Origin of the sequence: Clostridium pasteurianum BC1, assembly GCF_000389635.1 — a bacterium.
Lineage (GTDB): Bacteria > Bacillota > Clostridia > Clostridiales > Clostridiaceae > Clostridium_I > Clostridium_I pasteurianum_A.
Genome location: NC_021182.1, coordinates 3,862,294 through 3,919,964, shown reverse-complemented (window position 1 = coordinate 3,919,964; position 57,671 = coordinate 3,862,294). Strand labels below are relative to the sequence as shown.

Genomic DNA, 57,671 nt, shown 5'->3' with positions numbered 1-57,671 from the left:
TGGGATGACAGTAAAAATTCTGGATTTACTGAAGTAGAGCCTTGGCTTAAGGTTAATAATAATTATGAAGAAATAAATGTAAAAAATAATCTGGAATCTGAAGATTCAATTTTAAATTATTATAAGAATTTAATTGATTTACGTAGAAATAGTGATTACTCAGATGTAATTGTATATGGAAAATATATAGAATTCATGGAAGATGATAAAAATATTTTTGCCTATATAAGAGAATATGAAAATAAGAAACTTTTAGTATTAGCTAATTTCTATGGAGAAAATATTAAAGTTAAATTAAATTGCAATGTAGATAAAGTATTAATTTCAAATTATGATTTAACTAGTATATCAAATGATGAAGTATACTTGAGGCCTTATGAAGCTGTAGTCTTTGGTGTTTTATAAAACTTTAAAATAGTTGTATTAGAAATCAATAGTTGATTTTGGGTTGATTATAAAGAAGCTGTGTCACAATGCATAGATATGCATTGTGACACAGCTTCTTAGTCTATATTAAACATAATTATTAAAATCTGATTTTTAATAAACAAATGAGGTTATTTTCAAATTTGGTGCATATATTCCTCTTGGGATAGATTATTTTTACAAATAAATTTTTATTTGTAAATTTTAGTTTTTGTCTTTTAATTTAAAATATATAAAAATATTCTTTTTAATAATAACCTACAAATTATATTTTGTTTTTGATATCATATGTATCGTAGTATAATAAATAAGAAAATACTTTTTATATGGAAGGAATTGATAATGTGGCGAGTATAAGAGATGTGGCAAAAAAGGCAAAAGTAGCAGCTTGTACTGTGTCTAGAGTTTTGAATAATAGCGGATATGTAGCCCCAGAAACCAGAGAGAAAATTGAAAAGGTAATCAAAGAGTTAAATTATATACCTAATGAACTAGCCCGTGGCATGTTTCGTCAAAAAGCGGGAAGTATTGCTATGTTGATTCCAAATATTGTGCATCCTTTTTTTTCTACATTGGCTAGCTATATAGAGAAAGAGCTATATAATAGAGGATATAAACTTATGTTGTGCAGTACAGATGCTGATATTAATAAGGAAAGAGATTATATGGAAACATTGAAATCTAATATAGTAGATGGAGTAATATCTGGTGTCAGTAATCTTCAATTAAAGGAATATAAAAATTTTAATAAGCCTCTTGTTATGCTAGATTATGTTGTCAATTCAAAAATTCCAGTGGTTGCATCTAATCATAAATTAGGAGGTGAGTTAGCTGCAAAAAAGTTTATTGATAGTGGCTGCAAGAATGTAATTCATATATGTGACGATAAAACCACAAAGGTATTATCATATCAATGTCACATTGCATTAGAAAACATGTTAAAAGTTCATAATATAAAATCAAAGGCCATTGAAATAAAGTGGAACGACTTTGATTTTGAAGGCTATTTGAATCTGGCAAAAAAAGTATTAATAGAAAGACCAGACACAGATGGAATTTTTGCGGCAGATATGCCAGCGGCAGCATTTTTAAAAGCAGCTATAAAGCTTGGTAAACAAATTCCAAAGGATCTTTGTGTGGTAGCTTATGATGGCACATACACTACTAACAGCAATATTTTGAATATAACTACTGTAGTGCAGCAAGTACAATTAATAGCTAATAAGTCAGTAGAGAATATAATATCATTAATAGAAAAAGACAATATAATTGAACCTTACACTGAAATTGATGTGTATTTAAGGGAGGGAGAAACAAGTTTTTAATCTGTAAAAGTTATAGCGATAATTGGTATTATGGCATATGTTTTAAAATTTAGCTAATATTTTAATTTTTTATATTGACAATATGTATAAAATATATTAGTATAATCATATGAAACATGTTCCATAAATTTTGTTTTACTATGAAATGTAAACATATACAATAAAGCGTGTGTAGGTTAAAAATTACTTGTACCTAGATTTATTCAATAAATACAAATATAAATTATATTCTATAGGCAATGTGAATACACTATGTAAACCTATACATAAATTTAAATCCTTAAGTTAAATAAATCTAATTATGAAATCTTAAAAATTGCTATTTTTCTAAATAGCAAATATATTTTACTATATATGAAACATGTTTCATATAATATTTTTTAAGGGGATGTTTAAAATGTTAAAAAGGGTAAAGCTGGGAGTAATATTTATAATTGTATCAGTACTAATGGCGGGACTAGTAGGCTGTAGTAGTTCAACAAAATCATCAAATCATAGTTATGATATCTACATTTTTAATGGTAAAAGTGAAAATGCTGATGCATTTCAAAAGCTTGCTCAAGTATACGAAAAGGAAAAGGGTGTTAAGGTTAAAGTATTTTCCTTGGGGACAACAGAGGCAACAGACACTTTGAGATCTGCAATGAATTCAAGTGAAAAACCATCAATTTTTTCTGTAGGTGCAGGAAGCGTAGAGGAATGGAAAGATAGTGGATATGCCATGGATCTTAAGGATGCATCAACTCCAGAATTAAAGAAATTAGCTGATAGCATACCAGAATCTATGAGATTGCAGACTAAAGAGGGTGAAAACTATGGTATCCCCTATGATGTTGAGGGCTATGGATTAATTGTTAACAAAAAAATGATAACAGATTTGTTTGGATTAACCGATACAACACAATTTATTGCAGATTTTAAAACAGCTACTTATGAAGAATTTAAAAATATGGTCATTGCTGTAAACGGTTATATTAAAGAAAATAAAACAGGTTCTGTAGTACTAAGTGGACATACTTATCAATTGGCAAAAAATAAAACAGAACTTACTTCAAAATTAAACGGTGTATTTTCAGTAGCAGGAGCAGAAAAATGGACTTATGGAGATCACTTTGGTAATTATCCATTAAATACAGTATTCAATAGCTTATCCGCAGCACAAAATGCCACAGATAGCCAGGTTCAGCAATTAAAAATCCCATTAGAAAAATCTGTTCAGGCACTAGATTTTGAAACAAGTTATCTGGCAGGACCCAAAGGCGCATTAACAAGAGGTGCAGATTTCATTAATTCAACAACTACAGGATATGATCAGGCAGTACAGACTTTTGCTGATGGTAAGGCGTTATTTATTAAGCAAGGTAACTGGGTATATAACAACGTTAAAAAAGTAAATACAGATATTACATCTTCTTTAACTATGCTTCCAATGAAGCTTCCATTCACAGACGACGATATTAAAGTAAAAGGATTAACTGCTGAAAAATTTAATGAATCAATACCAGAATTTGTTCCAAATTACTATGTAATTAATAAAAAAGTAAGCAAGGATGAGCAGAAAAAGGCAGAGGATTTTTTAGTATGGCTTAATACTTCTGAAACGGGTAAGAAATTTATTACAGATGAATTTGCCTTTGTACCCTTTAATGCTACAAGTGATACTAAATTAGAAAATCCATTGAGTAACGATTTAATTACTTATAAACGAGCAGGAAATATATTGTCTAATCCATTTAATGGAGCACCAAATTCATGGGGGCAGGAGGCTTATGGGAAAATACTACAGGAACAATATTTCACAAAGCAAAACTGGACTGAAGCAGATTATGCAAAAGTAGCAGATTATTCTATACAGAAGTGGAAGGAATTAAAATCTAATTAAAATCTTATGACAATAGAACTTAAAAACAGAATAGGAATATTATATTTCTATTCTGTAATATTAAAATAAATTATTATTTTGAAAGGGGAATATAAATGGAACAATTATATAAGAAGTGGTTTAAAATATTTTCACTACCAGCTATTATATTATTTGCAATTGTTATTTTAATACCTTTTGTTATAGGCGTTATATATTCTTTTACCAGTTGGCGTGGAACATATTTTGTTGGTGGTGAACACTGGTGGCAGGCTTTAGTTGGAATTGATAATTATGTAAAAATATTTCAATTAGATAAATTTAGGTCAGCATTTTTATATACAATTAAATTTACTGTTATTGCAGTAATTGTTGTCAATGTAGTTTCACTACTTCTTTCTATGCTGCTAGTTAAAATAGAAAAAGGTGCAAGTATATTCAGAGCTATTTTTTATATGCCAAATTTGTTAGGCGGATTGGCATTAGGATTTATTTGGCAGTTTATATTTCAGATTGTTTACTCAAAGGTTTTCTTTGGTGGAAATAGTATTATCCATATACCATTTTTAACTAATATGACGCAAGATCCTACAAAGGCAATGTTTGCATTAGTAATAATGGTTACATGGCAAATGGCTGGATATATGATGATGATTTACGTAAATGGATTAAATAATATATCTAAAGATTTATATGAGGCTGCAAGTATTGATGGAGCAAGTCCATCTCAAAAGTTCAGAAATATTACAATACCAATGCTTATGCCTTCTTTCACAATTGTATTTTTTCTAACTCTCTCAAATTGCTTTAGACTATTGGATCAAAATTTAGCATTAACAAATGGCGACTTTGGTACAAGAATGTTGGCATTGCAGATTCTACAGACTACTAAGGATACTAATCCACCAAATTATGGTTTTGCTCAGGCACAGGCTGTTATATTTTTCATATTAATTGCAGTAGTTGCTTTAATACAAGTATCTGTAATGAAAAAGAAGGAGGTTGAAGCTTGATGAAATCTATAAAAACAATGGAAGGTAAAAGAAAAATTAAAAATTATATGATTTATATAGTTTTAATTTTAGGAGCTGCATACACACTTTTCCCATTGCTATTTTTACTTATTAATTCATTTAAAGGGCAGTCTCAAATTGTAAATTCACCTCTTTCATTACCTAAAAGCTGGGATTTAACTTATATGAAAAATGCATTTGAACAAATTCATTTGCTGCGTAGTTTGGGTTATACAATATTAATTACAGTATTATCAGTAGCTTTAATAGTAATTGTATCATCATTTACTGCTTGGATAATGGTTAGAAGTAAATCCAAATTAAGTAATATTTTATTTTTAATTTTTACAGCAGCAATGTTAATACCTTTTCAATCCTTGATGTATCCATTGATTAGTTTTATGGATGCCTTACATTTGAAAAATATAGGCGGCTTAATTATAATGTATGGTGGTTTTGGATTAAGTCTCTCTGTGTTTCTCTATCATGGCTTTTTAAAAAGTGTACCTGTATCTTTAGAGGAAGCGGCAATAATTGATGGAGCTAATATATTTCAGGTGTTTTTTAAAATTATATTCCCTTTGGTAAGGCCAACAACTATAACTGTAATCATATTAAATACCGTGTGGATATGGAATGATTACTTGCTACCATTTTTAGTACTTGGAAATTCAGAGGAAAAGACATTAACTTTATCATTATATTATGCTAAAAATCTTGCAGGACAATACGGCAATCCATGGGAATTGGTTTTCCCGTCAGTATTGATTGTTATTATACCAATAGTTATTCTGTTTTTGTTCTTACAAAAATATATTATGGCTGGGGCTACAAATGGGGCAGAAAAGGGTTAAAAAAATTAATAATTTTATCTGTGAATATTTAATACTTCGAAAAGTTAAAAGGGTATAAATGGGACAATTGTTCTATTTACGCCCTTTTATTATATGAAATAAATTCAATCTCATATATAAAATAAAAAATTAAAACAGCAATATTTGAGAATAAGTGAGCAATTCCTAGGTAGTAATTAAAATATTAATAGTATAAAATTATAAATATAAGTTTGATATAAATATAAACTATAACTAAGTAAAATTCATTGATTAATAGCATATATCTGCTAAATTGGGGTGAGAAAATGTTTGGTAAAATAATAGGATTTGAACAAGTAGACAATAAGATTCATATTGGGTTTGAAGAACAAAATGTTATTGTGGAGATAATTTCAGCTTCTATAATAAATTTCTTTTCTCCACTAAAGAGGGAACAGAGATTATCTAAAGCAGTAGAAGATCTAAAAGTTCAGAAATGCAGTTTCTCAGTAGATAGTAAAGAAGATAAAATAATTATTGCTACAGATAAGTTAAACGTAAACATATTTGATGATTTTAAGGTGGATATTTATGATGATAGCTGGAATATACTTTGTGAAGATTATAGAGGAGACAGAAAACCTTTTGTAAGAAGAGGTGTTGATGGCGGATGGGCTGTAGCAGCAGAAGAAGGCCATGAACTTAAAGATGGCGATAATAAATTAAGGGTACAAGTACTGAAAAAGATGGAAGAGGATATGTATTTTTATGGCTTTGGTGAAAAAACAGGACATTTAAATAAAAAGGGATATCATTATAAAATGTGGAATACAGATGATCCTAAACCACATGTGGAAAGCTTTGAAGCATTATATAAATCTATACCTTTCTTTATTGGGCTAAAAGAAAAACAGGCTTTCGGTATTTTTTTTGACAATACTTTTGAGTCACATTTTGATATTGGAAAAGAAAATAGCGATTATTACTATTTTGGAGCTGTAGATGGAAATTTAGATTATTATTTTATATATGGTCCGTCCATGAAAGAAGTAGTAAATAGATATACTGATTTGACGGGAAGAACACCACTGCCTCAGCTTTGGACACTTGGATATCAGCAGTGCAGATGGGCTTATGTACCGGAACAAAGGCTTATGGAAATTGCAAAGGAGTTTAGAAACAGAGATATTCCTTGTGATGCACTATATTTAGATATTGATTATATGGATGGATATAGAGTATTTACATGGGATAAGAACAAATTTCCAAATCCTAAGGAAATGTTATCTGAATTAAAGCAGAATGGATTTAAAGTTGTAACAATTATAGACCCTGGTGTTAAAAAAGATAAGGGCTATGAGATTTATGATAAAGGCATTAAAAATGGGTATTTTGCTGCAGATAAAGATAATATTCCCTATGTAAATAAAGTATGGCCAGGAGATGCTCTTTATCCTGATTTTCCAAATGAAAAAGTGAGAAATTGGTGGGCAGAAAATCAAAAGATCATGATGGATTATGGAGTTTCTGGTATATGGAATGATATGAATGAGCCTGCAAGCTTTAATGGACCCCTTCCTGATGATGTGGTGTTTAATAATGATGGAATTATTACAGACCATAGAGAAATGCACAATGTTTTCGGCCATTATATGTCAAAGGCAACCTATGAGGGAATTAAGAAATATACTAATAAAAGACCTTTTGTAATAACCAGGGCATGCTACGCAGGAACACAAAAATATTCTACAGTATGGACTGGAGATAATCAAAGTCTTTGGGAGCATTTGCGTATGTCTCTTCCAATGCTTATGAATCTGGGACTAAGTGGAATAACTTTTTGTGGTACGGATGTAGGTGGATTTGGCTTTGATTGTACTGCAGAGCTTCTATCAAGATGGGTACAGGTTGGATGCTTTACTCCATTATTTAGAAATCATTCCTCTATTATGACCAGAGATCAGGAACCTTGGGCTTTTGATAAGCAAACAGAAGATATTAATAGAAAATATATTAAACTTAGATATAAGTTGATTCCTTATCTTTATGATACTCTATGGAAGCAAAAAAGCAGCGGACTACCTCTAATTAGACCCTTAATGCTTCACTATCAAGAAGATGAAAATACTTATGAAATAAATGATGAATTCCTGTGTGGTGAAAATATTCTTGTAGCTCCAGTTATAGAGCAGGGAAAGACTGCCAGAATGGTATATTTACCAAAGGGAAGCAATTGGGTGGATTATTGGACAAAGGAAGTTTTTCAAGGTGGAAAATATATTGTTAAGGAAGCCCCTTTAGATTTATGTCCTGTATATATAAAGCAGGGAACAATTATACCCAATTATCCAGTACAGAATTATATAGGAGAAAAGAAAATAGAAGAACTTACTTTAGATATATATCCAGCAGCTGATGATACAGAAATTAAGTATGTACATTATCAGGACGATGGAGAAAGCTTTGAATATAGAAAGGGAGTTTACAATCTATATGAGTTTTTAATAAAAGGCAGTGATGATTTAAAAGGCATAGCAATTAGAATAAACAAGACTTATAGAGCCTATAGAGATAGCTATCATAGCTTTAAGTTTAAAATAAATAATATTAAGCCTGCAGAGATTTTGGCAGATGGGAAGGCAATTGAATTTAAAATAGTTGAAGGAGCCATAGAGTTTTTAGTGGAGAGTGAAACAGAAATTTATATTAAATAAGTATATATTTTTTTGAAATAGTATAAGCTAAATTTAATAGATAAATTATAGTTATACAAAATACTTCAAGGTTATAAATGGAATAATTATCCCATTTATAACCTTTTATTAATATAAAAACTATTATGTGTAATTAAATGACTGTCTAAATTATCGGTATTTTCGATACTTAGAACTCGTTATCCAGGGACGTAGTCACTCTTTACTCCCACTTGAAGAAAAGCAGAGAACAAAAATCTTCGATTTTCTGTGAATCGCTTTCACAGAGTGCGATGGGAGTATTAGAGTGGATAGTCATCGGATAAATTGTTAAGGTTATATTTTGTTTACAAATGTTACCTGAATTTAACTTAAGAAAATATTTGAATATAGTAAAATGGAAGCAAGATGACATATTGGTTAATTATAGTAAAATCTATTATTTTTTTAAGCTATAAAAAGCTAATATATTACTAAAGTATTAATAATAGTATACAAAGTAAGGGGGATAAATAAAAAATGAAAACAAAATTTTTTAAAAAACACTTAATGCTTACAATGGTATTAGCAATGATATTAAGTGTTTTGAGTATTCAATCTTATGCTTTAGCGGACGTAAGTCAAACTTCCACCCAAATAACAATATTTCATACTAATGATATGCATGGACATTTATTAGATGCTTTTAACACGGCAAAGCCACCAGTACTTACTCAAATAGGTTCAGATTATACTGCTGCAATAAAAAAGAGTGTACCTAATTCTCTTCTTATTGATGCAGGTGACGCAACACAGGGAGTACCTTTTGCAACAATAAGTAAAGGTGCTGATATAATTAAACTTATGAATGCAGCAGGCTATGATGGTATGGTTCTTGGAAACCATGAATTCGATTATGGTAAAGATCAAGCACTTGCTAATGCAAAACTTGCGTCTTTTCCTGTTGTTTCTGCAAATACTATGCAAAACGGACAACCTTTTCTTGCTGGAGTAAATGGTAATAACGGAGAAGATTTTATTAAAACTGTTAATGGTATAAAAGTAGGATTCTTTGGTATTACCACACAGGAAACTGAATATAAGACAAATCCATCTAATCTTTCTGGAATAACCTTTGAAGATCCAATAGCAACTTCAAAATCTGAAGTAAGTAAACTTAAATCAGAGGGTGTTAAAGTAATTGTAGGAATAATGCATATTGGTAATGATCCATCAAGTGATCCAACCAGTGAAGATATCGCTAAAGCTGTTGATGGCATAAATGTAATAATAGATGGTCACAGCCACACTATTGAAAACAAATTAGTAAACAATGCACTTATTGCACAAACTGGATGTTATAATGCAAACCTTGGAAGGCTTGACATCTCTGTTACAAATGATGGTAAGGTTTCAGCTACAGAAAGTTTAATATCTGCGGCTTCTGCCACAACTAATTATACTCCAGACAGCAGTGTAAAAGATTTGGCAACACAGATAAATGCTTCACAAGCACCAATATTCGCACAAATAGTTGGACGTACAAATACATCCTTTTGGGCTGGAACTGTTAATGGTCAGTCTGTTGCAAGACTTGGAGAGACAAATTTAGGGGATTTAGTAGCAGATGCTATGGCCGATGGTGCTAAATCACAAGTAAAAGGTACAGAATTTGCTTCACTGCCTATTGTTGCATTGGAAAATGGCGGTGGTGTACGTGATTCTATTCCGGTAGGTGATATAAATCAAGGGCAGATTACAACTGTACTTCCCTTTGGTAATATACTTTCCCTTAAAGAAGTAACCCCTTCTTTATTATATCAAACTCTTGAAAATGGTGTTTCTAAAGTATCAGTACCCGATACTTCAACGGGAATTGTAACTGGTGCTGATGGGAGATTCCCTCAAATTTCAGGAATGAGATTTGAATACAATCCTCAAAATGCGGCTTCAAACAGAATAAGTAAAATTGTTTTACTAAATGCAGATGGTTCTGATAGACAAGTGCTTGATAAGAATGATACTAATACTAAGATTGTTTTAGCTTCAAATGACTACGAAGTAGGTGGCGGTGATGGCTACACAATGCTTGGAGGACTTAAAAATATAGGTGAGGGAAATGCTCTGGATGTTATAACTTCACAATATATAACAAAGCTTACATTACAAAATGGTGGTACCTTTTCATATCCCGCATATCAAGGCAGAATAAAAATTTCTTCTAATTTCATTTACAAGCCATATACAGCAGCAATTACAGTGAAAAATGGAGCAGATTTACTTTCAAATACAGCAGTAACCTATGCTATGGACAATGGTAACCCTGTACATACTACTACTGACGCTAATGGAATACTAACAATAGCAAATGTGCCTTCTGGTCCACATAATGTAAGCATTTTGTATAATAATTTAGCAGTTGATTCTTATATAAATGATATTATAGGATCAAATACAGCTGAAAAGGTAATTGCCTCTCTAGTTACAATAGATCCTGCAATTCCAAAGGAAACAAGTGACATGATTGCTGCATTACCTTCCAATATAACTCTCTCAAATAAAGATGCTGTAGCCAGTGCAAGAGCATCATATGATAGGTTAACCTTAGCTCAGAAATCTTTAGTAACTAATTATAGTAAACTAACCAGCGCAGAAGCTACTATTGCAGATCTTACAGAAATTATGAAGGACAAAACAGCAGCAGATGTAGTAACTGCAAAAATTAATGCTATCCCTTTAACTGTAACGGCTTCAGATAAAGATGCAGTAGCAGCAGCAAGAACAGCTTATGACGCATTAACTCCGGCTCAGAAAGCTTTGGTTATTAATTATAATACTCTAACATCAGCAGAAAATACACTAGTAAAGCTTTCAACATCGGAAAATAATCAGGAAGTTTCAAAGGATGCAGCTGATACAGAGTCAGTTACTGCTAATAAAGCTTCCACAGCACCAAAGATAGCAGTACTTCCAAAGACTGGATCTCCACTAGATACAACAGGCCTTGTAGGCTTTGGTTCATTACTTATGTTATCAGGTCTTGGAGTATTAAGCTATAAGAGAAAAGCTGAAAATTAATAATGATAAGGGGAATTGCAAAAACTGCAATTCCCCTTATCAATGAATCTTACTCAGTGGGAGTTTGTATTCCCACTGAGTTTAGATGAATTATCCAGGGACGTGCCGATGTTATCTCCACCTTTGGAAAAGCAGACAAAACAAAATTTATTTTGTATTTGGTCGCTTTCGCTGTGTGCAAGCAGAGAACCAAAATCTTAGATTTTGTGTGAATCCCTTTCACAGAGTGCGGTGGAGTGTTACAGCGGCTAGTCATCGGATACATTGTTTTTCAGAGTATAACAATTAATATTAGAATCAAGTAAAAATAATATCAGGTTTAACAGCCCATGCAGTAAAAGGTTAAAATATTAGTGAAAAGTATTTTTAGATATCTAAAAACAGCAATATTTGAGAATAAGTGAGCAATACATGAGCAGTAATTAAAACAGTTCTGTTATAAAATCATATATGTAAACGTTAAGAATTAAACTTGAATTTTAAATCATAGTTTTTAAGCATAAGATTATAGAAAAAAGATTTTTATTCACAGAACTATATATTAATAAGAAAGGAAGTGAAAATACTGATTTTTAGTTGTAAACCCAGTGAAATTAAAAGTCAGGAGATGTTATGGAAAATATGTGTGAGAACAAAAAAATAAAAATTGGAATTATAGGTTGTGGAGGTATTGCAAATGGTAAGCACATGCCAAGTTTATCAAAGATATCACAGGTTGAAATGGCAGCATTTTGTGATATTAAAAAAGAAAAAGCGGAAAAAGCAGCAAAGGAGTTTGGTACAGAAGGTGCTAAAGTTTATGAAGATTATAAGGAATTGTTAAAGGATAAAAGTATCGATGTTATTCACGTATGCACACCTAACAGATCTCATAGTTTTATAACTGTAGATGCACTGAAAGCTGGAAAGCATGTAATGTGTGAGAAGCCAATGGCAAAAACTACAGAAGAAGCAAGAAAGATGCTTGAGGCTGCAAAACGTACAGGCAAGAAGCTTACTATAGGCTATCAAAATCGTTTTAGAGGAGATTCAAAATACCTTCATGGGGTTTGTGAAAATGGGGAATTAGGAGAAATATATTATGCAAAGGCACACGCCATAAGAAGAAGAGCAGTTCCAACCTGGGGAGTATTTCTCAATGAATTTGAGCAGGGTGGAGGTCCATTAATAGATATAGGAACTCATGCTCTTGATTTAACACTATGGATGATGGACAATTATAAGCCTAAATACGTAGTTGGCAATATATATCATAAGCTTGGAGGCAAAGAAAATGCGGCAAATGCATGGGGACCCTGGGATCCTGCTAAATTTACCGTAGAGGATTCAGCTTTCGGATTTATAACTATGGAAAATGGAGCAACTATAGTTCTAGAATCCAGTTGGGCAATAAATAGTCTAGATGTTGGAGAAGCTCAAACATCTCTTTGTGGAACAGAAGGCGGAGCAGATATGGCAGAGGGTCTTAGAATAAATGGAGAGAAGTTCAGTAGATTATATGAAACAAAGGTTGATCTAAATGCAGGTGGAGTTGCATTCTATGATGGAGATTCAGAAGATCCTGCGGAGCTGGAGGCAAGGCAGTGGGTTCAATGTATTTTAGAAAATAAAGAGCCTATAGTAAAACCGGAACAGGCATTGGTAGTTACCCAAATACTAGAGGCAATATATGAATCAGCTAAAAGGGGAGAACCAGTTTACCTGAATAATTAGAATATAGGGGAAGTGTGTTTTTATGTGCTTATCAATAGGTCTGCAATTATACAGTATCAAGGATAAAACAGCTGCGGATTTTAAGAGCGCACTAAGAAAAGTAGTGGAGACAGTTTATGAAAATTTAAAAAAATTAGAATGGGAAGTGTTTTAATATGTATATAGGTTTATTAACAGTAAGTCTTGGAAGTATACCACTTAAGGAGAAAGCAAAATGGGCAAGTGAACAGGGGTTTAAGTCACTTGAAATTGCCTGCTGGCCAGCATCCAATAATAGAGACTATTCAAGCTGCGACATAGACGTAGATAATTTTACTGAAAAGGAAGCTGAGGAAATCAAGGAATATTTTAGAGAATATGGATTGACAATTTCCTCATTAGCTTACTATGATAATAATTTAGACCATGACATAAATAAAAGAACTAAGATAAATAATCATTTCAAAAAATGTGTTGATGCTGCAGTGCAGCTTGGAGTTCCAGCAGTGGGAACTTTTATTGGAAGGAATATAGATAAGACTATAGAGGAGAACCTTGATGAGTTTCAGATAGTGTTTAGCGATTTAGTTAAGTACGCTGAGGATAGGGGAATAAAGGTAATAATTGAAAATTGTGCAATGCCTGGCTGGCAAATTAAAGGAATACCAGGAACCATATCTTATTCACCTGAACTTTGGAGAGAAATCTTCAAGAGAGTTCCGAATAAGAATTTTGGATTAAATTATGATCCGTCTCATCTACATTCAATGCTCATGGATTATATCAGTCCTATTAAAGAATTTAAGGATAGAATATTCCATACTCATGCAAAGGATGCTGAAGTGTTTGAAGACAGATTAAAATTATATGGGGTGTATAATAAGCAGCTGAATGTCAGTTTCGAAGATAGTGGATACTGGAGATATAGAATGCCTGGCCTTGGACAGATTGATTGGAAGATTTTTGTAAATGAATTAAGAAAAATAGGTTACGATGATGTTATAAGTATTGAACATGAAGATCCACTTTATGAAGGCAGTGAGGAAAAGGTAAAGGAAGGTTTATCTTTGGGAATAAATTATCTTAAGAAATTAGTGTAGCCTAATTGCAGATAACAATCCAGAAGAGGTCTTTGACTACGGAAATGGAGCAAAGGGATATTGGGGAACAAGTCATAAAAGGCAGATAAAAAATTACTATGATGCTATAAGTTCTGGAATACAGCCTGATATTACCGGGGAGGAAGCAATAAAAACTCAAAAAATGATATACAGCATCTATGAATCCGGTAAAAATAGGACTAAAATAGAATTATAGTAGTAATTAATCAATGAATCTTACTTGCTGGGAGTTTGCATTCCAGCCAAAGTTTAGATGAATTATCCAGGGGCGTGCCGCTGTTATCTCCACCTTTAGGAGGTGGAGTATTACAGCAACTAGTCATGGGATAAAGAATTTTTGGAGGGAAATATGCAGGGGAGCCTTGAAAAAACTGTATTAGAACCGGAATTTCCTTTTAGACTGTTTTTTAATGATGGATATATGAGTACTCCGCATCATTGGCATGAAGATATTGAAATTATATATATTGTAGAAGGCAGCATTAAAGTTGGGGTAGGCAGCCATATATATAAACTTGAAATTGGAGATATACTTATTATAGGTTCGGGAGAAGTACATTATTTCTTTAAACAGATGGAATTTAGCAAAAGAGCAGTTATACAATTTAGAATGTCCATATACGATAATTTTCTTTCTGGAACAAAGGATACAAGGGTTATAAAATTAATGTTTATTAAATCTCAGCGTTTTACAAAGCAAAGTGAAATTCATGCTCTAATGGAAAAACAAATAAGGGAACTTATTCATGAAAACAGTGAAGCTAAAGAAGGCTATAAGCTTATCTTAAAGGCACGCTTATATGATTTGGCAGGTATATTACTTAGATATATGCCAAAAATGGAGTATTCATTGGAAGAGGAAAGTAGACAAAGAGAGAAATTGCAAAAACTTGATAGGGTATTTCAATATGTAGAAAAAAATTATGAAAATCATATTGATTTGGATCACATTGCAAAAGTTGCAGGGTTTAGTAAATATTATTTCACAAGATTTTTTAAAGAAAATGCTGGTATGACTTTTTTAGATTATCTGAATAATTTTAGAATAACCAAGGCTGAATGGTATTTAATGGATAAAGAGGACTCTATTATTGAAGTGGCATATAAATCAGGTTTTAATAGCGTTAAAAGCTTTAATCGCGTATTTAAAGATTTAAAGGGCTGTGCACCTATGGAGTACAGAAAAGCTGTAAAATAGTATTATAAACAATAATGTTGAAAAATTTGCTAATGCATATACAAAATTTTAAGAGTTATTTATTTTATAATATTTTTTAGTATGGATAATTATAGACTTGTTAGATTAAATTTAATCTAACAAGTCTTTTTGGGCTAAGTTTTTACTAGTATTGAGCAAATTAATGGTATAATTTAGAGTATAGCCAGTAAATATTTAAAAAAGTATAATAAATATAATAGTTAAAAAATAGGAATAAGGCATATGAAAATAAATAGTAAGTCAAAGATGCTGACTAGTGATTTATTTGAATGTACCTGAAGTATCTAGTTATAAGTGAATGAAACAAATGTACTAATAATTCATAGTATATTTATTGATGAATCTTATTTAATAGGAGTTTCTATTCCTGCTAAGTTTAGATGAATTATCCAGGGACCTGTGGCGGTTACAGTATTACAGCCACTAGTCATGGAATAAAAGATTATTTAATAGTTTGTTGCAAAAATTAATATGGAGAAATTTCTAAAAAATATGTTTTAGGGGGTATACAGTAATGTATAGCAAGACCTTTGGTAATGTTTCTGTTAATGAAATGGTAAATTGCATAAAAGGTTTCATATTAAGCGACAAGAATTATAAATACAAAATCACCGTTGGAACAGATTCTCAGAATAGAAGTTTAACTAAAGTAGTTGTAGTTGTGGCAATTCATAGGATTGGTAGAGGTGGTATTTTCTTTTACGAAATAAGGTATGTTCCTAAAATAACTAATGTTAGACAAAAGATATATTATGAAACTGCGCTAAGCTTAGAGCTTGCTTCAAAACTTTCTAAAAGCTTTGAAAAAGCTAATATAAAGGAAGATATAGAAATTCATGTGGATATTGGAACTAATAAAAATGGTAAAACATTTGAATTGATTAGTGAGATTACTGGGTGGATTACAGGAACTGGATATAAATATCAGATTAAGCCCTACTCATATGCAGCCTCATGTATAGCTGATAGAATCAGCAAATAGGTTATCTTAAAATAAATAACAAGGCAAATATGGGGTAGATATTTTTAAGTATACAAGGAAAACTGAATTTATTTTGACAAAAGTAAAATTAAATGATAATTACTAAGGTGATACAATGGATAGAAATTTATTACTACAAATATTCAATGAACAGATTAGTGGAAAAAATCACTCTAAAGGACTAAGAATTATAGATAATGATTTAGTTTCTTCTATAAAGCTTGAAAGTGAAGGAGAACTTATTTACATAAAAGGGAATGTGATTTCAGAGAACCTTTTTAGTGAATATAAAACTCACATTGAGATGGATGCTGTAAATAAGAATATAGTTTCAACTTATTGCAGCTGTATGGATTATGAAAATAATGAACATAAGCAAAATTATTGCTGCAAGCACTTAGTAGCTACTTTTTATAAAGTAGTAGATGAACTGGCAAAGCATCCTCTTTTAAATGCACCAAAAGTTGAAAAATTATTGAAATCCAATAGCAGTGTGGATACTTTGGATATACTTTTAGGTAATGAGAAGGGCAAGAAAGAAATAAAAATAGAAGTTTATATTAATAGAGATCAATGGAGTCATAGTATTTCTGCAGAATTTAAAATAGGGCTTACTTATATGAATTCAAATAATCTCTATGTGTTAAAGGATATAAGTCAATTCTTATTAGCTATTTATAATAATATACCCATAAACTATGGGAAAAACTTTACTCTCAGTATGACAGAAAATAAATTCAGCACAAAGGATAAAGGATTGATTGACTTCATCCAGATGCTTGTAAGTATAAATGGAGCAATTGGACGTTCCAGTAAAATGAGAAAATCAAATATAGATGGTAAATACATACATATACCAGATTATTTAGTAAGAGAATTCTTTCAGGCAGTAAAAAAACATAGAGTATATCTAAATGAAGGCTTTCTGTATAGATGTGTTGAAACTGAAATATTAGAGAGTCCTCCGCCTATAGACTTTGATTTAAAGATGGTAAAGGAAGATTATGTACTTAAATTGCCAGGTGGTATGCCGGTTGTACTAGGAAGTAGAGATAATGTGTTCTTTTATGGAACATCTATATATCTGCCAAGCTTTGAATATTGCAGTAAAATAAGTCCTTATCTTACTGTATTTAATGAGGCTAAGGCAGTGAGATTATCTGGTTCAAAAGAAAATGCAATACTGAGAAATTTGATTCCAAATTTGAATTTTTTGTCAGAGGAGATTAGTTTATCTCAATCCATAAGAAATAAAATAATAAAGGAAAAATGTGAATCTAAATTTTATTTTGATAAAGATGGAAAGGATATTTCGCTTACTTTGAAAGTTAAATATGGGGCTTTTGAATTTAATATATTTGAGGATTGTACAGAAAAAGTCATATATAGAGATTCAAAAAAAGAAGCGGAAATTATGGGACTACTTAGAAGTATGGGCTTTGAGGAAGTAAATAATAAATTTTATCTTGTATGGGGAGAGGACTACATCTTTAAATTTTTCAAGAGTGAAGTAGAAAGGCTCCAGAAAATAGGAGAGGTATTCTATTCTGAAAATTTTAAAGGTATCAAATCTATTAATACTAAAAACATCAGTGGAGATATTAGAACTGGAAAATATAATTATTTTGAACTGGATTTCAAATTAGGTGATATACCAGCCTCAGAAACTGCTTCAATACTGAGAGCCTTTAGAGATAATCTTAAATATTACAAACTGAAAAGTGGGGAATACCTGGATTTAGAGGAATTAGAGCTTAGAAAATTTTTAAAGCTTTTAGATGTAGTTTCAAATAAAAATATAAAGGGAAATCATATTGAAATACCTAAAAATAAAAGTATTTATTTAGATAAATATATAGAGGAAAATAAAATTAGGTACATTAAGGGTAGGCCAGAAATTAAAAAGGTGAGAGATAAGCTAAAGAAAATTGAAAGCTTTGCTTTTAAAGAACCAAAGGATTTAATTGGAAGTTTAAGAGAATATCAGCGCGTAGGATATAATTGGCTTAAAACTTTAGATTATTTAGGCTTTGGAGGTATACTGGGAGATGAAATGGGACTTGGAAAAACCTTTCAGGCCATTGCTTTTTTGTTATCAAATAAAGGAAGTAAATCTTTAATCGTAGTACCTACTTCGCTGGTATACAACTGGACCAATGAATTTGAAAAATTTGCTCCAAATATGAAAGTAGCTGCAGTTAACGGTAATAAAAAGGATAGAGAGGAATTAATCGAAAATATAGATAAATATGATGCTGTTATAACTACATATAACATTTTAAAAAGGGATTTGGAAAATTATAAGAATGTAGAATTTCACTACTGCTTTTTGGATGAAGCTCAATATATAAAGAATCCTCATTCTCAAAATGCTTTAACTGTAAAAAAGATAAATGCAAAAACAAGGTTTGCCTTATCGGGAACACCTATAGAAAATTCTGTTATGGAATTATGGTCCATATTTGATTTTGTAATGCCTGGATATCTGTACGATGAAAAGAAATTTAGTGTAAGGTATTATAAAAAACTTAAGGAAGAACCAGAGGTTATTGAAGATCTTAACAGACTTATAAATCCCTTTATTCTAAGGAGAAAGAAAAAGGATGTTATAAAAGAATTACCAGATAAAATAGAAAAGACTATGATGGTTAATTTTGAGGATAAGCAGAAAAAGATTTATGGAACCTATGCAAAGCATGCAGTGGAACTCATTAAAAAGAAGGTAGAGGAAGATGAATTCAAAAATAGTAAAATAGAGATTCTTGCATATATTACAAAACTGAGACAATTATGTCTTGATCCTTCTATAATAATGGAAAACTATAGGGGAAGTAGTGCTAAAATAGAAGCATTGGCAGAGCTTTTAACTCAAAGCGTAGGAGAAGGTCATAGAATACTTGTGTTTTCTCAGTTTACTTCCGTACTTAAGAATATAGGTAAAAGAATAACTGCAGAGGGTATAGATTATAGTTATCTGGATGGCTCCATATCCTCACAAAACAGAATGAAGATTGTAGAGGAATTTAATAAAGGTAAAAATTCTGTTTTCCTTATAAGTTTAAAAGCAGGAGGAACAGGACTAAATCTTACTTCAGCAGATGTGGTAATTCATTTTGATCCCTGGTGGAATCCAGCAGTAGAAGAACAGGCTACAGATAGAGCACATAGAATAGGGCAGAAAAATGCAGTGGAAGTAATAAAGCTTGTGGCCAAAGGAACCATAGAAGAAAAAATTATAACACTGCAGGAGGAGAAAAAGAAACTTATAGACAGCTTACTTGGAGATGAACTTTCCAGTAGTGATGGAATTGCAGCTTTATCTGAAGAAGAATTGGTAAATTTATTTATGTAAATAAATTTACATTTTTACTTGACATATAAAATATATGATGTTATAATGAAGTAAAGCTTAAATGAATCGTAATTAATGTAACACAAATAGTTTCAATTAGTATTATAGAATTATAGTATGTTGATATCGAAATTTTGTTGGTGTATTATTACAAAGAGTTTAAGAAAATAAAATTTCGGAGGTACACATCGAATGAATGGTACAGTAAAATGGTTTAATGCTCAAAAAGGTTTTGGTTTTATTACAGGAGAAGATGGAAAAGATGTTTTTGCACACTTTTCACAAATAAAAGCAGAAGGTTATAAATCACTTGAAGAAGGTCAAAAAGTTGTTTATGATGTAGTTGAAGGACCAAAAGGCCCTCAAGCTGAAAATATCACTATTGCTTAATTAGTAGATATTTAGCCCCTTAAAGATTAATTAATCTTTAAGGGGTTTTTTAGTGTCCAAAATTTTGCTGCATTACTTTTGAATTGAAGCTATAATTTAAGTACTTAGTCCGTAGTTCTCACATAAAATATAAATATATAAAGTAATATTTTTCAAGATGCCTAGGTTATAGTGAGAATTAGGACGGTGAAAAAGATGAAAATTGGAATTGTTGGCGGAATTGGACCGGAATCTACAGTGGATTATTATAAGAGTTTAATATATAAATATAAAAAACTGAAAACAGATGGAAGTTATCCTAAAATAATCATAGATAGCATAGATATGCAGGAAGTTTTGAATTTTATATCTACAAAGCAATGGTATAAACTTGTAGATATATTAGTAGAGTCCCTCAATAATTTGTATATAGCAGGGGCTAGTATAGGAGTGATATCTTCAAATACACCACATATAGTTTTTCATAAAGTAAAGAAATTAGCACCGATGCCTGTACTAAGTATTGTGGAGGAAACTCGTGAAAGAGCTAAAGAATTAAAACTTAAGAGATTAGGGCTTTTAGGAACAATTACTACCATGGAAGAACCTTTTTACAAGGATAGCTTTTTGAAAAGTGCAATAGATATTATAGTGCCAAGAAAGGCCGAACGGGAATATATTCAGCAAAGAATATTCACTGAGCTGGAAAATGGAATTATTAATAAAAGAACCAGGGAGGGATTTCTTAATATAATCACCAGAATGATAAAAGAGGAATTCATTGATGGAGTGATTTTAGGCTGTACCGAGATACCAATAATATTAAAAGATGGAGATTTAAATATTCCATTTTTAAATACAGTAGATATACATGTAGATGGAATTATAGAGGAAATGAAGAATAATGGTGAATTTTAAGTAAGAAAATATATGAGTTATTATGAATTTAAATTTCTTAGTGACATAAGAGAAACAGCTAAATATCTACAGAAAAATTTATAAATCTATATATAATTTCTTTCCTTTAGATTATAATTTTATATAATAAAGTAATTAATATATGTTTCTATTAGGGGTTATATGGGAGGTGTGAGGATATGGAATTAAATGCACAGGAACAATATAGAGATGCAGTGAAGAGAGGCAAAAAAGAATTACAAAGTCCAATGCTGTGCCTTGATGAAATATTAAAAGGTGAAGAAATCGTTGCTAATGTGAATTTAGGTATTCTTGAAATCCCTTTAAAAAAAATAGTTGGAACCTATTCCCGTTCTAGAAGTACTGCTTTCTCAAAAGGCTTCATGCCAATAATTGATAATGAATCAGAATTTAGAAATAAATGGATAGCTTTATATGAAAGTCATCTGGAGGAAGGTATAAATCAGCCAATAAAGGTATACGAATATCTTAATTATTTCTATGCAATTGAGGGAAATAAAAGGGTAAGTGTACTAAAATTTTTAAAGGCATTTTCTATCAGGGGAGAGGTAATAAGACTTGTACCAAAGAAAAGGAAAGAAGATTTAACCAATACTATATATTATGAATTCCTGGATTTCTATAATAAAACAAAGCTCAATTCCATATGGTTTACAAAAAAACATAGTTTTAATAAGCTTTCGCATATGCTTGATGCATATAATCCAAAGCTTTACTTGGAAGAGGATAAGTATGAACATTTTAAAAAATTCAAATATGATACCTTTAGAGATATATATCTGAAGATGGGTGGGGGTAAGCTTCCTGTAACCACAGGAGATGCTTTCCTGGAATATATTTCTTTATATGGTATAAATGATTCCTTAAATGAGGGGAAAGTTTCTAATAGGTTAAAGCAGCTTATGAAGGAATTGACTCATTTTAAAGATAAGAGTATAGAAATTCAGACAAATTCTCAAAAAGATTCAACTAAAAGGCTATCAGGCATATCTAATTTTATAACTTTACCTAAAAAATTAAAGGTGGCTTTTGTCTATGCCAGAAGCATTAAAACCTCAGGCTGGACCTATGGTCATGAGCTTGGCAGGAAATATGTAGAGAATAGACTTTCTGATCAGATTACCACAAAGTATATTCAAGAAGTACCTGAGAATGCCTTTGATTATGAATATATAAAATCCCTTGCAGAAGAGGGGAATAATGTTATTTTTACTACTAGTCCTATATTCAGGAATGCTACCTTGAAATGCGCTATGGAATATCCGGAGATTAAATTTTTTAATTGTTCAGATGATACACCTTATAAGCATATGAGTTGCTATTTTGGGAGAGTCTATGAAGCCAGATTTTTAGCCGGCATGATAGCAGGGGCTGTGACAAAAACAAATATAATAGGATATTCTGCAACAAGTCCTTCTTCAGAGGTGATTTCTGCAATTAATTCCTTTGCACTAGGAGCTAAGCTTGTGAACCCCTATGCTGAGGTAAAGGTTGCATGGACTAGAGAATGGAATAGTCACGATAAGTTTACCGATGTTGAAGCAACACTTCTCAATAAGAACTGCGATGTTATTTCTAATAGAAATCTTAAGGTAGCAAGAGCTGAAACTGAAAAATTTGGGGTATACTCCATGCTCTGTAGTTTTGACAAAGGAAGCAAAGAACCAGATAAATATCTTGCGGCTCCCATCTGGAATTGGGGAGTATATTATGAAAAAATTTTAAATAATATATTGAATGACAGCTTTAAGACCATTGTGGATATGTTTAATTCTAATTCTAAACTAATTAACTTTTGGTATGGTATGTCAGAAGGTGTTGTGGATATATATTATTCCAAGAAATATGTTCCAATATCAGTGCAAAAGCTTATTGAAGCTATGAAGAAAATGATTATATCAAATGAATTCAATCCATTTACAGGACCAATTTGTGATAATGGGGGAAAACTGAGAATTGATGAAGACCAGCAGGCTACTCCCTATGAAATTCTCAATATGAATTGGTTTGTGGATAATGTTGAAGTAGAGGAATATGTGGATAAATAAATTGTGTTAATGTTGATAATAATGAATGATTATCATAGTTTACAAAGTGTTGGTAGTTAACGTTATCAATATTCTAAAATGTAATAATCATAGGCATTAATAATTGTAGTATTATTGTAGACAGTTGTTCTAGGTTTTTTACCATAATTCATATGCACATGGCCATGGAAGAAGTATTTTGGAGAATACTTGTCTAAAAGATTATTAAAACTAACATAGCCTTCATGACATAAATCGTTATCATCGTTAATGCTACTTGCAGCAGCATGGGATACAAGGATATCAAAGCCTTTTTTTAGGAAGAGTTTAAGCTTAAGCTTTTGTATCCGTTTACTCATTTGGCTTTCTGTATATAAAAAAGGACCATTCTTATACTTCATGCTGCCACCCAGGCCTAAAATTCTTATACCTTTATATACAATAAGCTTGTCATCTATACAGGTGCAGCCTTCCGGTGGATTTTCAATATAATAGTGGTCATGATTACCGTGAACATAAAACACTGGTACATGAATCATAGTAGCTAAATAGCTTAGATAATCTGCCTTTAAATCACCACAGGATATAATAAGGTCTATATCTTTAAAGGTATCTTTGCAGAAAAAATCCCAAATATATTTAGACTCTGTATCTGAAACCAAAAGTATTTTCATAAAAAAACCTACTTTCCAGCAATTGATATGAACTAAAAAAGGACACAGTATATGTACTTAATTATATCATAGTTTTAGTATTTAAAAAGATAGAAAGAGTATAAAATTTGGTAAATGCATTACACAATAGTTAGTGTTGGGTAAAGTAAAATGGGAAAATTAAAAATAATATTTAGTTTTAGTATGTGATTGATGGACATTGTAAATATTGCAAGGAGCCATCAGATAACCCTATATTTTGAAAAATATATAGATTGTAATGAAGTTTTTTTCTGTGATAAAATAAAAATATTATAAAGAAAGCTGAGGTGAAAAATCCTGATTTTTAGAAAGAAAAAGATTATTAGTACTAGGTAATCCTATCTTATTTTAGAAATTGGGGAATTAATGAGTAAAATAGATGATAAAAATGAAGATACAATTTATAATTTCGATAAAAATGAAATGATATTGAGGGTTTCTTAGCCGCCGACAGGACAGCATTAGCAAATGAAAGAACTTTACTTTCATACATAAGAACAGGAATCAGTTTAATAATTATAGCTATTTCACTAATAAAGTTATTTGATGACATCTTTACTTATGTCCTGGGAATAATTTGTATTTTTTTAGGTATCGTACCCATAGTTTTAGGAATATACAGGTATAAAAAAATGAATAAAAAGTTGAATAATGTATTGTATAAATAAACTTATTCAACCTCGGAAATTTAAGATGAATTGATGATGAAAAATGAGAGTAGATTCACTGGTAGGTGAATCTACTCTCATTTTTTAGTTTTTTGAAATGAAAAAAATATTTAAAAATATTTTTCTAAATCTTCTATTTTAGACATATCAAATATATCTGTAGCGATAATTTCAAGGGTATCATCTGAAAGATTTTTTATATTTTCAATGTAGTTATCCGGTACTTTTTTGAATTTTTTTATCAATAGTTTTACAACTAATTCTGATTTCCCTCTGACCATACCTTCTTTAAGGCCTTCATTTCTGCCTTCTTCTCTACCTTCATCTCTAATCATTCGTCCTATTTCAGTCATTGTTATCCTCTGCTACTCAAAATATGGTCAAAAGTATCCATATTGAGATTATTACTGTTTCAACGTACTCTGCTTTGCCTAAGCTACTACAGTTTGTATAGCACTCCACAGTCGTTAATTCCCGAAATAGCCTTCGGTACATACATAAGTGCTTGGTTGATTAAGCTGTCTTATATTCTTTAGCATTAGCTAAATTTATTGAGGCATTTAAATCCCTGTCTAGCTCAGTCTTGCAATTATCACATTTGTAAACTCTATCAGATATTTTTAAATCTTTCTTATATGCTCCACAGCAGCTGCAAGTTTTACTACTTGGATAAAATCTATTAACTATTCTTATTTCAATGTTATTCTGATTTGCTTTTGAAATAAGTTTAGTTCTGAACTCATAGAATTTTTGCCCAGCAACTGCCTTAGCTAAATGCCTATTCTTCATCATATTTGAAACTGCTAAATCTTCAATTGTTATAAAGCTTGGTTTTTGCTTTATTAACTCTCTTACTGTTTTATTGATATAGTCAGTTCTTATATTTGCAAGTCTTTGATGAAGTTTTTGTACCTTAACTACTTGTTTTTGAATATTTTGACGAGCAGCTTTTCCTTTCATTTTTTTATCTCTCAATTTTAAACTTTCATATTTCCTTGAAAGCTTTCTTTGTTCACGTTTTAATTTTTTTTCTAACTTCTTAACTACTGTTGTTTTATTAATATTCTTTTTAGTTAAGCCATTACTGCAAATGGCAAAATTTTCAAGTCCCAAGTCAATCCCTATTCCTTTTGAACAAGGTCCTTCATTTATTTTAATATCTTCCTCAACTAAAATTGAAATATAGTATCTATCAGCTTTTTGATTTACTGTACCACTTTTAACTATTGAGTCAACCGGAACATATCCAAACTCTTTTAGTCTAATCCATCCTAATGTGGGCACTTTAACTCTATGTCTTTCTAAAGTCCAATCAGTTTTATTGTTTTTAGGAAAATAAGCTTTAATATCTTGATTCTTTTTCTTTTTAAATTTAGGAAAACCACTTTCACCTTTAAAAAACTTCTTAAATGCTTTTTCACCATTCATAATGGCTTGTTTAGTAGCTTTAGAAGATACTTCTTTTATCCAAGCTTTATCTTGATTATTAGGAATATACTCATTGTTAAGCCACTTTGAGAAATCCATACCACTAAAGAACTTCTTATCTATTTCATAAGTTTCTTTATTGTTAGCAATATAAAAGTTATAAATAAATCTACTTACCCCAATGGTTTGGTGAATTTTAATTTTTTGTTCTTTAGTAGGTTTAATTTCAATCTTGTATGCTTTTTTCAACTTCTTCAACTTCCTTTATCTTTTTCTTATATTTTTTTAAACCATAAATTCTGCAACTAAAAAATTGAAGAAGTCAACTGCACTTTGCTGAAATATTCCCATAGCCTTTTTAAATACTGTATCCTCATATTTATTATAATCCATTTAGATTATTCCTTTCTAGAAAATTTTTATTTTTTACTGATGTTTTTAATATTTCCAGATAAGGAGGATTTTATACGAACATTTGTTCTGAAAATTATTTCAATACTAGACACATTATCCAACAAGATTTTTGATTATCTTATAAAGTGCCTATATTAAAAGTAATTTTAACAAGAAATGGCAAAAAGATTGTTAAAATAATGTGTAAATAACATTATAATAAGAATAAAGAGAAATAACGACTAATTATCGCAATGTTTATATGCATATTTGGAGGTATACTATGAGCTGCATATTTTGTGAATACCAAAAGAGAGAGTACATAGCAGAAAATGAATCGGCCTTTGCCATTTATGATAAATTCCCAGTGAATAAAGGTCATGTCTTAATAATTCCTAAAAGACATTTTGAAAGCTTCTTTGAAGCAACAGAGGAAGAAATTAAAGATATATATTCATTGATGCATAAGGTAAAGAAAAACATAGATAAGGAACTAAAGCCAGAGGGTTATAACGTTGGAGTAAATGTAGGATACTATGCAGGGCAGACTGTGATGCATTTACATGTACATTTAATTCCAAGGTATAAAGGAGATGTGGAAAATCCAAAGGGTGGAGTGAGGAACATTAAAGAGGCATTGGTTAGATATGATGGATAGATAGGTTGTTTTAATAAAATATCTCATGGGTTACAAGTAGATGCTGAGGTGTAAATGCAAATACTAAAAGAATTATTAAAATAATTTTCATTATAAGCTAGTTTTAGGCTATATCTTAATTTCATGTCAATACTTGTCCTTTTTATTAAAATACCTTAAAATAAAGAAAAGTAATATATGATTATGTAATGGGGGTTCAATATGCTAAGTGAACGAGATTATATGAGATCTGATTATAAACCTAAAAAGGTAAAGAAGAAAAAAGAGAAATATGGTATTAATGGAATTCTATTTAGGCTATATTTAATATTAAGATTTTTTCGTAAAAAGAAATAGTGATCTTCCTTTTGAGAGAATTATTTTATTTTTTGTATAAGTATAAAACTGTTAAAATATGGAGGCGTATTATCATAAAAAAATTTAAAATAATTTTGATTATAGGTATCATAGGAGCAGCATTACTAAGTACACATATTTCAAAGTCTTTCTCTAATTGGTACATAAGTGAAGGAGTAAAAAACAGTTCATTTATTACCCCAAAAATGCAATTTTCAATGTATGATAATGTAGTATTAAATGGAGCGTCTATAGGGGCTGCCGCAGGAGTTGTATATGCAAATAATATACCTATATTAGTTAAGACCTCAAAGTCAAATAATTTTACAGAATATACTAAAACTAATACATATAAAGTAACAGATAAAAACGATCCAAATTATATAGACAATAACGCAAAATTTAAATTTTCACTGGATAAAGATGAAAACGGTAATGTTAGAGGAATAAGAATTGAGCAGCAATGATTAAAGTCTTGGATGGATGTAAAAAGTATATAGGCTCTATTTATTTTAATCCAATTATTCCTCCACATTATATTAAAAGTTTTCATACAAAATGATAAAATCTAATATAGAGATACTAATCATTTTTTTTATTAATCATTTTCTTATAAGTATTAATTTTTTTATCTAAATGTATTATATTTTCTTCTATTTTTTTCTTCTCCATATTCAATCTATCCATTTGTTCTTCTAAAAGTTCCAGACGTTTTTCTACTGTGCTGTCTCCCTGATAGCGCAGCTTAGCATAATATTGGATCTGTTTAATGGGCATATTTGTTTCTTTTAAACGAATTATAAAATTTAGCCACGCTATATCCTTTTCACAATATATTCTTTTATTAATACTATCTCTTTTAGGATAGATCAAACCAATTTTTTCATAATATCGTAAGGTATCAATGCTCATACCAACTTTTTTAGAAAACTCTCCAATATAATAATTCAATATAAAATCACCTCGCTATTGACATGGAGTTAACTCCAGCATATATGATAATATTATCAGAAAAAAGGAGGTAATTCAATTATGGAAAATAGATATGAAAAAGGATTAAATAAGCTTAAAGAGGTTGATGGAAAAGGAGGGGCAGAGGTAATAGAGTTTCTTAAAGATATTGCTCCAGACCTTGGAAAATATATCATTGAATTTGCTTTTGGAGACATTTATACTAGACCAACCTTTGACTTAAAGCAAAGAGAAATTGTTACTTTATCTGCGCTCACAGCATTAGGTGGATGCGAAAAACAATTAAAGGTTCATATTAATGGAGCACTAAATGTAGGAATATCAGAGAAAGAAATTATAGAAGTCTTTTTACAGTGTATCCCTTATGTTGGTTTTCCAAGAGTGCTAAATGCTGTTTCAGTTGCAAAGGAGATTTTTTTGGATAATTAATAATCACCACTTAACAAATAAGAGCTTAAAATTCTTATAAATAAAGAATTTTAAGCTCTTATTTAGTATATATTTTATTTTCTTTTCTCCAAGCAAACGATAATTGGTAGGCATAATGATTTATACCGCGTAACGGTTTATATACAATGTCGTCCCATAAATTCTTTGCCGATTCGTGAATAAGTTCAATTCCCATTCCGCATCTGTATGGTTTTTATTTTCCTCTGAAGCTTCCTATGTAAACGGAGAGATACTGAATATTAATGGTGGATGGCCGTTTGGAAGATAATTAAATTTCCTTCAAACATAAGTAGGATTGCCAGATGGAGAAAGGTGACGAACACCTGGTCTTAGAAGGGGGGAGGTAGCAATGTTATGTGTTTAAATTAATTGGAAAAAGTTTTCCGTAAGGTGTTTTTAATTCAATTAGATCAATAAATTTTGTCAGTGCGCTTGTCTTTAGAGAATCTTTATGTCTTATAAAAAAAGTCTTTGTAGTGCTGTATTGGGAAGGTATTGTAAAATATTTAATGGAACCTTCTTCTATATATTTTTTAACAGCAGACTTAGGTACAAATGAAACTCCAAGACCTGCCAGTACACCTTCTATAATAGAGTGAAGATTGTTAAATTCCATAAATCGTATATTGGTAACACCATTTAATCTAAGCCAGTTTTCAAGTTGGGCTCTGGTAGAACATCCTGTTGGGTACATTAAAAAAGATTTTAAAAATAAATCTTCAATCTTATTACATTCAAGATTGGAAATAAGTACGAGATTTTCTTCAAATATAAGTTCCTTTACAATGCTGTCGTCTTTAATAGAAAATATGTTTACAAAGGCACAATCCAACTGAAAATGAAGAATTTTGTAAATAAGATCTTCTGAGTGACTTGTTGTCAGGGATAGATTAACCTGAGAATAAGATTTATGGTATTGCGATAGCAGACTTGGAATATTTAGAGAAGAAAGAGTATGATTAGCTCCAATTGACAAACTTCCCGAAGGAGCAGCAGAATCATTCAGTGACTTTTTTCCCTCATCAAGCAAATGTATTATTTTTTCTGCATAGACTGATAGTTTTACACCTGCAGGAGTTAGTATCATTCCATGTTGTCTGTAAAACAGCTGTGTTTTTAGTTCTGCCTCTAATTGCTGGATTCTTGCTGTCACATTTGATTGAACATAACCTAAAGTTTGTGCAGCCTTTGTAATACTTCCTTCCTCAGCAACAGCTTTAAAAATTCTTAATTCATTACTTTCCACTAATTTCACTCCTTATAAATATAAATCATTAAAAATGAACTATTATATCATTTATATTCATTTTACATGATATATATTATCTTGTAAAATGTAAATAGAAAACAGTAAGAAAGAGGAGGACTTATATGATAAATTCAAAATCACGCAAATGGAGTATTTTAATTGTTGTTACTTTAGTTGCATTTATTACAAATCTGGATTCCACCATTGTTGTAATAGGTCTGCCTAAAATAATGGAAGGTCTTAATATTACAGTTGTGGAAGGATTACTGGTTATTACAGGGTATATTATTTCCAATTCCGTATTTTTACTGCCAGCGGGAAAATTGGCGGATACACTGGGAACAAAACCTATTTTTATACTGGGACTCATTATATTTACTGTAAGTACAATTTTCTGCGGCATTGCAAATTCCGGAGTTACTTTAATTATTTTCAGATTAATTCAAGGAGCCGGTGCAGCACTGTCTGTTTCAACTGCAACTCCCACTATAGTCAAGAACTTCCCTGAGGAGCAGCTTGGATTTGCTTTAGGTATTAATGCTACCTCATGGGTCATTGGATCTGTAGCGGGGCCGGTAGTTGGAGGTGCTCTAATCAGCCGGTTTGGATGGCGTTCTATGTTTTTCATAACAGTACCATTTTTGATAATCTGTATAGCTGGAGCTTTTTTAGTTATGGAAAATACAGAGGTTCGTATTAAGGCAAAGATTGATTGGCTAGGAGTATTAACTTTTGGATTAGGATTAGTATCAGTAATGGCTGCACTTTCAATAGGTCAATCCTCAGGATGGCTGTCTGTGCCAACTATTGGACTATTTATAGCTGCTGTTTTACTATGGAGTGCCTTTGTTATTATTGAACTCCGTGTAGAAAATCCTCTGTTTGATTTTAATCTGCTATCATACAGAAATTATACAATAGGTTTAATAATTACTCTCAGCTATTGTATTGCCTATTTTTCACTGCCTCTGCTGTTAACTTTATATTTAGAAAGTGCATTGAAATTAAGCCCCATGAATGCAGGTATGCTAATTATTCCTCTATCAATACCACAGCTTATAATGGGGCCATTAGGTGGAAAATTTGCAGACCGGTTTGGGGCACTGAGGATGATTGTATCAGGAATTGCAGTCCTTGCTGTAATGTCATTTACACTTGGAAATCTTGGGCCTCAATTATCTGTTCCGGCTCTGGTTATACCACTGATAATAATGTCAATAGCTAACAGTATAGCATGGCCCTCAATGGCTAAAACCATACTTTCAGCTACTCCTAAAGATAGCGTCGGGTCAGCATCAGGCATGTATTATACAGTTTTAAATGTGGGAAGAGCGTTAAGTCAGACATTGGTAATATTGATAATTGAAGTTAGTATATCTCCCGCATTAGTTTCAAAAGTGATTGTGGGCATAGGAACTTTAAGCAACTCAAATGTTAAAGGGGATCTTATTTATTCAATAAATTTTAATTTGAGGGTTATCGGAATTTTATTTATAATATGTCTTATATTGGGTTTGTACCTTGCGATTTCAAAAGAAAAGAGTAATGCTATTAAAATTAAACGCGTCAGCTGATGATGAAAGGTACGCTAAAAGCTCATTTAAATAAATGATGAAGTTTCTATAAAATTTGGATATAATATAGGTAAGAAGATTTGATATTTAAGTGATTGGAGATGAAAATATGGAACCTATCAGAAATGTGTTTATCACACCAAAAGAGTTTGAAGAAATTCAAAGTAAATATGATGGTATATGTGAATATCTCAATGGAGAGATATTATTTAGTTCCAGAACATCTCAAAAGCATAATAGAATAGTAAGAAAGATATTATCAAAGTTAGACGCATATTTTGAAGGAAGCAGATGTGAACCTTTTTCAGAGCAGATAGAAGTTATATTCAAAAATGAAAATGAGCAATATAATTTCTTGCCTGATATTTTTGTTATGTGCGATGATGCTGAAACCTTAGGTGAAAATTTTATTTCAACACCAAAAATAATTTTCGAAGTAGTATCTGAAAAGTATTCTGATAATGATTATTTTATAAAGGCACGTATATATCAAAAATTTGGTGTACTGGAATATAACATAGTGGAACCAAATGGATCAATAACTCAATATACTTTAGTAAATGGGGCTTATGGAACTCCAAGAGTATTTTCTCATAAAGATATATATACAAGTACAGTTTACAAAGACTTAAAAATAGAACTTGAAAATATATTTAATAAAAAGTAAACATAGCAGAGCAGTTGAAGTTGCTCTGTTTTTGTTTGACAAAGGCAATGATTATTAGGGTATTTGTTCTCATTGCAGCAGCAGCCCTTCTGGCAATTATTGTTCTATATAATTTAGGAATATTATCTTTTACGAAGAAAAATAAGAAATACACTCTTCTAATTCATTAAGTGTTTAGAAGAGTGTATTCTTAGAACTCTAATATTGATTAGAAGATTACATAGTAAACTTTTTCTTGAATTTGAGTATTAAATCTGCAATAATTGTTCCAATTAATGATATTGCTGTGTAAATAAAACACCATATTAAGAAAGATGAATTAAATAAAACAAAGGTTGCAATTAAATATCCTATAAAAACAATGCTTAAAATGATTATCTTTTTTTTGATTAAAAGTTGTATTATTAAAGATATTATAAAAGTAAACAGTGGAAAGCCAATTAAAATCAGTCCAAATGGGTTATCATTAATACTAACAATTGACATATATGTTATCCTCTTTCAAAAAAACTCACCAATATAAATTAAAGCTATCATTATATGGAATAAAAGTAAAGATCAAAATAGTTAAAACTTCTCTTAGTTATTTATAAGGGTTATTTGGCCAATATAAGTCAATGATAAAACATAAAGTAAATGCTTGTCCTTTTTAGTATATTACCGTAAAATATAAGAAAGTAATATATATAATTATGTAATGGAGGTTCAACATGCTGAGTGAACGAGATTATATGAAATCTGATTATAAACCTAAAAAGGTAAAAAAGAAGAAAGAGAAATATGGCATTAATGGAATTCTATTTAGACTATATTTAATAATAAGATTTTTTCGTAAAAAGAAATAAATAATTTCTTTAAGGAGAGAATCATTTTATTTTTTGTACAACTGTAGAAACTATTAAAATATGGAGGCGTATTATTATAAAAAAGTTTAAAATAATTTTAATTATAGTTATTATAGGAGCAGCTTTAGTAAGTCCACATATTTTAAGACCTTTCTCTAATTGGTATATAAATGAAGGGGTAAAAAACAGTTCATTTATTCCTAAGAAAATGCAATTTTCAATGTATGATAATGTAGTACTAAATGGAGTTTCTATATGGGCTGCTGCAGGAGTTGCAAATGCAAATAGCATACCTATATTAGTTAAGACCTTAAAGTCAAATAATTTTATAGAATATACTAAAGGCAACGCATATAAGGTAACAGATAAAAACGATCCAAATTATATAGACAATAATGCAAAATTTAAATTCTCACTGGATAAGGATGAAAACGGTAATGTTAGAGGAATAAGAATTGAGCAGCAATGATTGAAGTTTTGATATGTTTCCTGATGACTATAGAATTATTAATATCTGTGATATGCTAATTGCAATTATGGATATGCATGCAAGTGTACTTGGAATAAACAGAAGAGATTTAGAACCTAAATATTTTGGATGGTTTACACATATTTATTTTTAATTATTACTGAAAATAATGGAACCATTGAAAATTTGGATTCTAAAATGATGGTAGAAGTGCCTTGCCGCGTAGGAATAAATGAGAATAGATTAACCTCTGGTAAATCTATTCTCATTTTTTAAGTTTTTATTATATACTTTACGTATAAAATTATTCTGAAACTCAATTTAAATAAAGGATGAAGTTTCTATATAATCTAGATATATACCTTAGTTAGCTGTATTTCCAGTTGATGTTCTAGCTGCTGAATTGGCATCTTTATTTTCAGATGATGCTCCAGTTGATGTATTTGCACCTTTATTTTCAGATGATGTTCCAGCTGCTGTATTTGTAACTGTATTTTCAGTTGACGATCTAGTTGCGGTATTTGCGTTTGTATTTCCAGATGATGTTTCAGTTGCGGTATTTGTGTCTTTATTTTCAGATGATGGTCTAGTTGATGCACTTGCAGCTGTATTTCCAGTTGTTCCTTTTATTGATGCATTTGCACCTGTATTTCTGGTTGGGCCTCCAGTTGTTGTATTTGTACCATTATATCCAGCTGATTCTGTTGTACTTTTATTTTGAGTTGTTCTTCCTGATGATCCTGCTGCATCAGTGGACTGGTTGGGAAGTACAGTGTTTACAGTGGAAGCTGGTGTATTACTAGTCAGTCCTTTAAAATAAGATATTCCAAAAAAACCAACCAGTACAACTAAAATAACTGGTAATATAACTATCATTGTCTTTTTGCTGTTACTAAGCTTATTATTTCTATAAAGTATTTCTTTATTTCCTCTATCTACTGATCTATCAGCATAAGATGATTTATCTATCACTGTTGTAAAGTCATCTTTTTTATTAGGAATTTTTTCTTCAGGGTTTTCAATTGTTTTTGAAATTCCCTGTTTTATACTTTTTGGTATATTGAATAATATTGCAAGGATTCCATTTTGTCCAGCTGAATCTATCCTTTTAAAATTTTCAGGTGATCTAATTGCAATAACGGGCTTATTATGCACTGCATATTGATTTTCTACATATACCGTAACCGAAAATTTATCATTCTTACTTAAAAAAGGTATATCCACATCTAAAATGTTATCCTTTATTGAAGAATCAAATTTTAAACCTTTTGTTATTTTGGCATCTGTAACCTTTAAATTACTTTGTGAGCTTTGTATATTTAGAGTTAACTCATGAATTGTTTTATTTGATACGTTGATAACATTAATAATGTATGCAAAAATTTTTTTACCATTCATTTCTAGAGGTATACCCTTTCCTACATTACACAGTATTCTAGGTGCTAGATTTTTATAATAATCTAACATTAACCCAGATATAAATGATATTACTATAGTTATAATTGCAGTTTTAATAATATTTATCATATTAAATTTCGCTTCCTTATCTTTTACTATTTTTCCCACTATGTAATTAAATTATAAAATACATAGATATGTGTGTCAAACTCAAAAATTAAAAATTAATAATTAATTATATTTTCTTAATAAAGAAGATGAGTTTAAAGACTTTTATAATAGAATTATAAAAGAGAACAATAGAAGACCTGCATTAAAGAATGAGATGAAGAAGAAAATAAAAGAGTGAATGCAATCCTTAAAAAAGAATTAAGTTTATATAGAATTTGGATATAATATAATCAATCGCAAAAATATTTTGATAATGATAAATGATAAAGAAAAATTCACAGGAGAAATTAGTTATGAAAAAATTTAACTTAAATGAACAAATGAATAATTTTCTAAGGGATTTTGATAAATTTACAGAGTATTTATCAGAAAGAGAAGTTACAATAGGTAAAAAAACGGGATTTATTTCACCTAAGTTTTTATTTGAGATGAATTCATTAATTAGTATAAAACAAGAGGGTATAACAACAAAAAGTGCAGAGTTATCCTATCCCCTTTTACATTTATTTTGTAATCTAGCTAAAAGCTCCAGATTATTTATAGAGGATGCAGGCAAAGCTGGAAAGATTATTTTAAAGCCCACAGAGCGTATAGATAACTTTAAGGATTTAAATATTACAGAAAAATATATTTCTATATTAGAGGTATTATGGATGGACTGTGATTTTGAAAAATTACAGTATCAAACTTATGATTATCTAGATGCGCATAGGGCTGCTGAAGTACTATCTGTGATTTCACAGCAAAAGCCCGATGAAATTTTTTATTTGGATAAATTTATGAGATATAACAGTTCTTCTATAATATTATATTTTTACTATTTTGGAATATTGGACTATAAAGAATATGAAAAAGCCGAATCAAAAGAAAAGGGAAGATTTTTTGAACCGGATGAGATAGTAATTAATCCATTGGGACTAAAGATAATAAAAATACTTAATAAAAAGAGAAATCTAGAGTTATGGAATATACCTTATAGAAGAGAATGTGGAGAATGGAAGTTTGATTTTGAAGAAGAGTTTAAATTACCTTTTGTAAATTTATTTGAAAAAGATATATTATCTAATACTTTGATTAGAAATCTAAATAAATTTACTGATGGAACATACACATTTAAAATTTCTTTAGATAGGAGTACATGGGCTAAAATAAAACTATCATCTCAGCACACTCTTGAGGATTTACATAATTCTATTCAAGAAGTCTTTGATTTTGATAATGATCATATGTATTCATTCTTTATGGACGGAAAGGCATGGTCAAATAATAAATTTACATGTCCCTATGAGGAGATGGGTCCTTACGTGGATGAGGTTAAAATTGGAGAATTAGATTTATACAAAAAACAGGATTTTTTATATCTCTTTGACTATGGGGATGAATGGAGATTTAATGTTAAGGTTTTTGATATTGATGAAGAGGATAAAATTACGCTGCTAAAACCACAAATTATTGAAAGTAAAGGAAAAGTAGAGCAGTATCCGGATTTTGATGATGAGTGGTAATAGGTATACTGAAAGGAATTTAAATAAATGTTATAATAAGTACTATAAAACTGGACTACGGAGAGAATCAAAACTATGGAAAGTGGTGAGGTATATGAAAAAAACTCCTATAGGTATAAGTGACTTTAGAGAAATTATTGAAAATAACTATTATTTTGTAGATAAGAGTTTATTGATTAAAGAAATTATAGAAGATGATTCCAAGGTTATATTAATACCAAGACCAAGGAGATTTGGTAAAACACTTAATATGACTATGCTTAAATATTTTTTTCAAATGCCAGAATTAGAAAATATCAGCTTATTTAAGGATTTAGAAATAAGTAAATATGAAAATATAACTAAGCTTCAGGGAAGTTATCCAGTTATTTATATTACCTTTAAAGATATGAAACATTCTAATTTTAACAATTGCATAGAAGCTATGAGCTTTTTAATGGCAGGTGTTTTTCAAGAGTTTAAGGATAATGTCTATTTTAAGTGTACCAGAGAAGAAAAAGAATACTTCACCAAAATACTAGCTAGAAAGTGTAGCTTAGTAGAAATAGAAATGTCCTTTAAAGTTTTAATAGAACTTATATATAAGTATATTGGGAAAAAGCCAATACTTCTAATAGATGAGTATGATGTGCCTATTCAACAAGCTCATTTAAAAGGTTATTATTCAGAATTCATAGGGTTTATGAGAAATTTTTTTAGTGGCGCACTAAAAGATAATACTAATATAGAAAAAGCAGTTATGACAGGGATTCTGAGAGTTGCAAAGGAAAGTATATTCTCAGGACTTAATAATATAAAGGTATATAGCTTAATAAATAGTAAATACAAAGAGTATTTTGGATTTACAGAAAATGAAGTTCAAAAGTTATTAGAATACTATAATATAAAAACAGAGCTGGAAAATATTAAGCTTTGGTATAATGGATATAATTTTGCAGGAGAAGTTATTTATAATCCATGGAGTATACTAAATTACATAAAAGATATTGATAGAGGGCTTATATGTCATTGGATAAATACTAGTTCTAATGATTTAATAAAAGATATTTTAGGGAAATCAGATAATAAAGTAAAAGTTGAGTTTGAATCCTTAATAGAAGGAAAAGCTTTAGAAAAAAGAATAAATGAAAATATAGTTATGGAAGAGGTTGATATAAACTCTGAAAATATATGGAGTTTTCTTCTATTTACTGGATACTTAAAAGTTAATGATATTAAAAATATAGATGGTGATATTTTTGGTATTCTTTCTATTCCCAATAAAGAGGTTAGTAGTTTATTTAAAAATATAATTTTAGAATGGTTCAATAAATCAGATATAAATGAAGATTTTAATGATATGTTAAAGGCTTTAATAAGCGGCGATATAGAAACCTTTGATATTATGTTTTCAAATACAATAGATCGAACATTAAGTTATTTCGATGTAGCCGGAGAGAGTGAAAGGTTTTATCATGCCTTTGTACTTGGTATGCTAGTGTCTTTAGAGAATACCCACTACATAAAATCAAACCGGGAAAGTGGATACGGACGATATGATGTTATGATTATACCTAAGGACAAAAAAGCTCTAGGTATAATTATAGAGTTTAAAAAGGTAAATAAAAGAAGAAAAGAGACCTTGAAAGATGCAGTAAATACAGCTTTAAAACAAATAGAAGAGAAAAAATATAATTTAGAAATGAGAGCATTAGGAGTAAATAATATTTTAGAAATAGGCATTGCTTTTGAAGGAAAAGAAGTTTTTATGAGGGAAAGGAAGCATTAGCAAGCAAAATTATAAAATAGTATTAATTAAGCAAAGAGGTATTTACTACAAAAGTAAGTACCTCTTTTATATTTAAATCATAAATCACAAAATATGAAGATTATTGTATAGCTATAGAAAATTTTAATCATAAATATTAAAAATATTGTTAAAATAATGTGAATTTTACATTATAATAGGAATAAAGAGAAATATGTGGTGAGGTGGGTTATACAGTTAAATATAGAACAAAAGAAGAAATATTATACAGGATGAGGAAGTGATACTATGGCAAAAGTTATTCCGGAAAGTATAAGTGACCTAGAAACTGCTACTGCAGGAGAAAAAAGATTGTTTAAGATATTGCAAGATAAATTACCATCAGATTATATTGTATGGTATAACATAAGAGTAAATGAAAGATACCCTGACTTTATAATTTTAGGTCCGGATTTAGGAATTGTTGTGCTGGAAGTAAAGGATTGGTCATTAAATTCCATTGAAAGTGCAAATTCCAATACATATACATTAAGCACATTAGGTAAAAAAGCAAATCCGTTAAGACAAGCAAGAGAATATATATTAAATATAGTAGATGAATTAAAAAAAGATAAATGTCTATTACAAACTGGAGCTTATAAAAATAATATATCCTTTACCTTTGGATATGGAGTAGTATTTACAAAGATAAGTAGAAAAAGCTTTTTATCCAGTCCCTTTATCAATACCATAGATGAGAAATCTGTAATATACTCAGAGGATTTAAAAGAATTTGAGGAAAACTTTGATGGGGAAAAATTCAAACAAAAACTTCAGGATATGATACCAGCTAAGTTTAATTTTAATAGAATACCTGAAGATATAATGGATAGAATAAGAGGAAATTTATTTAAGGAAGTAAAGCTGTCTACAGACAATGATGCTATTTTTAAAGTAATGAACCTGAATCAAGAAACCTATGCTAAAAGTTTAGGCTATGGTCATAGGGTTATTAGAGGAGTAGCAGGCAGTGGAAAAACAGTTATATTAATATGTAGGGCTAGGTACTTAGCAGATATTCATAAGGACTGGGATATAATGGTTCTTTGCTATAATAAAACTCTTGCAAGTTTTCTGAGAAATTCCATTATAGAAAATAACATAGAAAATATTGAGGTTAGCCATTTCCATGGATGGATAAATGAGGTGTTTAAATCTCTAGGATTAAAGAGTGGAGTATACAAGGATAAAGATATAGATGAAAATATAGCTAAAATATCAGAGGATATGCTATCAAATATAAAGAAATACGATGCAATTTTTATAGATGAGGGACAAGATCTAGAAAAAGAGTGGCTGGAGTTTATAGTAAAAACACTTAGAAATCCTGAACATAGTCACTTAATGCTTGCTTCAGATGGGGCACAGAATTTGTACAACAGAAAATATACTCTTAAATCTGTAGGTATAAAAGCAGCAGGAAGAACAACAATAATGCGTGAAAATTACAGAAACACAAAGCAGATATTAGATTTTGCTTATACTTTCTTAACTGATGGAACAGTTCAGGAAAAGGTTGATGAAGAAGATAACAACTTTACAATCAAGCCAGACACAAGTTTGAGGCAAGGAGATTATCCAGATCTTATTAAATGTGATGATTTTCAGGATGAAGCTAATAAAATAGTAGATGAAATTATAAACTTAAAACAATCTGGCATAGATTATGGCGATATTTGTATAGCCTATGTACATAAGAGCTATAAGAGTACAAAGTACATAGATATGTTAGAAAATACTTTTTCTAATAAAGGGATACCCTATTTTATTATGAGTAAGAGTGGAAATGCTAAATCAAAGTTTAGAATAGATATGGAAAAAGTAAATATTTCTACTATTCATAGCGTAAAGGGATTAGATTTTAAATATGTGTATATCTGCGGTATCAATAATAGATTATTAGATAGTATTAATGAATCCAAGAAACTTCTCTATGTGGGAATGACTAGAGCTAGGGATGTTCTTAAGGTTACCTATAGTGATAATAATATTGTGGTAGGTGATTTACTCAAAGCTAGAATGAAATTAAATAAAGATAATAAAAATGATTATAAGGTAGAAGATATGGTGGCTGCAACAAAAGAGGAGAGTGTAGAGGAGAAGAATCAGGGCGGATTTATGAATGCAATAAAGAGATTGTTTGGTATGTAGGTATCAATTAATGCATTAGTTCTTTTATTGATAAGCAGAGAAGATAAAAAATATTTAAATATTGATATCGGTAGAGAATATAAAAATGAATAATAATCTTTATAATATTAAAAGACTAGAATTGATATAAGGTATTAAATTTTCAGATGATGTTAGTAATCAAAAGGTGTTGGCAGGTGAGTATTGTAGATTGTCAAGTAAATTTGACCCCTTTTTACGTTTAATTTTGACCCCCTAGAGTCTAAATTATATTTAGGCCAAAACCATCATATTTTAATTTTTTAGTATTAATTATTAATTGCTTAGATTCATTATCGATGGTTACATATTTATTTAAAATTAATAATCTATCTTTAATAAGATCTTTAACAAGATCATCAAAACTCAAATTGAGATTTGGCCCCGGAAGGGGCTCAACTCCTTTAATTGTAGTTTTCTTATTCTCAAGTTCATCAATACTCATAAATTCAGCAGTATCCATGTTATTGTTAGCTCTATGCTTATACAATCTTAAAGACCTATCAAAACAATAATCAGTACTATTAAACATTCTTCTCTTAAGCTGTTGGAAACTAAGATTATATTTCTCTCTTGCGAGAATTATAGCTGTTTCTTTTCCTTTTTCATTAAATGTATTAACAAATTCACCAAAATCTATTGCTATACTATTTTTCAAAATTTATTCCTCCTGTAAATACCTATTTACTCTATGGCTATCGCCTGTTATACTTATGACGTGGGAATGGTGAAGAAGCCTATCTAGTACAGCAGTAGCCGCTAATTCACTAGTGAATATCTCGTCCCATCTTTCAAACGGTAAGTTTGTTGTTACTATTAGAGAGCTTTTTTCGTATCTTTGGCGGATTAACTGAAAAAATAAACTCTCTTTTTCTTTATCCATTTTTAAATAACCAATATCATCTATTATAAGTAAGTCTATTTTTGATAATTTCTTAAATTTTTGTTTTAGATTACCAGAATCTATTGCATTATATAATTCATCAACTAGTTCAATTGCATTGACAAAACGAACAGATTTACCTTTCTCACAGGCTTTAATACCTATTGCAATGGATAAATGACTTTTACCAAGGCCGGGAGGCCCAATAAAAACTACATTTTCTTTCTTTTCCATAAAACTTAAAGTAGCCAAATCAATAACTTTCGTTTGATTAATATGTTTGGGAAAGTTGAAATGAAAATCTTCGATTGTTTTATATGCATCAAAACAGGCATTTTTAATGTTCCTCATTTTTAGACGTTCCATTTTTCCTTGCTCTTCGAGCGCCAAAAGCTTGTACAAGAATTCTCTATAACCAATTTTATTTTCTATGGCATAATTAACTTCTTCGTCATATCTATCATATATATCGGGAAGCCTAAACTGTTTTAGCAAGCGCTTTATATTAGTGTTTATATTAGTTTCATCCTTCATTTTTAGCCCCTTTCCCATAGTAAGAAAGATGTCTTATTAAACCTTCTTCATTCATATTAGTATCCTTATTTTTATTAGGTTTAGTAAATATTAATTCTACTCTCTCATGCTCAATTATTAGTTCTAGATATTTTTCTTTAATTAAAGACTTTATTCCATCTATTTTTAATACGTTACTATCTATACAATGCTTAAGAATGATATCTAAATCAGCTATATCATATAGATCTTTCAGTTTTAAAAATTCTCTTGCATGAAAGTGAGGCTGCTTTGTAACCCGTGAAGCCAATTTGTAAAACTCATTACCATGTCTAAATGTTTTTTCAAATACCCTTCTAATTTCAGGAATAGAACTTGGTACTCTTACTGCAATATCCTTATAATCATCTTTATCTTGAATTTTTCTATTTTTACCCTGAAGTATATTCCATTTTTTAACGAGAACTAAATCAAGATCATATATTTCTAGAATATACCCATATACTATTCTTATTTTTACCTGTCTATCCACATATTTGACGGGAACACTATACTTATTAGTTCCAACCATAACATAAGAGTCCGTACTAACAATCCTTATTTCTAATTCTGTATCAATAACTATTTTCTTATAAAATCCTTTTAAGCTGCTCTTTTCTTCATTAAACATTTCATCAGGTATTCTTTTAGTAGTTCCATGAATCTTTTTATTCCATGACCTCATAAAATGCTTAATTTCTAAGTTAAGTTCATACACACTGTTAAAGCTGCTTCCTTTAATGAATTGATTTTCAATGTATTGAAATGGCTTTTCTATCTTACCTTTTGTCCTTGGTCTTAGAGGCCGGCAGGCATTCGGCTCTGTCCCAAGATATGTGAATAACTTTAAAGCACTGTGGTTAAACTCTACTTCTTCTCCTTTTTTATGACTTATTACTAATGCCTTTGGATTATCTATAAGAAGTTCCTTAGTTACACCTTCAAGTTCTATAAATAAGTCTTGTATGGCTTCATAAATGGCTACGCCATTAGCGGATAGCGAACATACTGCAGCTTTTTTTCTAGAATAAGATAATATCATGGTAAAACAGTATATTTTAACATTTTCACCAGCTATAACTGTTATGTATTCTCCCCAGTCAAATTGTGCTTGATCTCCTGGCGGAGTTTCAAATCTAACAGTAGCTCTTTGACTAATGCTACCTTTTTTTTCATTCAGAGTTTCAAGATACCTATATATTGGATTTATAGTTCCATCGTATCCTAATTTACACAATTCATTATAGATTCTTGTACCATTGAAATCATACTGCTTATCTAAAAACCATTCTCTAATAATATCTTTAAATTTATCAATTTTAGTTACTCTTGGTGATCTTGAATATTTTGGTTCTTCCTCCTTTTTGATTAAACTTTTAACAGTATTTTTTGACATATTAAGTTCTCTAGCTATTTGCTTTATTGGAACCCCTTTGTTATACATATTTTTCACTGTATGCCAATCTCTCAAGTCTTTCACCTACACTCTTATGCCTCCTTCATGAGTTTTTTACCTCTCATAAAGGATATTATTTTAAAGTGAAGGGGTCAATTTTCAGTGTAAAAAGGGGGTCAATTTATATTGTAAATCAACACGGCTGAAGAATTTAAAGTCTTTTGGCAATTTGTAATAAAAGAATACATATCATTTAGACTAATAGATTTTATAAATTCTAAATTTACATTGGCGAAGTTATTGTCAATTATATTAATGTTACGTGAGCTCATAATATAACTAAAGAACATGAGCAAATCTGTCCTGTATTCTAAAATTGTGTTTTCAGAACGATTTTTATTATAGAAAGATAACCTAAATATTGTTCTACTATCGGGCAAGTTTTGTTTGTTTGCATATTTAACACCTCTGTAAAATTGTTGACAAAATTACAAGGATACAAACAGGCGGAGAAATAAAAAGCATGTTTATTAGGCTAATAATCTATAGATAAATAGTAATTTAACAATTTTAAAAAATGCTTTGATTTCTATTTTAAATGGTAGTAATCTTGTAATGAACAAGTTATTTATTGCTTAAAGGAGGAAAATAAAGCAAATGGTGGATATTACAATTGAAAAGATTCCAACGCATAGGATTGCTTACATAAGGCAGATTGGTCCTTATGGAATTAACAATGTTCAAACAATGGAAAATATAAAAAAATGGGCAAAATCTAACGATTTATTTAATGACGAATCAATAATTTTTGGAATTGCTCAGGATAATCCTAAGACGACTAAACCTGAAAATTGTCGTTATGATACGTGTATTGTTGTTTCAAAGGATTATTTATTAACTGATGAGTATGTAAGGGAAGGTTATATTACTGGAGGGAAGTATGTGGTTTTTAAAATTAATCATACAGCAGAAGCAGTTCAGAAAGCGTGGAATGATATTTTTCCAGAATTATTAAGACAAGGATATCAATTTGATGAAACAAGACCAATCCTAGAAAGGTATATAGTCAAAATGGTTAATAATCATTATTGTGAGATTTGTGTACCAGTATATTAAATATTAATTGGATAAATTTCTGATTTAAAGTTCAATATTATAAATAGTAATTTAGATTGGAGGATATATTATGAGAACTAAACATGTAGTAGTAGAAGACTATAATCCAAATTGGAAATATGAATTTGAAAAAATTGAAGCAGAACTAAGGACAGTTTTAAAAGATGTCATCTCTATTGAGCATGTAGGAAGTACATCTGTTGAGGGCTTCGCAGCCAAGCCTATTATTGATATACATATTGTAATTGAAGATAATTTCGAAGAAGTGAAAAATCAATTAGGAACTATTGGCTATATACATGAAGGTGACCTAGGAATATCGGGTAGAGAGACATTTAAATATAGAAATAAGGATTGTTTAATGACTCATCATTTATATGTATGTAATAAGAATAATGAGGAATTACATCGTCACATAACATTTAGAGATTATCTTAGAAATAATAAAAAAGAGAGAGAAAGATATAGTTTAATAAAAAAAGAAATGGCAGCTAAATATCCAGAAGATATAGATTCATATATTTCTGGAAAGCAAGATGTAATTTTAGAGATTTATGAAAAATGTGGATTACTATAACAAATTTCAATTTAAGGTTCAGTAATATAAATAGTAATTTATAGGGGAGGCAGACATGAAAAAGTTAGGTTTAATTGGAGGAATGGGACCAGAGTCAACAATTCCATACTATCATGACATTGTATATGGAGTTCAAAGCAAAGTTGGGAAAAAGTTTTTTCCTAATCTGACTATTGAGAGTGTGAATGTTTTTGATATCCTTAATATGTGTGAAAGGAAAGAATATGAAGCACTTATCAATTATTTAATGGCAGCAATCAATAATTTGAGAGCCAGCGGTGCAGATTTTATAGCTTTATCGGCAAATACACCACACATTGTTTTTGATGAGCTGCAGAAGCGTTCACCTATCCAGCTTGTGAGTATTATTGAGGCTGCTTGTGATGAAGCAAAACGACGTAATATATCTAAAATAGGGTTGCTCGGAACAATCTTTACCATGAATGGAGAATTTTTTAAAAAGCCATTTTTAAAAAATCATATAGAAGTCATAACCCCAACTGATGAAGAAAAGGGTTTTGTCAATCAAAAGATTTCCCAAGAGTTAGAATTAGGTATTGTCAAGGAAGAAACTTTATCAGCGTTTCTGAAAATTGTGCAGAGAATGAAAGATGAAAATGGAATACAAGCAATTGTTTTAGGTTGTACTGAATTGCCATTGTTGTTCAAAGGAGTTAAAACACCAGTAGATTGTTTAGATACAATGCAGATACATATTCAGACTCTTGTTAATATGATTATAGATGATTAAACCAAATTCCAATTGTGCGCCCAGCTAAGGGTAATTAACCTAGCAGGTGGAAATCCTGTCTGAATAAGGTCTAGTCAACCAGCAGTAGCGAGTCTTGAGTTGCCAACAGTAATGGTGGGAGCTAAGCGTAGACAGCGAGAAAGTAGGGTTGAAATGCTATTGAGCCTCGAAATTTTGTATATCAGAGGGCTGACGTCTTAATTGGTGCGGAAAGCAACATCACATAGGTCGTAATGGCAAGAACTATGTGGCACTGCGGGGTCAAAGGCTGACTTACGGACAGTGAATTGCATTAAATAAGAATAATAAACATAAAAATCATTTACAAGATTATATTTCCAAATAGTAATAATGCAATAATATGCTTATAAAGATAATATAATCATAAACATGAAATTAATGTAATAGAGAATGGGTATACTGGTGCCTTACTATTAAAGAATATATTTACTTTTTTTGCCATATTAGATGTCATAAAGTATCAAATTAAATTTTAAGGCATATTTTTTTCTATTAGAATCATAACATCTGTTAAACCATGTCAATCCACTGCTGAATAAGCTGTATATTCTAACTATTTTATTTCTTATCTTTTTAGTTGCGCCTATTATCTTACTCTTCTTATTCTTAGAACAATCTGCTCCTAATATTATCATCCATGTATATGCTATACATAAGCATAAATATAAGTTTTCAAAATATATAAGACTGTTTGTCCATGTATCTTCCATATTGAAGCCACTGGATTTTAAATCTCTAAACATTTCTTCTATAATAAATCTTTTCTTATATTCATTAACAGCATTCTTACTATCAAGATTGGTTACTATATACCAGGTATCCGCTGCTTCTTCTGCCTTACAAACTGCTAAATTGCATCTATATTTTTCAGCACTTAGTAAAATTCCATTAAACTTTTTTACGCCTTTTTTTAGAGTTTTTATATCTCTAAGGTATTTTATTTTTTCTTTCCCTTCTATATTTACAAGCATATCATTGGTACATCTTATACAATATTTCCATCCTATTTTATTTATAAACTTAAATAAATCTATACTCTTAAAACCTCTATCTGCCAGCAATACAACTTCATAATTATATGAACTTATAAGATCCTTAATCTCTTCTATTCCCTGTTTTATATGTTTGAAATTTTTATTATCTTTTTCATTATATTCAAATATTCTATACCATAGTGGAACTGCTCTTTTTCCCACTTTCAGCGAAAATTTAAGTATTAAAAATTTATCTTCCAGTGTTGTATGGTCAAATATTACAACCAGTTTATTAGTGGTACTTCTTTTTATATAATTTATCATAATTTCATCGATAAAATTATAATATAGGTAGTCTGACTTTATTGTTGAACTTGAAAAAAATCTATAAATTCTTTTTATTTTACTTTCTTCATTGGCTTCTGTATAGTAATCCTTTAGCTTTTCTGATATTTCTGAGATTATAACTGATTTTGATAACAATATTCCCAAAACAATATATACTAAATTTTTTAGTTTCTTGGATGATATGGGTAAAATCTCATATAGCATTTTTCCTAATTCTGCGGTAATATATTCTTGATTGTTAAGCATAGCCAATTCTCCTTTTTTATAAGTTTGTTTGTCCGAATTTAACTTATATTTTAGGGCTTGGCTATGTTTTTTTCTATCCTTTTTTTCATGTTACTTTATTCCATGTTAATTTTTCTCTTTTTACTGTCCTTACGTCAGGGGTCAAAGGGCCAATCATGCTTTACATCGTGGTTAATTATCAACTGGGGAGAGCCTGCCGTTTCTTAGTAATAAGTATGACAGACAACAATAAAACGGAGAATGTCAAATGAACGACAGGCAGTCGGATAGTCTCATAGTACCGCTGAAACTGGGTAATGCCAGTGGAGGGAAGGGGATTACATAATAACAATCTTTCTGAGGACACATCATCTGTACTCAGGGACAGGAGAAATGATGGAAACAAAATTAGAAAGAATAGCAGAAATATCAGCAAAGACTCGAAAGCCAGAATTTACTTCGCTATATCATCATATTAATGATGGTATGCTAAGACAGTGCCACAAAGAACTAGATGGAAATAAGGCAGTAGGCATTGATAGAGTTACAAAAACAAAATACGAAGTAAATCTAGAAGAAAATATATCTAATTTAGTAAAACGGTTAAAGAATAAGTCATACAAACCTTTACCATCATTAAGAGTATTCATACCGAAAGGTAATGGAAAAATGCGACCATTAGGAATTGCATCCTATGAAGATAAGATGGTGCAACTAGCAGTAAAGAAGATACTGGAAGCAATCTATGAACCAAGATTTTTGAGAAATATGCATGGTTTCAGACCGAGACGAGGTTGTCATGATGCTATCAAGGAAGTTTATAACGGAATGTATCATGGAAAGATAAACTACATTGTTGATTCGGACATCAAAGGCTTCTTTAACCACATGAGTCATGAATGGATAATGAAATTTTTGGGAGTATACATAAAAGACCCAAATCTCCTATGGCTGATTAATAAATACTTGAAAGCTGGGGTAATAACTGAGGGCGTATTTGAAGAAAGTACAGATGGTTCTGCTCAAGGGAATATCATAAGCCCAATAATAGCAAATATTTATATGCATAACGTTCTAATGTTGTGGTATAAGATTGTTATTACAAAAGAAACAAAGGGAGATAGCTTTTTGACAGTTTATGCAGATGATTTTATAGCAGGATTCCAGTACAAATGGGAAGCTGAGAAATACTACGGTGAACTCAAGAAAAGAATGGGAAAATTCAATCTAGAGATGGAAGATAGTAAAAGTAGATTACTGGAGTTTGGTAAATTTGCAGAAGGAAACCGGAAAGCAAGGGGAGAAGGTAAACCAGAAACATTTGATTTCTTAGGATTTACATTTTACTGTGGAAGAAGTCGCAGAGGATATCCATGTGTCATGTTACAAACAAGTAGAAAGAAATTTAGACAAAAGCTAAAAGACACTAAAAAGTGGCTGTACGAGAATAGAACTATGCCAGTTAAGGAAATGATAAAGGCATTAAACCTCAAATTGGTTGGGCATTATAGGTACTATGGTGTATCTTTTAATGGTAAGATGATAACAAACTTTTTGCATAGAGTACAGCAATTTCTAAGTAAGACACTGAATAGGCGAAGCGATAAGAAAAGCTACAGCTGGGATGGATATATAGAAATGTTGAAATATTATCCTTTAGCGAAACCAAAGATATATTTTAAATTGTTTTAACTGTGAATGTTATTATGAGGAGCCGTATGCGGGAAAGCCGCACGTACGGATTCTGTGAGGGGCTTACATTGTAAGGTGTAAGTCTACTCGACTGTCTGGCTTAACAAAACTAGCATAATATGAGATTTCTCTTAGTTCATGCATATTTTTCTAAATTTGTGACATTATTTGCATAGGGTACGGAGCTAATAATCTATATTTATTAACTTCCCATTATCCATATAATGAGAAGTTGAAATTGAAGCAAATTCGCTGCGCTCATTAGCACTCTCGGGGACATTAGCAAGGATCTAACTTCCAGTCATCTCCTAGGGGGACTGACACCATAGCAGAAATTGGAAGCTTATGCTTGCTAATTACTTAAAGCAATTCGATATTTTACAATTATCTAATATTATTTTAGAAAGCTTAAAGATAAATTATGAAATTTTCAAGGAGACCTAAATGGACATATATACAGAATTAGTTTTAGTAAAAAACAGTAAAACAAAAAAATTTGAAGATAAAACTGATGAGATAAATTATTTGAAATATTTACAAGATAAAGTTGAAGTAACTTATATAAAAAATCCAAATAGAGTTTACAGCTATAATTCTTTAAATATTATTATATTTGAATCTCCTAAAAAAGTTGATTTGAATCAGCTTATTGTATATGTATCTGGATTTCTTGTAAGAGAGCCATCCATAGTGCTTGATTTTGGAGAATATATAAAAATAATTGAAGTTAAGGGGAAAACGGAGGTTTATCATAAGTCAAAAGTTGCTTATGAAAATTCATGCCTTAATTCCAAGCAAGCTAAAGCAGTTTTTGAATACTTTAAGAAATTATCACCATATATAAGTGTTACTGAAGATGGAAGAACTGCATTATTTGATCTATATAAAAAGATAACTAAGATTAGTGAAAATAGTGTTCTGTCAACTTACTTATCAGGAAAAAGTATTAAAAAACATACATATAACAATACTAAAATATTTCCCTTTGGATTTAATTTAAGTCAAAAGAAAGCAGTAAATACAGCTCTTGAGAATTCTATTAGTGTTATTGAAGGACCTCCTGGAACGGGCAAAACACAGGCTATATTAAATATTATTGGAAATGCAGTGTGCAGAGGCAAAACTGTTGCTGTTGTATCTGGTAATAATTCTGCAACTGCTAATGTTCAGGAGAAGCTTGAGAAAAATGGATATGGCTTTATAACTGCATTACTTGGTAAATATGATAATAAGGTTGATTTTTTTGAGAATAAACAGGCAGATATTCCTGATTTAAAGGAATGGAATGTGGAAGCTTTAGAGGAAAAGAATTTATATGAGAAACTTCAAGATATAGATAAGGATTTAGATGATCTACTCAAGAAGCAAAATGAAATGTTAAAATTAAAAGAAGAACTTTCAAAGTTTAAAGTAGAACAGAAATATTTTGAAGCGTATTTTAATGATGAATATATTACTACTTCACAATATTCTCTTTTTAGAAAATGGTCAAGTGATTTGATATTAAATTTTATGCCATACTTTGAAAGGCTTATGTTGAGAAATAATTACATAAAATTATTGAGTAGAATTGTTTTGTTTGTAGACTATGGAATTTATAAATTCAAGTATATAAGTGAAAATCAAAATATTGTAATTGCTTCACTTAAAAGAGATTATTACAATAGAATAATTGAAAAAACAGAACAGAAAATAGCTTCTTTAGAAAGTGATTTAAAAAATAGAAGCTATGAAAAACTAATGGAACAATTTATAGATATATCTTCAAAAATATTTAAAATATCCATTCAGAAGAGATATTCTAAGGGAAGTAGAAGTAAGTATACTGTAAAAAGCTTTAAGTATAATTTTAAAGAATTTATAAAGGATTATCCTGTTATATTAAGCACAACTAATTCAATAATGACCTGCATTTCAGAAAATTATCTGTTTGATTATTTAATTATTGATGAAGCCTCACAGGTAGATTTAGTTACAGCATCCTTAGCTCTTGCATGCTGCAAGAATGTAGTTATTGTGGGGGATGTAAAACAATTGCCGCAAATCGTTCCATCAAATATAAAGAAAATAAGTGACGATATTTTTCATGGAAGTAATATTGGAGAAGCTTATAATTACAGTAAATATAGCATTATAGCTTCCTTAATGAATTTATATAAGGCTGATTTGCCTGTAACTTTATTAAGTGAGCATTACAGATGTCATCCTCAAATAATAGGATTCTGCAATGAAAAATTTTATAATAATCAACTTGTAATTATGACTGAAAAAAATGAAAATGAGGTACCTTTAAAAATTTATAAAACGGTCCCAGGAAATCATGCACGCAAAGATAGATATGGTAATGAAAAAGGCTGGTACAATTTAAGGCAGATAGAGGTTATTAGAGATGAAATTATTAATGCTGATAAAGATAAGTATGATGACAGCAGTAAAGTAGGAATTATATGTCCCTATAGAAAGCAGGTTACAGAAGCTAATAAATACTTTGAAAAAACAAAAATAGAAATAGATACTGTACATAAATTTCAAGGAAGAGAAAAGGATACAATTATATTTTCTACAGTGGTAAACGACATAAATCCCTTTGTTGATGATGAAAATTTAATCAACGTAGCTGTATCCCGTGCTGTAAAAGAATTTATAATGGTTACATCTAATAAATTGTTTAAGCAGCATGGAACCAATATTGGGGATTTAACCAGATACATACAGTATAATTCATTAGAAGATGCCGTAATAGACAGCCCAAAGGTTTCAGTATTTGATTTATTATACAGTGAATACTCCGAAAAGCTTTTGCAAATAATGGCTTCAAGCAAACATATTTCTGAATATAAATCAGAAAATCTAATGTATAGTGTAATTGAAGAAGTGCTGTCTTATCCTGAATATATATCCTTTAAATGTGTTATTCATATACCTCTAAATTCTATAGTAAAAGATTTTACAAAACTGGATTATGAGCAAAGAAAATTTGCTGAAAATCCATGGACTCATGTTGATTTCTTAATATTCAATAAGTTAGATAAAGAACCAGTACTAGCTGTAGAAGTAGACGGATATGAGTATCATAGGAATAATAAAGATCAAATAAGTAGAGACAAAATAAAAGATAAAATATTACAGCAAATAAAATTGCCAATTCTTAGAGTTGCTACTAATGAGAGTGGTGAAAAGAAGAAGTTAATTGAAATGCTTGATATGATTATTGAAGAGTCTGGCGGGGATGGTAATAATAAAGATAATGAAATTTAAATATTTAGCAAGAAATAACTTCCGGTTGTTTCTATGACCTCTGAGGTCGTAACACTATAGAAGAAATTGCAAATAGTATTGTATGGCTTCTATCAAATAAAGCTTCTTTTGTTACTGGCTCAACATTAGTTATGGATGGTGGCTTTATTTCTTAATATTGAAGAAAGTCTTTTTAAAGCTATAAAAAAATGCGAGTTCGATGGAATAATTTAAGGCATAAAAAACCCCATCAAAATTTTTTATTACTGTAAGTGATGAAACCAACAAAATAGAACAAAAGGATGGGATTTTATGCAAAAGTAATTTAGAGTTAGATAAGCTAATTACGATAAATTATGCTTACTATTATATTAGTAATTTCTGAAGTATTGTTAGAAAGCATAAATTCATGAGTATAGCTTGAATTTACACAGTTAATTAAAATTAAATCATTTTTAACAGTTTCAAAAACTTTATCATTAATAGTAGAATTAAATCCACCATTTACAGTGTAAAAACAAATTGCTGCTAAATCTTTATTTAATGGAGTTTTATATTCGAATTTAAGATGTTTGCTAGGACTAATATTAAGATGAAGTAATTCACCATTATAATTTTCCCTTGTCATTAAATTAAAAACAGAAGCTTTACCATAAGTTTTAGTTTTCCAATCGCCCATAAAGTCGTCTTGCTCAAAGGAGTTAAGTGGTTTCTTGTACTTATTTTCATGGTCGAGAGTTATTTTTCCTTCTATAACCATAAATTTACGTGAAACTTTTGGTAGACTACTAAAAGTAGATTCTGGTATATCAATTTTAGCAACTCCCAACCTCCATAAAAAGTTTTTACTGGCATAATCAGAATTTAGCGGATATGTTGTCAGTTCTGTAGCCATGCCTCCAGACCAAAATGTTGGCTTATAATTTTCTTGCCTTAGTAATTCTACATTATATTTCATATATTAATTGCACCTCTTCTTATATATCTTTTATGTTTATTATATTGAAAGATATATATATAATCAATTAAGTTAACGTGAGTTCAAAATATTATTATATGTAAAGAGGTACTACTTTTTTTGCTAAATAGTGTTTGTCCACTAAATTTAATGTAAAAATTAAGAGGATAATCTATAAAATCATCCTCTTAAAATAAATATATATCCATATTGAAAAAATTTTTTATTGAGAATACACAAAATTATTGACAGACTCTCATCTAAAGACAACTAATTCTTTAATATATTTAGATGATGCTAGTTAATTTTCTTGTAAAGCGGTGTATTCATATATTAACTTTCAGTTTTTCTATTTTAAACATATGTAATCTAAAATGAAGGAAGATACTTTTCTAAATAAAGTATGTAGTTTACACATTTACATGGGTACCCTTATACAAAACTGGTATTGCCGCTGATATAAGGATCATACCCATAAAAGCGGGTGCAGCATGACCAAGTGATACATATATTTGACCTCCAATGATAGGCCCAATCATTCTTGCTAAAGCCTGAATAGATTGGCTGCCTCCTTGAATCCTTCCCTGTTCACTAGAATCCACAGACTTGGAGAGCATCCCATTGAATGAAGGCCCGAAGATGGAATCACCAAAAGCAAATATAAACATTCCAGCGATAAGAAGGGGATAGAATGAGAACAAAGCCGATGCTGCAATAAGACTGTAACCTATAATCTCCGAGACCATTCCAAGAATTGCTATCTGTTTATCACTAAGTTTTATCAAAAGCCTTGGCATTATGAAACCTTGTGAAATGATGTCTTGGAAGCCCATAATTGAAAACATAAGTCCGATTAGTGCAGGCTTCCAACTGAAAGTATCCATTGTAAATTGTGAAAAAACTGCCTGTAAAGATCCGTTGGGTATCCAAAGTAAGAACGCTGAGACAAGCAGCCTTTTTAAGTTTTTCATGGAAAGTATGCTGGCAAGCTGTATAAATGGATTCAGTCTTACAAAGGTAATCTCTTTCAGTCTATTATTCTTGTCAAGGCTCTCAGGCATAAAAAAGAATCCATAAACAACATTCAATAAAGTTATTATTGCTCCAAAATACATGGGTACAGAATAACCAAACTTGGCAAGTAATCCGCCTAGAGTTGGGCCAATGACGGCGCCTACACCCACAACCGCACTCATCCATCCAAAGTATTTGGTTCTATGTTCTCTAGGAATGATGTCTGAAAAATATGCGAAGATGGTGCTTATGCTCCCACCTGTTATACCTTCTATTATGCGTCCAGCAAATAGTACCCATAGAGCTCCTCCTATACCAAAAACTAAGTACCCCATTGCGGAACCCAAAAGGCATACTAAGAGCAATGGACGACGGCCATATTTGTCGCTCAAAGCTCCAAGTACTGGGGCCGCCAAAAACACGCAGACTGCATAAACAGATGTCAGCATTGTAACAACTATAGCTTGTTCTCTTGGATTGTTTGTATAAGGCTGCACTAAGAATGGGACGACAGGTGTTATTATACTAAAGCCTATTCCGCAAAGAAACACAGAGATAAGACCGAATATTAAAGCCTTTTTATCTACGGTTTGTTCTGTGTTCTGCTTATTGTGTAATCTAAATTTGAACATTTAAATTCTCCTCTCAAAAGTTATGCTTTTGATTCCTTGGAAACATATTTATCCTATCACTATTTTGTTTCTTTGTCAACAAAATCGCAACAATAAAAATGCAGCCTGTTCTCCATTGAGTTGGGCTGCCTGTGATTTCATTATTCAAATTTATTCTGACTTACTATCTATACCTAGTTTTTTTATTTCTGCATCCAAATGCCTACTATACTTTTCTATAAAGATAAGCATACTGTCAAATTGTTCCTGGGTTACCTGCTCAAATACGGCTTTATCCCGCTCTTGAAACTCTTTGTGCAGCTTCTCATGGACTTTGTTAATTTTTTGCCCTTGTTCAGTAAGCCTGAAATAGATTTCTTTCTTATTATCTGGCTTCTGATAGCTTTCAATGATACCTTTTTTTATGAGCTTCTTGGTCATTTTACTTATGGCTCCTCTAGTCATATAAAGGGACTCAGCTAGTTTTGTTACGTTGGAATCTGGATTTTTTCCAATGCATTCGATGTAATGTACTTCAGAAGACTTATAACCCTTAAGACTGTCTTCCATCTTAAACTTATTAAGCCAAGCCATTTTGTTAAATAATTCCCTAAAACTCATTATGACCTGTTCTTCTTTGTTCATGGACTTTCCTCCAACCTGTTAGTGTATTAACAATATTATATTAAACTTTTGTTTCTATTTCAACAATATTAAAATAGCTTCTTAATATGGCTGTAACAAAAGTATACATATTTCATGGAAAATTGTTATAAAATTTATATATAATAGTGGATTTATAGAATATTATGGTATAATCTTTATATTAAAGTTAAATTGTAAAATCAGGTATTATAAGTATCTAAATGAGCAAATTTTATAATTAATTTATTTAGAATTACTAGTCTATATATAGTATGCCAAAGAAAAAGCATGTTATATGCAGAATTAAAGGCAGCAAATTATGCAATGTGAAATTTTGTTAAATACATGATTCTAAGTTTAAATGGGGAATAGGATATATGAAAAAAACTATTTTTGGGTGTACCATGCTTATTATAGCAACAATGTTTTTATTAAATAATGATTACTTGGTATCAGGTATAATATATTTTATTGGTTTTATATTTGTTGGATGGGGAGCAGTTCCAATAAACACAAAAAAATAATGCTTTTATATGTAATCATAGATTGAAATCAATCGACCGCTCTGGTCGCCCGCGGTTGATTATTTTAAGGATGGTAAAGATCTATACCGTCTGTAAGTAGCTTAAATAGCTGTTTGCAGGCGGTTATGCTTTTGATTGGGAGTGACTCCATCAAAACATATATTATAACTAAAATTTATGTATAAAATTTATAAAATATTTTACGGTATGATAAAATGTTATATATCATATTAATTTGAGGTAGAATATGAAGGATTTAAGTAGTTATAGCAAGAAGGTCATAGAATTAGATGAAATCGAAAGAATATATAAAACTGAAACTTATGATGCCTTATGCGGAGTAGTAGCAGATTTAATAAAAGAAGAAAGACTTTTGCCAGTGAAAAGTAGTGGTGGAAATGGTAAAAAGCCGATGTTATATAAAAAATACAGGATATTAGAGAAAAATACAGATAATAGTAAGCTTCTTGATGAGATAAACTACAAGCTTTCAACAAAATTGAGTATTGAATATTATAAAGAACACATAGATAAGTATAAAGAGCATAGAAAGTATATTCTTAAGTTAAGTGATTTTATTATAAGTAAGCAGCATTTATTAAGTGAACCTGTTTCTATGAATGAAAGATCTTTCCAAATATGGGGAAGAGAAAAATTTTTACAAAAGGAAGGCGGAAAAACTATTGTTAAAAATTTAGGAATGGAATTAGAAGAACTAAATTATTATGATACCTCTGAACCTTTAGCATATTATTCAAAATCCAAAGAGACACCTCAGAAGATTCTGATTATAGAAAATAAGGATACTTACTATACAATGCGAAGGCATTTAATAGGCGGTGGAGAAAATATTCTAGGTGAAGATATCAGCACTTTAATATATGGGGGAGGAAAAAATATTAACAAAGCTTTTAATGATTATAAAATATCAGTTGAAGATTATGTTTCCGACAGTAAAAATACAATATTATACTTTGGTGATTTAGATTATGAGGGAATAGTTATATATGAAGGCTGACTTACGGACAGTGAATTGCATTAAATAAGAATAATAAACATAAAAATCATTTACAAGATTATATTTCCAAATAGTAATAATGCAATAATATGCTTATAAAGATAATATAATCATAAACATGAAATTAATGTAATAGAGAATGGGTATACTGGTGCCTTACTATTAAAGAATATATTTACTTTTTTTGCCATATTAGATGTCATAAAGTATCAAATTAAATTTTAAGGCATATTTTTTTCTATTAGAATCATAACATCTGTTAAACCATGTCAATCCACTGCTGAATAAGCTGTATATTCTAACTATTTTATTTCTTATCTTTTTAGTTGCGCCTATTATCTTACTCTTCTTATTCTTAGAACAATCTGCTCCTAATATTATCATCCATGTATATGCTATACATAAGCATAAATATAAGTTTTCAAAATATATAAGACTGTTTGTCCATGTATCTTCCATATTGAAGCCACTGGATTTTAAATCTCTAAACATTTCTTCTATAATAAATCTTTTCTTATATTCATTAACAGCATTCTTACTATCAAGATTGGTTACTATATACCAGGTATCCGCTGCTTCTTCTGCCTTACAAACTGCTAAATTGCATCTATATTTTTCAGCACTTAGTAAAATTCCATTAAACTTTTTTACGCCTTTTTTTAGAGTTTTTATATCTCTAAGGTATTTTATTTTTTCTTTCCCTTCTATATTTACAAGCATATCATTGGTACATCTTATACAATATTTCCATCCTATTTTATTTATAAACTTAAATAAATCTATACTCTTAAAACCTCTATCTGCC

General features: G+C 30.2%; 53 protein-coding genes and 2 pseudogenes (2 of these 55 only partly in view). 39 read left to right on the top strand and 16 right to left on the bottom strand.

Going from position 1 to position 57,671, the window contains the following annotated elements; all coding sequences use genetic code 11:
- From CLOPA_RS18355 to CLOPA_RS18285, 17 genes are all read left to right on the top strand, one after another.
- On the top strand, nt 1–405 hold the end of the coding sequence (locus CLOPA_RS18355; protein ID WP_015616926.1) for a glycoside hydrolase family 13 protein. It extends 1,275 nt beyond the left edge of the window; the window shows 405 of its 1,680 coding nt (coding positions 1,276–1,680); its start codon lies off the left edge, out of view; its stop codon occupies nt 403–405.
- A 347-nt stretch (nt 406–752) separates the two neighbouring features.
- Nucleotides 753–1,751, top strand: a complete 999-nt coding sequence (locus tag CLOPA_RS18350) for a LacI family DNA-binding transcriptional regulator (protein WP_015616925.1) — start codon at nt 753–755, stop codon at nt 1,749–1,751.
- 397 nt (nt 1,752–2,148) lie between these two features.
- The gene (locus CLOPA_RS18345) at nt 2,149–3,633 is read left to right on the top strand and encodes an ABC transporter substrate-binding protein (protein WP_015616924.1); all 1,485 of its coding nucleotides are present in this window, start codon (nt 2,149–2,151) and stop codon (nt 3,631–3,633) included.
- A 95-nt stretch (nt 3,634–3,728) separates the two neighbouring features.
- Nucleotides 3,729–4,625, top strand: a complete 897-nt coding sequence (locus tag CLOPA_RS18340) for a carbohydrate ABC transporter permease (RefSeq protein WP_015616923.1) — start codon at nt 3,729–3,731, stop codon at nt 4,623–4,625.
- Complete coding sequence (locus CLOPA_RS18335; RefSeq protein ID WP_015616922.1) at nt 4,625–5,479, top strand: carbohydrate ABC transporter permease; 855 nt, start codon at nt 4,625–4,627, stop codon at nt 5,477–5,479. The genes CLOPA_RS18340 and CLOPA_RS18335 overlap by 1 nt, the downstream gene beginning before the upstream one ends.
- A 287-nt stretch (nt 5,480–5,766) precedes the next feature.
- Nucleotides 5,767–8,154, top strand: coding sequence for a glycoside hydrolase family 31 protein (locus tag CLOPA_RS18330; RefSeq protein WP_015616921.1), 2,388 nt, complete (start codon nt 5,767–5,769; stop codon nt 8,152–8,154).
- 498 nt (nt 8,155–8,652) lie between these two features.
- Nucleotides 8,653–11,190, top strand: coding sequence for a bifunctional metallophosphatase/5'-nucleotidase (locus CLOPA_RS18325; protein WP_015616920.1), 2,538 nt, complete (start codon nt 8,653–8,655; stop codon nt 11,188–11,190).
- A 42-nt stretch (nt 11,191–11,232) separates the two neighbouring features.
- Nucleotides 11,233–11,391: a hypothetical protein gene (locus CLOPA_RS25335; protein WP_155241941.1), complete on the top strand. Its 159-nt coding sequence runs from the start codon at nt 11,233–11,235 to the stop codon at nt 11,389–11,391.
- A 411-nt stretch (nt 11,392–11,802) separates the two neighbouring features.
- Nucleotides 11,803–12,903, top strand: a complete 1,101-nt coding sequence (locus CLOPA_RS18320) for a Gfo/Idh/MocA family protein (protein ID WP_015616919.1) — start codon at nt 11,803–11,805, stop codon at nt 12,901–12,903.
- 22 nt (nt 12,904–12,925) lie between these two features.
- Nucleotides 12,926–13,057, top strand: a complete 132-nt coding sequence (locus CLOPA_RS26555; RefSeq protein ID WP_278246001.1) for a hypothetical protein — start codon at nt 12,926–12,928, stop codon at nt 13,055–13,057.
- Between the two features lies 1 nt (nt 13,058).
- The gene (locus CLOPA_RS18315; RefSeq protein ID WP_015616918.1) at nt 13,059–13,982 is read left to right on the top strand and encodes a sugar phosphate isomerase/epimerase family protein; all 924 of its coding nucleotides are present in this window, start codon (nt 13,059–13,061) and stop codon (nt 13,980–13,982) included.
- Between the two features lie 370 nt (nt 13,983–14,352).
- The gene (locus tag CLOPA_RS18310; protein ID WP_015616917.1) at nt 14,353–15,201 is read left to right on the top strand and encodes an AraC family transcriptional regulator; all 849 of its coding nucleotides are present in this window, start codon (nt 14,353–14,355) and stop codon (nt 15,199–15,201) included.
- 535 nt (nt 15,202–15,736) lie between these two features.
- On the top strand, nt 15,737–16,204 hold the full coding sequence (locus CLOPA_RS18305) for a ribonuclease H-like YkuK family protein (protein ID WP_015616916.1): 468 nt from the start codon (nt 15,737–15,739) through the stop codon (nt 16,202–16,204).
- A 115-nt stretch (nt 16,205–16,319) separates the two neighbouring features.
- Nucleotides 16,320–19,556 carry a DEAD/DEAH box helicase gene (locus CLOPA_RS18300; protein WP_015616915.1) on the top strand — a complete coding sequence of 1,079 codons (3,237 nt, stop codon included), beginning with the start codon at nt 16,320–16,322 and terminating at the stop codon, nt 19,554–19,556.
- 192 nt (nt 19,557–19,748) lie between these two features.
- The gene (locus CLOPA_RS18295) at nt 19,749–19,946 is read left to right on the top strand and encodes a cold-shock protein (protein ID WP_015616914.1); all 198 of its coding nucleotides are present in this window, start codon (nt 19,749–19,751) and stop codon (nt 19,944–19,946) included.
- Nucleotides 19,947–20,141: 195 nt separating this feature from the next.
- Nucleotides 20,142–20,843, top strand: coding sequence for an aspartate/glutamate racemase family protein (locus CLOPA_RS18290; RefSeq protein ID WP_015616913.1), 702 nt, complete (start codon nt 20,142–20,144; stop codon nt 20,841–20,843).
- Nucleotides 20,844–21,022: 179 nt separating this feature from the next.
- A complete protein-coding gene (locus tag CLOPA_RS18285) occupies nt 21,023–22,912 on the top strand; it encodes a BMP family ABC transporter substrate-binding protein (RefSeq protein ID WP_015616912.1) in 1,890 nt (629 codons plus the stop codon).
- A gap of 65 nt (nt 22,913–22,977) precedes the next feature.
- Here the strand turns inward: CLOPA_RS18285 and CLOPA_RS18280 are convergent, their stop codons facing one another.
- Nucleotides 22,978–23,565 carry a metallophosphoesterase family protein gene (locus CLOPA_RS18280; protein ID WP_015616911.1) on the bottom strand — a complete coding sequence of 196 codons (588 nt, stop codon included), beginning with the start codon at nt 23,563–23,565 and terminating at the stop codon, nt 22,978–22,980.
- A gap of 449 nt (nt 23,566–24,014) precedes the next feature.
- Between CLOPA_RS18280 and CLOPA_RS26265 the strand changes: the two genes are divergently transcribed.
- Complete coding sequence (locus CLOPA_RS26265; RefSeq protein WP_347460081.1) at nt 24,015–24,254, top strand: DUF202 domain-containing protein; 240 nt, start codon at nt 24,015–24,017, stop codon at nt 24,252–24,254.
- A 110-nt stretch (nt 24,255–24,364) separates the two neighbouring features.
- Here CLOPA_RS26265 and CLOPA_RS18275 read toward each other — a convergent pair whose 3' ends face one another.
- From CLOPA_RS18275 to CLOPA_RS26865, 3 genes and pseudogenes are all read right to left on the bottom strand, one after another.
- Nucleotides 24,365–24,607 (bottom strand): DUF4351 domain-containing protein, encoded by a 243-nt coding sequence (locus CLOPA_RS18275; RefSeq protein ID WP_041710973.1) that lies wholly within the window; start codon nt 24,605–24,607, stop codon nt 24,365–24,367.
- A gap of 160 nt (nt 24,608–24,767) precedes the next feature.
- Nucleotides 24,768–25,931 (bottom strand): RNA-guided endonuclease InsQ/TnpB family protein, encoded by a 1,164-nt coding sequence (locus CLOPA_RS18270; RefSeq protein ID WP_015616910.1) that lies wholly within the window; start codon nt 25,929–25,931, stop codon nt 24,768–24,770.
- Nucleotides 25,909–26,004: pseudogene (locus tag CLOPA_RS26865) on the bottom strand (IS607 family transposase); the annotation flags it as partial. The gene CLOPA_RS18270 and the pseudogene CLOPA_RS26865, both read right to left, overlap by 23 nt.
- Nucleotides 26,005–26,358: 354 nt before the next feature.
- Here CLOPA_RS26865 and CLOPA_RS18265 point away from each other — a divergent pair.
- From CLOPA_RS18265 to CLOPA_RS18260, 3 genes are all read left to right on the top strand, one after another.
- On the top strand, nt 26,359–26,733 hold the full coding sequence (locus CLOPA_RS18265) for an HIT family protein (RefSeq protein WP_015616908.1): 375 nt from the start codon (nt 26,359–26,361) through the stop codon (nt 26,731–26,733).
- Between the two features lie 201 nt (nt 26,734–26,934).
- Nucleotides 26,935–27,069 carry a hypothetical protein gene (locus CLOPA_RS26550; RefSeq protein ID WP_015616907.1) on the top strand — a complete coding sequence of 45 codons (135 nt, stop codon included), beginning with the start codon at nt 26,935–26,937 and terminating at the stop codon, nt 27,067–27,069.
- Between the two features lie 206 nt (nt 27,070–27,275).
- Nucleotides 27,276–27,536, top strand: a complete 261-nt coding sequence (locus tag CLOPA_RS18260) for a hypothetical protein (protein WP_041711601.1) — start codon at nt 27,276–27,278, stop codon at nt 27,534–27,536.
- A 115-nt stretch (nt 27,537–27,651) separates the two neighbouring features.
- Here the strand turns inward: CLOPA_RS18260 and CLOPA_RS18255 are convergent, their stop codons facing one another.
- Nucleotides 27,652–28,020 (bottom strand): MerR family transcriptional regulator, encoded by a 369-nt coding sequence (locus tag CLOPA_RS18255; protein ID WP_015616905.1) that lies wholly within the window; start codon nt 28,018–28,020, stop codon nt 27,652–27,654.
- A gap of 81 nt (nt 28,021–28,101) precedes the next feature.
- Here CLOPA_RS18255 and CLOPA_RS18250 point away from each other — a divergent pair, with 81 nt between their 5' ends.
- Nucleotides 28,102–28,470: a carboxymuconolactone decarboxylase family protein gene (locus CLOPA_RS18250; protein ID WP_015616904.1), complete on the top strand. Its 369-nt coding sequence runs from the start codon at nt 28,102–28,104 to the stop codon at nt 28,468–28,470.
- Between the two features lie 373 nt (nt 28,471–28,843).
- Here CLOPA_RS18250 and CLOPA_RS18245 read toward each other — a convergent pair whose 3' ends face one another.
- Nucleotides 28,844–29,737, bottom strand: a complete 894-nt coding sequence (locus CLOPA_RS18245) for a LysR family transcriptional regulator (protein ID WP_015616903.1) — start codon at nt 29,735–29,737, stop codon at nt 28,844–28,846.
- A 125-nt stretch (nt 29,738–29,862) separates the two neighbouring features.
- Between CLOPA_RS18245 and CLOPA_RS18240 the strand changes: the two genes are divergently transcribed.
- Both CLOPA_RS18240 and CLOPA_RS18235 read left to right on the top strand, forming a co-directional pair.
- Nucleotides 29,863–31,314 (top strand): DHA2 family efflux MFS transporter permease subunit, encoded by a 1,452-nt coding sequence (locus CLOPA_RS18240; protein ID WP_015616902.1) that lies wholly within the window; start codon nt 29,863–29,865, stop codon nt 31,312–31,314.
- Between the two features lie 109 nt (nt 31,315–31,423).
- The gene (locus CLOPA_RS18235; RefSeq protein WP_015616901.1) at nt 31,424–31,981 is read left to right on the top strand and encodes a Uma2 family endonuclease; all 558 of its coding nucleotides are present in this window, start codon (nt 31,424–31,426) and stop codon (nt 31,979–31,981) included.
- Between the two features lie 216 nt (nt 31,982–32,197).
- Here CLOPA_RS18235 and CLOPA_RS18230 read toward each other — a convergent pair whose 3' ends face one another.
- Complete coding sequence (locus tag CLOPA_RS18230; RefSeq protein WP_015616900.1) at nt 32,198–32,467, bottom strand: DUF2651 family protein; 270 nt, start codon at nt 32,465–32,467, stop codon at nt 32,198–32,200.
- Between the two features lie 224 nt (nt 32,468–32,691).
- Here CLOPA_RS18230 and CLOPA_RS26545 point away from each other — a divergent pair, with 224 nt between their 5' ends.
- The 4 genes and pseudogenes from CLOPA_RS26545 to CLOPA_RS26860 all read left to right on the top strand — a co-directional run bounded on the left by CLOPA_RS26545 (nt 32,692) and on the right by CLOPA_RS26860 (nt 33,571).
- The gene (locus CLOPA_RS26545) at nt 32,692–32,826 is read left to right on the top strand and encodes a hypothetical protein (protein ID WP_015616899.1); all 135 of its coding nucleotides are present in this window, start codon (nt 32,692–32,694) and stop codon (nt 32,824–32,826) included.
- A 208-nt stretch (nt 32,827–33,034) separates the two neighbouring features.
- Entirely contained in the window at nt 33,035–33,295 is a 261-nt protein-coding gene (locus tag CLOPA_RS18225; RefSeq protein ID WP_015616898.1) for a hypothetical protein, read from the top strand.
- Nucleotides 33,296–33,308: 13 nt separating this feature from the next.
- A pseudogene (locus CLOPA_RS25330) lies at nt 33,309–33,440 on the top strand (6-phospho-alpha-glucosidase); the annotation flags it as partial.
- Nucleotides 33,425–33,571, top strand: a complete 147-nt coding sequence (locus CLOPA_RS26860; protein ID WP_155241938.1) for a hypothetical protein — start codon at nt 33,425–33,427, stop codon at nt 33,569–33,571. The pseudogene CLOPA_RS25330 and the gene CLOPA_RS26860, both read left to right, overlap by 16 nt.
- A gap of 87 nt (nt 33,572–33,658) precedes the next feature.
- Here CLOPA_RS26860 and CLOPA_RS18220 read toward each other — a convergent pair whose 3' ends face one another.
- Entirely contained in the window at nt 33,659–34,822 is a 1,164-nt protein-coding gene (locus CLOPA_RS18220; protein ID WP_015616897.1) for a hypothetical protein, read from the bottom strand.
- Nucleotides 34,823–35,157: 335 nt separating this feature from the next.
- On the opposite strand from CLOPA_RS18220, the gene CLOPA_RS18215 reads away from it, so the two are divergent.
- The 3 genes from CLOPA_RS18215 (at nt 35,158) to CLOPA_RS18205 (ending at nt 40,306) form a co-directional block, all read left to right on the top strand.
- Nucleotides 35,158–36,369 (top strand): IS1096 element passenger TnpR family protein, encoded by a 1,212-nt coding sequence (locus tag CLOPA_RS18215; protein WP_015616896.1) that lies wholly within the window; start codon nt 35,158–35,160, stop codon nt 36,367–36,369.
- 94 nt (nt 36,370–36,463) lie between these two features.
- The gene (locus CLOPA_RS18210) at nt 36,464–38,137 is read left to right on the top strand and encodes an AAA family ATPase (RefSeq protein WP_041710970.1); all 1,674 of its coding nucleotides are present in this window, start codon (nt 36,464–36,466) and stop codon (nt 38,135–38,137) included.
- Between the two features lie 267 nt (nt 38,138–38,404).
- A complete protein-coding gene (locus tag CLOPA_RS18205; protein ID WP_015616894.1) occupies nt 38,405–40,306 on the top strand; it encodes a 3'-5' exonuclease in 1,902 nt (633 codons plus the stop codon).
- 241 nt (nt 40,307–40,547) lie between these two features.
- Here CLOPA_RS18205 and CLOPA_RS18200 read toward each other — a convergent pair whose 3' ends face one another.
- The 3 genes from CLOPA_RS18200 to istA are packed head-to-tail and all read right to left on the bottom strand — an operon-like array spanning nt 40,548 to nt 43,239.
- A complete protein-coding gene (locus CLOPA_RS18200; RefSeq protein ID WP_015615432.1) occupies nt 40,548–40,982 on the bottom strand; it encodes a hypothetical protein in 435 nt (144 codons plus the stop codon).
- A gap of 3 nt (nt 40,983–40,985) precedes the next feature.
- Nucleotides 40,986–41,741 carry an IS21-like element helper ATPase IstB gene (gene istB / locus CLOPA_RS18195; protein ID WP_015615433.1) on the bottom strand — a complete coding sequence of 252 codons (756 nt, stop codon included), beginning with the start codon at nt 41,739–41,741 and terminating at the stop codon, nt 40,986–40,988.
- Complete coding sequence (gene istA / locus CLOPA_RS18190) at nt 41,731–43,239, bottom strand: IS21 family transposase (protein WP_015615434.1); 1,509 nt, start codon at nt 43,237–43,239, stop codon at nt 41,731–41,733. The genes istB and istA overlap by 11 nt, the downstream gene beginning before the upstream one ends.
- Before the next feature lie 576 nt (nt 43,240–43,815).
- On the opposite strand from istA, the gene CLOPA_RS18185 reads away from it, so the two are divergent.
- From CLOPA_RS18185 to CLOPA_RS18175, 3 genes are all read left to right on the top strand, one after another.
- Nucleotides 43,816–44,271, top strand: a complete 456-nt coding sequence (locus CLOPA_RS18185) for an AraC family transcriptional regulator (RefSeq protein ID WP_041711599.1) — start codon at nt 43,816–43,818, stop codon at nt 44,269–44,271.
- Between the two features lie 70 nt (nt 44,272–44,341).
- Nucleotides 44,342–44,848, top strand: coding sequence for a GrpB family protein (locus tag CLOPA_RS18180; RefSeq protein WP_015616892.1), 507 nt, complete (start codon nt 44,342–44,344; stop codon nt 44,846–44,848).
- 55 nt (nt 44,849–44,903) lie between these two features.
- Nucleotides 44,904–45,599 carry an aspartate/glutamate racemase family protein gene (locus CLOPA_RS18175; RefSeq protein WP_015616891.1) on the top strand — a complete coding sequence of 232 codons (696 nt, stop codon included), beginning with the start codon at nt 44,904–44,906 and terminating at the stop codon, nt 45,597–45,599.
- A 464-nt stretch (nt 45,600–46,063) separates the two neighbouring features.
- Here CLOPA_RS18175 and CLOPA_RS23930 read toward each other — a convergent pair whose 3' ends face one another.
- Nucleotides 46,064–47,188, bottom strand: coding sequence for an IS4 family transposase (locus tag CLOPA_RS23930; protein ID WP_015616890.1), 1,125 nt, complete (start codon nt 47,186–47,188; stop codon nt 46,064–46,066).
- Between the two features lie 375 nt (nt 47,189–47,563).
- Here CLOPA_RS23930 and ltrA point away from each other — a divergent pair, with 375 nt between their 5' ends.
- The 3 genes from ltrA to CLOPA_RS26855 all read left to right on the top strand — a co-directional run bounded on the left by ltrA (nt 47,564) and on the right by CLOPA_RS26855 (nt 52,272).
- A complete protein-coding gene (ltrA, locus tag CLOPA_RS18165) occupies nt 47,564–48,859 on the top strand; it encodes a group II intron reverse transcriptase/maturase (RefSeq protein WP_015613811.1) in 1,296 nt (431 codons plus the stop codon).
- 444 nt (nt 48,860–49,303) lie between these two features.
- Nucleotides 49,304–52,117: an AAA domain-containing protein gene (locus CLOPA_RS18160; protein WP_015616889.1), complete on the top strand. Its 2,814-nt coding sequence runs from the start codon at nt 49,304–49,306 to the stop codon at nt 52,115–52,117.
- A gap of 56 nt (nt 52,118–52,173) precedes the next feature.
- Complete coding sequence (locus CLOPA_RS26855) at nt 52,174–52,272, top strand: SDR family oxidoreductase (protein ID WP_080648390.1); 99 nt, start codon at nt 52,174–52,176, stop codon at nt 52,270–52,272.
- 164 nt (nt 52,273–52,436) lie between these two features.
- Here the strand turns inward: CLOPA_RS26855 and CLOPA_RS18155 are convergent, their stop codons facing one another.
- The 3 genes from CLOPA_RS18155 to CLOPA_RS18145 form a co-directional block, all read right to left on the bottom strand.
- Nucleotides 52,437–53,054, bottom strand: coding sequence for a HutD family protein (locus CLOPA_RS18155; RefSeq protein WP_015616888.1), 618 nt, complete (start codon nt 53,052–53,054; stop codon nt 52,437–52,439).
- A 410-nt stretch (nt 53,055–53,464) separates the two neighbouring features.
- A complete protein-coding gene (locus CLOPA_RS18150) occupies nt 53,465–54,700 on the bottom strand; it encodes an MFS transporter (RefSeq protein ID WP_015616887.1) in 1,236 nt (411 codons plus the stop codon).
- Between the two features lie 150 nt (nt 54,701–54,850).
- Nucleotides 54,851–55,324: a MarR family transcriptional regulator gene (locus tag CLOPA_RS18145; RefSeq protein ID WP_015616886.1), complete on the bottom strand. Its 474-nt coding sequence runs from the start codon at nt 55,322–55,324 to the stop codon at nt 54,851–54,853.
- Nucleotides 55,325–55,701: 377 nt separating this feature from the next.
- Between CLOPA_RS18145 and CLOPA_RS25320 the strand changes: the two genes are divergently transcribed.
- Complete coding sequence (locus CLOPA_RS25320; protein WP_015616885.1) at nt 55,702–55,848, top strand: hypothetical protein; 147 nt, start codon at nt 55,702–55,704, stop codon at nt 55,846–55,848.
- A gap of 247 nt (nt 55,849–56,095) precedes the next feature.
- Nucleotides 56,096–56,866 carry a Wadjet anti-phage system protein JetD domain-containing protein gene (locus CLOPA_RS18140; protein ID WP_242834226.1) on the top strand — a complete coding sequence of 257 codons (771 nt, stop codon included), beginning with the start codon at nt 56,096–56,098 and terminating at the stop codon, nt 56,864–56,866.
- A gap of 192 nt (nt 56,867–57,058) precedes the next feature.
- On the opposite strand, the gene CLOPA_RS23925 is transcribed toward CLOPA_RS18140, so the two are convergent.
- Nucleotides 57,059–57,671, bottom strand: partial view of an IS4 family transposase gene (locus CLOPA_RS23925; protein WP_015614406.1) — the 3' portion only. Its footprint extends 512 nt past the window's final position; the window shows 613 of its 1,125 coding nt (coding positions 513–1,125); its start codon lies beyond the right edge, outside the window; the stop codon is at nt 57,059–57,061.

Coding starts and splice junctions, on each gene's coding strand:
- CLOPA_RS18350 (WP_015616925.1), top strand. CDS start 753: ATGGAAGGAATTGATAATGTGGCGAGTATAAGAGATGTGGCAAAAAAG.
- CLOPA_RS18345 (WP_015616924.1), top strand. CDS start 2,149: ATGTTAAAAAGGGTAAAGCTGGGAGTAATATTTATAATTGTATCAGTA.
- CLOPA_RS18340 (WP_015616923.1), top strand. CDS start 3,729: ATGGAACAATTATATAAGAAGTGGTTTAAAATATTTTCACTACCAGCT.
- CLOPA_RS18335 (WP_015616922.1), top strand. CDS start 4,625: ATGAAATCTATAAAAACAATGGAAGGTAAAAGAAAAATTAAAAATTAT.
- CLOPA_RS18330 (WP_015616921.1), top strand. CDS start 5,767: ATGTTTGGTAAAATAATAGGATTTGAACAAGTAGACAATAAGATTCAT.
- CLOPA_RS18325 (WP_015616920.1), top strand. CDS start 8,653: ATGAAAACAAAATTTTTTAAAAAACACTTAATGCTTACAATGGTATTA.
- CLOPA_RS25335 (WP_155241941.1), top strand. CDS start 11,233: ATGAATCTTACTCAGTGGGAGTTTGTATTCCCACTGAGTTTAGATGAA.
- CLOPA_RS18320 (WP_015616919.1), top strand. CDS start 11,803: ATGGAAAATATGTGTGAGAACAAAAAAATAAAAATTGGAATTATAGGT.
- CLOPA_RS26555 (WP_278246001.1), top strand. CDS start 12,926: ATGTGCTTATCAATAGGTCTGCAATTATACAGTATCAAGGATAAAACA.
- CLOPA_RS18315 (WP_015616918.1), top strand. CDS start 13,059: ATGTATATAGGTTTATTAACAGTAAGTCTTGGAAGTATACCACTTAAG.
- CLOPA_RS18310 (WP_015616917.1), top strand. CDS start 14,353: ATGCAGGGGAGCCTTGAAAAAACTGTATTAGAACCGGAATTTCCTTTT.
- CLOPA_RS18305 (WP_015616916.1), top strand. CDS start 15,737: ATGTATAGCAAGACCTTTGGTAATGTTTCTGTTAATGAAATGGTAAAT.
- CLOPA_RS18300 (WP_015616915.1), top strand. CDS start 16,320: ATGGATAGAAATTTATTACTACAAATATTCAATGAACAGATTAGTGGA.
- CLOPA_RS18295 (WP_015616914.1), top strand. CDS start 19,749: ATGAATGGTACAGTAAAATGGTTTAATGCTCAAAAAGGTTTTGGTTTT.
- CLOPA_RS18290 (WP_015616913.1), top strand. CDS start 20,142: ATGAAAATTGGAATTGTTGGCGGAATTGGACCGGAATCTACAGTGGAT.
- CLOPA_RS18285 (WP_015616912.1), top strand. CDS start 21,023: ATGGAATTAAATGCACAGGAACAATATAGAGATGCAGTGAAGAGAGGC.
- CLOPA_RS18280 (WP_015616911.1), bottom strand. CDS start 23,565: ATGAAAATACTTTTGGTTTCAGATACAGAGTCTAAATATATTTGGGAT.
- CLOPA_RS18275 (WP_041710973.1), bottom strand. CDS start 24,607: ATGACTGAAATAGGACGAATGATTAGAGATGAAGGTAGAGAAGAAGGC.
- CLOPA_RS18265 (WP_015616908.1), top strand. CDS start 26,359: ATGAGCTGCATATTTTGTGAATACCAAAAGAGAGAGTACATAGCAGAA.
- CLOPA_RS26550 (WP_015616907.1), top strand. CDS start 26,935: ATGCTAAGTGAACGAGATTATATGAGATCTGATTATAAACCTAAAAAG.
- CLOPA_RS18260 (WP_041711601.1), top strand. CDS start 27,276: ATGCAATTTTCAATGTATGATAATGTAGTATTAAATGGAGCGTCTATA.
- CLOPA_RS18250 (WP_015616904.1), top strand. CDS start 28,102: ATGGAAAATAGATATGAAAAAGGATTAAATAAGCTTAAAGAGGTTGAT.
- CLOPA_RS18240 (WP_015616902.1), top strand. CDS start 29,863: ATGATAAATTCAAAATCACGCAAATGGAGTATTTTAATTGTTGTTACT.
- CLOPA_RS18235 (WP_015616901.1), top strand. CDS start 31,424: ATGGAACCTATCAGAAATGTGTTTATCACACCAAAAGAGTTTGAAGAA.
- CLOPA_RS18230 (WP_015616900.1), bottom strand. CDS start 32,467: ATGTCAATTGTTAGTATTAATGATAACCCATTTGGACTGATTTTAATT.
- CLOPA_RS26545 (WP_015616899.1), top strand. CDS start 32,692: ATGCTGAGTGAACGAGATTATATGAAATCTGATTATAAACCTAAAAAG.
- CLOPA_RS18225 (WP_015616898.1), top strand. CDS start 33,035: ATGCAATTTTCAATGTATGATAATGTAGTACTAAATGGAGTTTCTATA.
- CLOPA_RS26860 (WP_155241938.1), top strand. CDS start 33,425: ATGGTTTACACATATTTATTTTTAATTATTACTGAAAATAATGGAACC.
- CLOPA_RS18220 (WP_015616897.1), bottom strand. CDS start 34,822: ATGATAAATATTATTAAAACTGCAATTATAACTATAGTAATATCATTT.
- CLOPA_RS18215 (WP_015616896.1), top strand. CDS start 35,158: ATGAAAAAATTTAACTTAAATGAACAAATGAATAATTTTCTAAGGGAT.
- CLOPA_RS18210 (WP_041710970.1), top strand. CDS start 36,464: ATGAAAAAAACTCCTATAGGTATAAGTGACTTTAGAGAAATTATTGAA.
- CLOPA_RS18205 (WP_015616894.1), top strand. CDS start 38,405: ATGGCAAAAGTTATTCCGGAAAGTATAAGTGACCTAGAAACTGCTACT.
- istB (WP_015615433.1), bottom strand. CDS start 41,741: ATGAAGGATGAAACTAATATAAACACTAATATAAAGCGCTTGCTAAAA.
- CLOPA_RS18180 (WP_015616892.1), top strand. CDS start 44,342: ATGAGAACTAAACATGTAGTAGTAGAAGACTATAATCCAAATTGGAAA.
- CLOPA_RS18175 (WP_015616891.1), top strand. CDS start 44,904: ATGAAAAAGTTAGGTTTAATTGGAGGAATGGGACCAGAGTCAACAATT.
- CLOPA_RS23930 (WP_015616890.1), bottom strand. CDS start 47,188: ATGCTTAACAATCAAGAATATATTACCGCAGAATTAGGAAAAATGCTA.
- ltrA (WP_015613811.1), top strand. CDS start 47,564: ATGGAAACAAAATTAGAAAGAATAGCAGAAATATCAGCAAAGACTCGA.
- CLOPA_RS18160 (WP_015616889.1), top strand. CDS start 49,304: ATGGACATATATACAGAATTAGTTTTAGTAAAAAACAGTAAAACAAAA.
- CLOPA_RS18155 (WP_015616888.1), bottom strand. CDS start 53,054: ATGAAATATAATGTAGAATTACTAAGGCAAGAAAATTATAAGCCAACA.
- CLOPA_RS18150 (WP_015616887.1), bottom strand. CDS start 54,700: ATGTTCAAATTTAGATTACACAATAAGCAGAACACAGAACAAACCGTA.
- CLOPA_RS18145 (WP_015616886.1), bottom strand. CDS start 55,324: ATGAACAAAGAAGAACAGGTCATAATGAGTTTTAGGGAATTATTTAAC.
- CLOPA_RS25320 (WP_015616885.1), top strand. CDS start 55,702: ATGAAAAAAACTATTTTTGGGTGTACCATGCTTATTATAGCAACAATG.
- CLOPA_RS18140 (WP_242834226.1), top strand. CDS start 56,096: ATGAAGGATTTAAGTAGTTATAGCAAGAAGGTCATAGAATTAGATGAA.